This is a genomic window from Brevundimonas sp. Soil_N_31 (genome assembly GCF_057655995.1).
Map to the genome: position 1 here is coordinate 1 of NZ_JBDGLE010000011.1, position 53,979 is coordinate 53,979.

General features: G+C 64.9%; 43 protein-coding genes. 17 read left to right on the forward strand and 26 right to left on the reverse strand.

The window, feature by feature from the left end; translation table 11 throughout:
- Window positions 1–216: 216 nt before the first annotated feature.
- The 4 genes from AC3A3G_RS15080 (at window position 217) to aguB (ending at window position 7,011) form a co-directional block, all read left to right on the forward strand.
- On the forward strand, window positions 217–1,479 hold the full coding sequence (locus AC3A3G_RS15080; RefSeq protein WP_487488603.1) for a capsular polysaccharide export protein, LipB/KpsS family: 1,263 nt from the start codon (window positions 217–219) through the stop codon (window positions 1,477–1,479).
- A 136-nt stretch (window positions 1,480–1,615) separates the two neighbouring features.
- Window positions 1,616–4,927, forward strand: coding sequence for a TonB-dependent receptor (locus tag AC3A3G_RS15085; protein WP_487488604.1), 3,312 nt, complete (start codon window positions 1,616–1,618; stop codon window positions 4,925–4,927).
- A 216-nt stretch (window positions 4,928–5,143) separates the two neighbouring features.
- Window positions 5,144–6,145, forward strand: coding sequence for an agmatine deiminase family protein (locus AC3A3G_RS15090; protein ID WP_200216541.1), 1,002 nt, complete (start codon window positions 5,144–5,146; stop codon window positions 6,143–6,145).
- Complete coding sequence (gene aguB, locus AC3A3G_RS15095) at window positions 6,145–7,011, forward strand: N-carbamoylputrescine amidase (protein WP_200168583.1); 867 nt, start codon at window positions 6,145–6,147, stop codon at window positions 7,009–7,011. The genes AC3A3G_RS15090 and aguB overlap by 1 nt, the downstream gene beginning before the upstream one ends.
- An 87-nt stretch (window positions 7,012–7,098) precedes the next feature.
- On the opposite strand, the gene AC3A3G_RS15100 is transcribed toward aguB, so the two are convergent.
- The 7 genes from AC3A3G_RS15100 to AC3A3G_RS15130 all read right to left on the reverse strand — a co-directional run bounded on the left by AC3A3G_RS15100 (window position 7,099) and on the right by AC3A3G_RS15130 (window position 15,539).
- Window positions 7,099–10,047 carry a TonB-dependent receptor domain-containing protein gene (locus tag AC3A3G_RS15100; RefSeq protein ID WP_234288036.1) on the reverse strand — a complete coding sequence of 983 codons (2,949 nt, stop codon included), beginning with the start codon at window positions 10,045–10,047 and terminating at the stop codon, window positions 7,099–7,101.
- A gap of 213 nt (window positions 10,048–10,260) precedes the next feature.
- Window positions 10,261–11,226 (reverse strand): right-handed parallel beta-helix repeat-containing protein, encoded by a 966-nt coding sequence (locus AC3A3G_RS15105; RefSeq protein ID WP_200168582.1) that lies wholly within the window; start codon window positions 11,224–11,226, stop codon window positions 10,261–10,263.
- The gene (locus tag AC3A3G_RS15110; protein ID WP_487488605.1) at window positions 11,226–12,056 is read right to left on the reverse strand and encodes a phosphatase PAP2 family protein; all 831 of its coding nucleotides are present in this window, start codon (window positions 12,054–12,056) and stop codon (window positions 11,226–11,228) included. The genes AC3A3G_RS15105 and AC3A3G_RS15110 overlap by 1 nt, the downstream gene beginning before the upstream one ends.
- Entirely contained in the window at window positions 12,056–12,544 is a 489-nt protein-coding gene (locus AC3A3G_RS15115; protein ID WP_487488606.1) for a hypothetical protein, read from the reverse strand. Before AC3A3G_RS15115 ends, AC3A3G_RS15110 begins: the two co-directional genes overlap by 1 nt.
- A gap of 83 nt (window positions 12,545–12,627) precedes the next feature.
- Window positions 12,628–12,948, reverse strand: a complete 321-nt coding sequence (locus tag AC3A3G_RS15120) for a ribonuclease (protein WP_125902032.1) — start codon at window positions 12,946–12,948, stop codon at window positions 12,628–12,630.
- Between the two features lie 149 nt (window positions 12,949–13,097).
- A complete protein-coding gene (locus tag AC3A3G_RS15125) occupies window positions 13,098–14,150 on the reverse strand; it encodes a 1,9-bis(guanidino)-5-aza-nonane synthase (protein WP_200168579.1) in 1,053 nt (350 codons plus the stop codon).
- Between the two features lie 126 nt (window positions 14,151–14,276).
- A complete protein-coding gene (locus AC3A3G_RS15130; RefSeq protein ID WP_200168578.1) occupies window positions 14,277–15,539 on the reverse strand; it encodes a type III PLP-dependent enzyme in 1,263 nt (420 codons plus the stop codon).
- A gap of 273 nt (window positions 15,540–15,812) precedes the next feature.
- Here AC3A3G_RS15130 and phnC point away from each other — a divergent pair, with 273 nt between their 5' ends.
- From phnC to AC3A3G_RS15150, 4 genes are all read left to right on the forward strand, one after another.
- On the forward strand, window positions 15,813–16,607 hold the full coding sequence (phnC, locus tag AC3A3G_RS15135; RefSeq protein ID WP_125902035.1) for a phosphonate ABC transporter ATP-binding protein: 795 nt from the start codon (window positions 15,813–15,815) through the stop codon (window positions 16,605–16,607).
- Window positions 16,604–17,611, forward strand: a complete 1,008-nt coding sequence (phnD, locus tag AC3A3G_RS15140; RefSeq protein WP_200216535.1) for a phosphate/phosphite/phosphonate ABC transporter substrate-binding protein — start codon at window positions 16,604–16,606, stop codon at window positions 17,609–17,611. Before phnC ends, phnD begins: the two co-directional genes overlap by 4 nt.
- Before the next feature lie 65 nt (window positions 17,612–17,676).
- Window positions 17,677–18,420: a phosphonate ABC transporter, permease protein PhnE gene (phnE, locus tag AC3A3G_RS15145; protein WP_234288038.1), complete on the forward strand. Its 744-nt coding sequence runs from the start codon at window positions 17,677–17,679 to the stop codon at window positions 18,418–18,420.
- A 105-nt stretch (window positions 18,421–18,525) separates the two neighbouring features.
- Window positions 18,526–19,599 (forward strand): substrate-binding domain-containing protein, encoded by a 1,074-nt coding sequence (locus AC3A3G_RS15150; RefSeq protein ID WP_487488607.1) that lies wholly within the window; start codon window positions 18,526–18,528, stop codon window positions 19,597–19,599.
- A gap of 90 nt (window positions 19,600–19,689) precedes the next feature.
- Here the strand turns inward: AC3A3G_RS15150 and AC3A3G_RS15155 are convergent, their stop codons facing one another.
- Entirely contained in the window at window positions 19,690–20,775 is a 1,086-nt protein-coding gene (locus AC3A3G_RS15155) for a glycosyltransferase family 4 protein (protein WP_315026152.1), read from the reverse strand.
- Between the two features lie 239 nt (window positions 20,776–21,014).
- On the opposite strand from AC3A3G_RS15155, the gene AC3A3G_RS15160 reads away from it, so the two are divergent.
- Window positions 21,015–21,860: an FkbM family methyltransferase gene (locus AC3A3G_RS15160; protein ID WP_487488608.1), complete on the forward strand. Its 846-nt coding sequence runs from the start codon at window positions 21,015–21,017 to the stop codon at window positions 21,858–21,860.
- A 445-nt stretch (window positions 21,861–22,305) separates the two neighbouring features.
- Window positions 22,306–25,416, forward strand: a complete 3,111-nt coding sequence (gene putA, locus AC3A3G_RS15165) for a bifunctional proline dehydrogenase/L-glutamate gamma-semialdehyde dehydrogenase PutA (protein ID WP_487488609.1) — start codon at window positions 22,306–22,308, stop codon at window positions 25,414–25,416.
- A gap of 3 nt (window positions 25,417–25,419) precedes the next feature.
- On the opposite strand, the gene AC3A3G_RS15170 is transcribed toward putA, so the two are convergent.
- Together AC3A3G_RS15170 and phbB are read right to left on the reverse strand one after the other, a co-directional pair.
- Window positions 25,420–26,007: an acyltransferase gene (locus tag AC3A3G_RS15170; protein ID WP_487488610.1), complete on the reverse strand. Its 588-nt coding sequence runs from the start codon at window positions 26,005–26,007 to the stop codon at window positions 25,420–25,422.
- Window positions 26,008–26,022: 15 nt separating this feature from the next.
- A complete protein-coding gene (gene phbB / locus AC3A3G_RS15175; RefSeq protein ID WP_487488611.1) occupies window positions 26,023–26,742 on the reverse strand; it encodes an acetoacetyl-CoA reductase in 720 nt (239 codons plus the stop codon).
- A 218-nt stretch (window positions 26,743–26,960) separates the two neighbouring features.
- Here phbB and AC3A3G_RS15180 point away from each other — a divergent pair, with 218 nt between their 5' ends.
- Together AC3A3G_RS15180 and AC3A3G_RS15185 are read left to right on the forward strand one after the other, a co-directional pair.
- Complete coding sequence (locus AC3A3G_RS15180; RefSeq protein WP_487488612.1) at window positions 26,961–28,235, forward strand: glycosyltransferase family 4 protein; 1,275 nt, start codon at window positions 26,961–26,963, stop codon at window positions 28,233–28,235.
- A gap of 9 nt (window positions 28,236–28,244) precedes the next feature.
- The gene (locus AC3A3G_RS15185) at window positions 28,245–29,048 is read left to right on the forward strand and encodes a hypothetical protein (RefSeq protein ID WP_487488613.1); all 804 of its coding nucleotides are present in this window, start codon (window positions 28,245–28,247) and stop codon (window positions 29,046–29,048) included.
- Window positions 29,049–29,060: 12 nt separating this feature from the next.
- On the opposite strand, the gene AC3A3G_RS15190 is transcribed toward AC3A3G_RS15185, so the two are convergent.
- The 7 genes from AC3A3G_RS15190 to AC3A3G_RS15220 form a co-directional block, all read right to left on the reverse strand.
- The gene (locus AC3A3G_RS15190; protein ID WP_487488614.1) at window positions 29,061–29,780 is read right to left on the reverse strand and encodes an ABC transporter ATP-binding protein; all 720 of its coding nucleotides are present in this window, start codon (window positions 29,778–29,780) and stop codon (window positions 29,061–29,063) included.
- Window positions 29,777–30,946 (reverse strand): KpsE/RkpR family capsule polysaccharide export protein, encoded by a 1,170-nt coding sequence (locus AC3A3G_RS15195; RefSeq protein ID WP_487488615.1) that lies wholly within the window; start codon window positions 30,944–30,946, stop codon window positions 29,777–29,779. Before AC3A3G_RS15195 ends, AC3A3G_RS15190 begins: the two co-directional genes overlap by 4 nt.
- Window positions 30,947–30,971: 25 nt before the next feature.
- Window positions 30,972–31,775 carry an ABC transporter permease gene (locus tag AC3A3G_RS15200; protein ID WP_487488616.1) on the reverse strand — a complete coding sequence of 268 codons (804 nt, stop codon included), beginning with the start codon at window positions 31,773–31,775 and terminating at the stop codon, window positions 30,972–30,974.
- A 1-nt stretch (window position 31,776) separates the two neighbouring features.
- The gene (locus tag AC3A3G_RS15205; RefSeq protein WP_487488617.1) at window positions 31,777–33,186 is read right to left on the reverse strand and encodes a tetratricopeptide repeat protein; all 1,410 of its coding nucleotides are present in this window, start codon (window positions 33,184–33,186) and stop codon (window positions 31,777–31,779) included.
- A gap of 122 nt (window positions 33,187–33,308) precedes the next feature.
- Window positions 33,309–34,643: a glycosyltransferase family protein gene (locus AC3A3G_RS15210; RefSeq protein WP_487488618.1), complete on the reverse strand. Its 1,335-nt coding sequence runs from the start codon at window positions 34,641–34,643 to the stop codon at window positions 33,309–33,311.
- Complete coding sequence (locus tag AC3A3G_RS15215) at window positions 34,640–35,983, reverse strand: glycosyltransferase family protein (RefSeq protein WP_487488619.1); 1,344 nt, start codon at window positions 35,981–35,983, stop codon at window positions 34,640–34,642. Before AC3A3G_RS15215 ends, AC3A3G_RS15210 begins: the two co-directional genes overlap by 4 nt.
- The gene (locus AC3A3G_RS15220) at window positions 35,976–37,169 is read right to left on the reverse strand and encodes a glycosyltransferase family protein (protein ID WP_487488620.1); all 1,194 of its coding nucleotides are present in this window, start codon (window positions 37,167–37,169) and stop codon (window positions 35,976–35,978) included. Before AC3A3G_RS15220 ends, AC3A3G_RS15215 begins: the two co-directional genes overlap by 8 nt.
- Window positions 37,170–37,319: 150 nt before the next feature.
- On the opposite strand from AC3A3G_RS15220, the gene gmd reads away from it, so the two are divergent.
- Together gmd and AC3A3G_RS15230 are read left to right on the forward strand one after the other, a co-directional pair.
- Complete coding sequence (gene gmd / locus AC3A3G_RS15225; protein WP_487488621.1) at window positions 37,320–38,303, forward strand: GDP-mannose 4,6-dehydratase; 984 nt, start codon at window positions 37,320–37,322, stop codon at window positions 38,301–38,303.
- Between the two features lie 13 nt (window positions 38,304–38,316).
- Window positions 38,317–39,426: a DegT/DnrJ/EryC1/StrS family aminotransferase gene (locus AC3A3G_RS15230; protein WP_487488622.1), complete on the forward strand. Its 1,110-nt coding sequence runs from the start codon at window positions 38,317–38,319 to the stop codon at window positions 39,424–39,426.
- A 12-nt stretch (window positions 39,427–39,438) separates the two neighbouring features.
- Here the strand turns inward: AC3A3G_RS15230 and AC3A3G_RS15235 are convergent, their stop codons facing one another.
- Both AC3A3G_RS15235 and AC3A3G_RS15240 read right to left on the reverse strand, forming a co-directional pair.
- The gene (locus AC3A3G_RS15235; protein ID WP_487488623.1) at window positions 39,439–40,353 is read right to left on the reverse strand and encodes a hydroxymethylglutaryl-CoA lyase; all 915 of its coding nucleotides are present in this window, start codon (window positions 40,351–40,353) and stop codon (window positions 39,439–39,441) included.
- Window positions 40,350–42,056, reverse strand: a complete 1,707-nt coding sequence (locus tag AC3A3G_RS15240; protein WP_487488624.1) for an ArnT family glycosyltransferase — start codon at window positions 42,054–42,056, stop codon at window positions 40,350–40,352. Before AC3A3G_RS15240 ends, AC3A3G_RS15235 begins: the two co-directional genes overlap by 4 nt.
- 104 nt (window positions 42,057–42,160) lie before the next feature.
- On the opposite strand from AC3A3G_RS15240, the gene AC3A3G_RS15245 reads away from it, so the two are divergent.
- Window positions 42,161–42,898: a glycosyltransferase family 2 protein gene (locus tag AC3A3G_RS15245; protein WP_087141108.1), complete on the forward strand. Its 738-nt coding sequence runs from the start codon at window positions 42,161–42,163 to the stop codon at window positions 42,896–42,898.
- A 213-nt stretch (window positions 42,899–43,111) separates the two neighbouring features.
- Here the strand turns inward: AC3A3G_RS15245 and AC3A3G_RS15250 are convergent, their stop codons facing one another.
- The 3 genes from AC3A3G_RS15250 to trhA all read right to left on the reverse strand — a co-directional run bounded on the left by AC3A3G_RS15250 (window position 43,112) and on the right by trhA (window position 44,883).
- Window positions 43,112–43,477, reverse strand: coding sequence for a hypothetical protein (locus tag AC3A3G_RS15250; RefSeq protein ID WP_125902062.1), 366 nt, complete (start codon window positions 43,475–43,477; stop codon window positions 43,112–43,114).
- Between the two features lie 7 nt (window positions 43,478–43,484).
- Window positions 43,485–44,066, reverse strand: a complete 582-nt coding sequence (gene phaR, locus AC3A3G_RS15255; protein ID WP_200168587.1) for a polyhydroxyalkanoate synthesis repressor PhaR — start codon at window positions 44,064–44,066, stop codon at window positions 43,485–43,487.
- Window positions 44,067–44,187: 121 nt separating this feature from the next.
- On the reverse strand, window positions 44,188–44,883 hold the full coding sequence (gene trhA, locus AC3A3G_RS15260) for a PAQR family membrane homeostasis protein TrhA (protein WP_200168554.1): 696 nt from the start codon (window positions 44,881–44,883) through the stop codon (window positions 44,188–44,190).
- 166 nt (window positions 44,884–45,049) lie between these two features.
- Between trhA and AC3A3G_RS15265 the strand changes: the two genes are divergently transcribed.
- Complete coding sequence (locus AC3A3G_RS15265; RefSeq protein ID WP_487488625.1) at window positions 45,050–46,222, forward strand: acetyl-CoA C-acetyltransferase; 1,173 nt, start codon at window positions 45,050–45,052, stop codon at window positions 46,220–46,222.
- Between the two features lie 218 nt (window positions 46,223–46,440).
- Here AC3A3G_RS15265 and AC3A3G_RS15270 read toward each other — a convergent pair whose 3' ends face one another.
- From AC3A3G_RS15270 to argB, 4 genes are all read right to left on the reverse strand, one after another.
- On the reverse strand, window positions 46,441–48,741 hold the full coding sequence (locus AC3A3G_RS15270; protein ID WP_487488626.1) for a S8 family peptidase: 2,301 nt from the start codon (window positions 48,739–48,741) through the stop codon (window positions 46,441–46,443).
- Window positions 48,742–48,837: 96 nt separating this feature from the next.
- The gene (gene dapD, locus AC3A3G_RS15275) at window positions 48,838–49,707 is read right to left on the reverse strand and encodes a 2,3,4,5-tetrahydropyridine-2,6-dicarboxylate N-succinyltransferase (RefSeq protein WP_487488627.1); all 870 of its coding nucleotides are present in this window, start codon (window positions 49,705–49,707) and stop codon (window positions 48,838–48,840) included.
- Window positions 49,704–50,417, reverse strand: a complete 714-nt coding sequence (locus AC3A3G_RS15280) for a pyrimidine 5'-nucleotidase (RefSeq protein WP_200216636.1) — start codon at window positions 50,415–50,417, stop codon at window positions 49,704–49,706. Before AC3A3G_RS15280 ends, dapD begins: the two co-directional genes overlap by 4 nt.
- Window positions 50,414–51,343, reverse strand: a complete 930-nt coding sequence (argB, locus tag AC3A3G_RS15285; protein WP_003163944.1) for an acetylglutamate kinase — start codon at window positions 51,341–51,343, stop codon at window positions 50,414–50,416. Before argB ends, AC3A3G_RS15280 begins: the two co-directional genes overlap by 4 nt.
- A gap of 136 nt (window positions 51,344–51,479) precedes the next feature.
- On the opposite strand from argB, the gene AC3A3G_RS15290 reads away from it, so the two are divergent.
- Complete coding sequence (locus tag AC3A3G_RS15290; protein WP_315026107.1) at window positions 51,480–53,684, forward strand: AGE family epimerase/isomerase; 2,205 nt, start codon at window positions 51,480–51,482, stop codon at window positions 53,682–53,684.
- The last annotated feature ends 295 nt before the right edge of the window (window positions 53,685–53,979 follow it).

Here is a 53,979-nt window from a genome sequence, read left to right on the forward strand (position 1 = left end):
AACCGCCGCGCCACCGTCGACATCAACTTCTAAGGCTCAACGGGGCTGGTTCATTCCAGCCCCCGCGACCTGAGAAGTACCGGTCAAACCTTCCGCCGAGCTCAGTTTCCTGGGTTCGGCGGTTGTGTTTGACAACTGAGCGTGCAGTGCTTTTTCTATTGGTGAAACTGAGGTTGAGCCTCTAAGAGAGCTTGCCTTTCAGAAAGATATCAGCGTTTGCTCGCGCCCTTTGATCCAGATTTCCCGGTCTCAGATGTCGGCGTCGTCAGCTTGACGGGGCGCCGCTTCCTGATTGTGTCTGCCCCGTTCGGTCCCTTCGGGCGTCGATTGGCGGGCGCGATCGAGGCGCGGGGCGGCGAGGTTCGGCGTATGCTGTTCAACGCAGGCGACGTCGCGGACTGGCGGCGAGCGGGCGGCGTCGCCTATCGTGAATCAGCCGACTCGTGGGCAGTTCATGTCTCGCGGCTGGCTGCAGAGTTCACGGACATCCTCGTTTTCGGCGAAGGCGGTCCCTACAACCAAGGCGTGCTGAGTCAGGCGCAACATTTGCCCGCGCGCGTCTGGGTTCTTGAAAACGGCTACTTCCGACCGGACTGGATCACGCTGGAAAGAAACGGGGTCAACGGCTCAAGCGGCCTGCCGCGCTCCGCTGCAGGCTATCCGCCTCCGCCCCCTGAAATCCCTGTGTCGCATCCGGTTGGCAAAATCTTGCCGCACCATGTCATCAACATCAGCCGCTATCACGCGGTTCAGCCGTTTGGGCGGCTGTCGTTCCCTCGTCATCGGCATCACTATACGATCTCGCCGTTGCAGCAGTGCCTCGGCCATGTCCGTCGCTATCTGAGCTTGACCTTCAGTTTGTCCGGCGACCGGGCGGCGGAACGTCTGAGCCTCAAGGGCTCCTTCTTCATTGCGTGTCTTCAGCGCGACGGCGACGCCCAGTTGCTGCGTTATTCCGATATTCACGACAACCTGTCCTTCCTTGATCGGGTGATGGATAGTTTCGCTCGGTCGGCGCCCTCTGAAGCGCGCTTGCTGGTCAAGAACCACCCTCTGGACGCCGGCGTCATCAATCTGAACCGCGCGACAGGCGAACTTGCCGCCAAATACGGTTTGTCGGGGCGCGTTGACTTCATTGACGGCGGCAATCTGGCGCAACTGTGCCGGGCGTCGAAGGGCATGGTCGTCAACAACTCGAGCGCCGCTCTGTCGGCGTTGGGTTTCGGCACGCCGGTCAAGGTGCTGGGCAAGGCCTTCTTTGACTTCGAGGGGCTGACGGACCAGAAGAGTCTGGACGCCTTCTGGGGAGCTCCTGAGCCGGCGGATCGCGCCTTGTTTGCGGCGTTCCGCGCCTATGTGATCGGGCGGACCCAGATCAATGGCAATTATCACGAGCCGCGCGCGCTAGGCGCGACCGCTGAACGTGTGGCTGACGCCTTGGGGCGACGGCTGAATGACGACGTTCGGGGTGTGGCGTAACGGCCACCCCTGAGGGCTGTCACGTTTCTGTCATCTAAGTGTCGCCCTGACGTATGATGACGGGCCTAAAGCCGCCCCATCAATGACCAGATGCGCCGATCGCTGTTCCGGCTGGCGCTGCAAGGGGATCGCACACATGTTCAACCGCAACCTCGCCTACGGGGTTTCCGCAGCGGCCATCCTGCTGGCCACGTCCAGCGCCGCCTTCGCTCAAGAAACGACCGGCGGCATTCGCGGCGTGATCACGGATGCGTCGGGCGCGCCGATGGCGAACGCCACGGTCGTCGTCACCCACGTCCCCTCGGGCACCAGCACCACCACGGTGACGGGCGCTGACGGCGGCTATACGGCGCGCAACCTGCGCGTCGGCGGCCCCTATGTCGTCACGGCGCTGACGGCGCAGGGCGAAGTCTCGGGGCAGGTTCCCTCGGTCAGCATCGGTTCGCCGACGGCTCTGAACCTGACGGCGACGGTTTCGGCTTCGGACGACGCGACCTCGGTCGCCGACGTGGTCGTGCGCGGCGTTCGCGGCGGCGGCCTGATCACCGGTCCGCGCACCCGTATCGGCGCCGAGGAGCTCGAAACCCTTCCGACGATCAGCCGTGACATCAAGGACTTTGTCCGCACCTCGCCGTTCGCGTCGGTCGACTCGACCAACAGCGACGCCCTGATCCTGGGCGGTCAGAACAGCCGCACCAACGCCTTCCTGGTCGACGGCATCCGTCAGGGCGACGATTTCGGCCTGTCGCCCAACGGCTATCCGACGGTGAACTCGCCGATCTCGATTTCGGTCCTGGAAGCGGTTCAGGTCGATGTCGCCCCCTATGACGTCCAGTACGGCGCCTTCCAGGGCGGCGTGGTGAACTCGGTCACCAAGTCGGGCGGCAACGAGTTCCACGGTGAAGCCTTCTACGAGATCACCAACCAGGATCTGCAGGGCGACAGCTTCTCGTATGAAGACATGTCGTCGGGCGAGACGATCAATCGTTCGGTCACCGGCGAGTTCGAAGAGAAGACCTGGGGCGCGACCCTGTCAGGTCCGATCATCAAGGATCGCCTGTTCTTCCTGCTGAACTACGAGAAGTTCGAAGCGACCGAGCCGGTGCTTTCGGGTCCGACGGGGTCGGGCGCCACCAACGAAGTGCCGGGCATTACGCAAGCCGACGTCGATTCCGTCCGTAACGCCGTGAAGTCGGTCTATGGCTACGATCCGCTGGATTGGTCGACGAGCGACCTGACCACCTTCGACGAAAAGTACTTCGCCAAGCTGGACTGGAACATCAACGACCGTCACCGCGCGGTTGCGTCCTATCAGCAGACCCAAGGTTCGCGTCTGAGCCTGAACGGCACCTCGACCAGCAACACCACGCCGAGCGTCGGCCTGCTGTCGCAAGGGTATGATTTCCAGAGCAACATCACGGCCTACAAGGCCCAGTTGTTCTCGGACTGGACCGACAATTTCTCGACCGAACTGTCTATCTCGCGCAAGGAAAGCGAGAACATCACCAGCAACCTGGGCGGTTCGGACTTCGCGGCCTTCCGCGTTTACCTGGACCCGGTGGGCGCCACGCAGCGCCGCTCGGTGGTGCTCGGGCCGGAGCGTTCGCGTCACGCCAACTCGCTGACGAACGATCTGAACCAGTACCGCTTCGTCGCCAAGTATCAGAACGCGGGTCACCGCCTGACGGCGGGTTACGAGCGTGAAGATCTCGAAATCTACAACGTCTTCGTGCAGGCCGCGAACGGCGAGTATGAATTCGCATCGCTGGCCGACCTGCAGAACCGTCGCGCCTCCTACATCAACTACCAGAATGCCGGGACCAACAATAAGGTCGATGGCGGCGCGAGCTTCGGCTACACGACCAACACCCTGTTCGCCCAGGACGAATGGGATGTGAACGATCGCCTGACGCTGCGCGCCGGCCTGCGCTTCGACTGGTACGAGATGTCGGACGAGCCGCTGTACAACAAAGCGTTTGAGGACAAGTACGGCTTCTCGAACACTCACAATCTGGACGGCATCAGCCTGCTGCAGCCGCGCTTCGGCTTCAACTACCGCGTTGACGACACCTTCAACGTTTACGGCGGCTTCGGCCTGTTCTCGGGCGGTTCGCCGACCGTCTGGGTTTCGAACAACTTCTCGAACCCCGGCAACCTGATCGGCCAGTTCCAGTGCCGCGTCAACGGCTACACCAGCCAGAACGTCAACACCGGCGTTCCGGTCTGCTCGACCGCGCAACTGGCGGCGCTGACCAACGTCGATGGTTTGAATCCGAACCAAGTGGCCAAGGACGCCGTGACCGAGAGCGCCAAGCTGGGCACGGGCGCGATCAACGTGATCGACCCGACCTTCCAGGCGCCTTCGATCTGGAAGACGTCGCTGGGCCTCACCAAGGACTTCGACCTCAACCGTTGGAGCATGGGCGACGGCTGGGCGGTTCGCGCCGAGTATGTGCACTCGGAAGTCGAAAACGCCATCGGCTGGGTCGATCTGAACATGGCCAAGCGCCAGAACGGCGTCGCGCCGGATGGTCGTCCGACCTATTCGGGCCCGAACGGCAGCCAGGTCGTTCTGATGCTGACCAACTTCAAGGGCGGCAAGACGGATCAGTTCACCGTCGGCGTGAACAAGGCCTGGTACGAAGGCTGGGCCGAAGGCCTGGGCTTCGACCTGTCCTACACCTACGTCGATGCGACCGAAGTCCACCCCGGCACCTCGTCGGTGGCCGCGTCGAACTTCGGCCAGGTTGCGGTCTTTGACCCGAACAGCCCGGGCGTGGCGACCTCGAACTATGAGATCAAGCACTCGACCAAGCTGAACCTGAGCTATAGCCGCAAGTTCTTCGGCGACTATCGCACCAGCTTCAACCTGTTCGGCGAGCGCCGCTCGGGTCTGCCTTTCAGCCACACCTTCAACAGCACCAACCTGGTGGGCGAGGCCAACGAGTACGGCCGCCGCAACCGCCAACTGCTGTATGTGCCGGCTGTGGACTCGAACGGCCTGGTCACCGCGACCAGCGATCCGATCGCGACCTTCGCGAACAACTTCGACTTCGCGGGCTTCAATGAGTACCTGCAGCGTTCGGGTCTGATCAAATACGCCGGTCAGATCACGCCGCGGAACGGCTTCAAGTCGCCGGACGTGACTCGCTTCGACCTGCGTATCTCGCAAGAGCTGCCGGCCTTCTTCCCGGGCGGCGCCAAGCTGGAAGGCTATGTCGATATCGAGAACATCGGCAACCTGCTCAACGACGAGTGGGGCGTGGTGCAGCAAGTGGGCTTCCCCTACTTCTCGCGCGCGGTCACGGCGCGTAACTGCCAGATCTCGAGCTGTGTCGCTGGGGCGGGCAACTTCTACCAGTACGACAGCTTCCGTGACTGGACGGCCACCAACTACAACAACCAGTCAGTGTGGCAGGTGAAGTTCGGCGTTCGCTACAAGTTCTAAGCGAACGATAGTGTGAGACGGGAAGGGCGGTCCGGCGACGGGCCGCCCTTTCTCTTTACTGAGGCGGCCCTGACGCGCGGTGGCGCTGCTTGAGGGGTTGGCGGCTCCAACGGGCGAACGCGCCGTCGCCATTGAACCCGGAGCCGTCAGGGCCTATCTCGCCCCCTTCGTGCTTCATCCCTCTTATGTGGACGTTTTCGCCCCATGACTTCGCCCATGACCCTGCCTGTTCCTGCTGAGTGGACGCCGCATCGTGCGATGTGGGTCGGCTGGCCCAGCCATGCCGATCTGTGGGAGGACAACCTCGAACCGGCGCAGGCCGAGGTCGAGGCCCTGGTGCGCGCCCTGGTCGGGCCGGGTCGCGAGCAGGTCAAGCTGATGGTCGGCAATGACGAGGCCCTGGCCGACGCGCAGGCGCGCTTCGCCGATGTGGCTGGCGTGACGGTCGTGGCCGGTCGCTTCGGCGACATCTGGCTGCGCGACACCGGGCCGATCTTCGGCCCCGGCTCGGCCTCGGCTCAGGCCTTTGTCTTCAACGGCTGGGGCGGCAAGTACGACCTGCCGCACGACGACGAGGTCGCCGACCAGATCGGGGAACAGACGGGCGTCGCCCTGACCCGTCACGACTTCATCCTGGAAGGCGGCGCCGTTGATCATGACGGCGAGGGCACGGTGCTGACCACGCGCCAGTGCGTGCTGAACCGCAACCGCAACACCGGCTGGACAGCGGAAACGGCCGAGGCCGCCTTCGCGGAGGCTCTCGGCGCCAAGAAGGTGTTGTGGCTGGGCGACGGCCTGCTGAACGACCACACCGACGGCCATGTCGACAATCTGGCCCGCTTCGTCGCGCCGGGTGTGGCGGCCTGCCCGATCGCCTTCGGCCCCAAGGATCCCAACGCCGAGGTTTATGACGAGACGGCCCAGGCCCTGGCCTCCATGACCGACGCCGTCGGCCGTCCGATCAAGGTGCTGCGCATCCCGTCGCCCGGCCTGATCCTGGATGAGGACGAGCGTCCCGTCCCGGCCAGCCACATGAACTTCCTGATCGCGGACGGCGCCGTCGTCGTGCCGACCTACGGAAACGACATGGCCGCGCGCCTGGCCTGCGAGGCCCTGGCGACCGTCTTCACCGATCGCGAGATCATCCCCCTGCCGTCGACCGCCATCCTGTCGGGCGGCGGCTCGTTCCACTGCATCAGCCAGCAGGAGCCCGCCTAATGGCCCGTGAGATCACCGTCGCCGCCATTCAGACCTCGTACGGCGAGGACATGCAGGCGAACATCGACAAGACCATCGGCTTCATCCGCGAAGCCGCGGCCAAGGGCGCCCAGGTCATCCTGGCGCCGGAGCTGTTCCAGGGGCCGTATTTCTGCGTCTCGCAGGAAGAGAAGTGGTTCGGCGCCGCCTATCCGTGGCGCGAGCATCCGGCCGTCACCCAGCTCCAGCCGGTGGCCAAGGAACTGGGCGTCGTCCTGCCCGTCTCCATCTTCGAGCGCGAGGGGCCGCATTATTTCAACAGCCTGGTGATGATCGACGCCGACGGCGAGCTGATGGGCGTCTATCGCAAGAGCCACATTCCCGACGGCCCCGGCTATCAGGAGAAGTACTACTTCCGCCCCGGCGACACCGGCTTCAAGGTCTGGGACACGCGCTTCGGCCGCATCGGCGTCGGCATCTGCTGGGACCAGTGGTACCCCGAAACGGCGCGGGCGATGATGCTGCAGGGCGCCGAGGTGCTGCTGTACCCGACCGCCATCGGCACTGAGCCGCATGACGACACCCTGGACACCGCCGCTCCTTGGCGCCGCGCCATGCAGGGTCATGCCGTATCGAACGTCGTGCCGGTCGTCGGCGCCAACCGCATCGGCCATGAGCAGGTGACGGCGGCAGGCCAGACCTTCTATGGCCACTCCTTCATCGCCGATCATCGCGGCGACCTGGTCGAGAGCCTGGATCGGGAGGAGGGCGTCCTGGTCCACACCTTTGATCTGGACTTTCTGGATCGCCACCGTGCGGCCTGGGGTTTCTTCCGCGATCGCCGGACGGACCTCTACGGCGCCCTGGCGGCGGGCCGCCCGGCCTGATCCGGCTCCTAGAAACCGGCTGATCCACAAACAAAAAGAGGCGGAAGACCGGGGTCTTCCGCCTCTCTTCTTATGCGTTGAACGCTATCAGAACTTCAGCGTGGCGCCGAAGGTGAAGTAGCGACCGATCGCGTCGTAGGTCTGCGGGAAGGTGTTCCCGTTGTTCGCCGACGTGGTGCCGATCTGCGAGCCGACGATCGGCGGCGCCTTGTCGAACAGGTTGTTGATCGTCGCCGTCAGACGCACCGTCTGGGTGATGTCCCAGCGGCCGCTCAGGTCGAAGTAGTCGTAGCTGTCGATCTGGGCGTAGTCCGGGAACCACTTGGTGCTGCTCGGCTCGACTTCGACGCCGGACAGGTGACGCCAGCTCAGCGAGGCCGAGTAGTCGCCCAGCGTCCAGGTCGCGCGGCTGTTCCAGCGTTGCTTGACCTTGGGCTCGCCGCACGAGACCGAGTAGTAGTCGACGCAGTCACGCAGCACGGAGACCGGGGTGGCCTGGGTTTCGTGCTTGGTGAGGATGCTGCCGTTGACGCTCAGGTCGAGGCGGCCGATGTCGCCCCAGCCGAAGTCGGACAGTTCGACGCGGTAGTTGGCCGCGATGTCGAAGCCCGAGACGCGCTCGTTGCCGGCGTTGGTCGTCGGACGGATGACGCCCTTGGCGTCGACGCCGTTCAGCGAGCCGTTGGCGGCGCTGCGCTGGATGGCCGCACAGCTCTCGTTGAACGCCAGCGTTGGGTTCAGAGCCTTGTCGTAGCAGCCGTTCATGACATCAGCCAGGCTGGGGCTGTTGATCGTCTTGTCGATCTTGATGTCATAGTAGTCGAGGCTCAGGCGCAGGCTCGGCACGAAGGCCGGTTGCCAGACGGCGCCGATGGTCCAGGTGTCAGCCTCTTCCGGACCCAGGTTCGGGTTGCCGCCGGTCTGCTGGTTGACCTGGCCCGAATTGGGCTTGGCCACGTAGCCGATCGCGCCTTCCGGCACGCCGGTCAGACGGCACAGGTTGCTGAGCGTGCCGGCGGTGTTGGCGTCGGCGCTGTTGATCAGGTCCAACTGGCACGGATCGATCGCCATGTTGCCCAGGCCGGTGACCTGCGGGTTGAACAGCTCGCCGATGTTCGGAGCGCGGGTGGCGCGCTGATACATGGCGCGGATGCGGACGTCCTCGATGGGCGACCAGTCGCCGCCGAACTTGTAGCTGCCGTAGTTGGTCTTCGAACCGCCGGCCTTGAACTCGGTCTGGCGGTAGCCGGCTTCCAGGTTCAGGCTGTGGATGAACGGCATGTTCTCGATCAGCGGCACCGCCAGTTCGGCGAAGGCTTCACGCAGTTCGAACTGGCCGTTGCGATCCGGAACCGGCGCGCCGGTGCCCAGGATTTCGCCGTTGGCTTGCGAGGCCGCATCGCCGCGGGTCTCGGCGCTGGACCGGCGCCATTCCGCGCCGAAGGCGACGGCGATCTGGCGATCGCTCCAGGGGCTGCTGAACTGTTCAGGCAGGATGCCCGAGATCGAGCCCGAGGCCACGTCCTGCTTGATCGTGGTTTTGCTCATCGACGACAGGTTGATGTAGTCGATCATTTCCTGGGTGATCGTGCCTTCAGGACCGAAGACGTTGATCGGCACGCAGCCCGCGACCGGGGTCGAGGAACCGGGAACCAGGCACTCGGTCGCCGAGACGGTGTTCAGGGCGTTGCGCAGCTTGGACAGCGAGCCCCAGTTGCGGCGCGTCAGCAACTGCTCGGTTTCACCGTGCGAGATGTAGGCGTCGTAGTTCCAGTCGGCGTTGATGTCGCCGCGAACGCCGGCCAGCAGCTGAACCGTCTTGTTCTCGATGTCGACCGGACGGGTGCCCATTTCGGTGAAGCGGCGGTTGATGGTCAGGTCCATCATGGTGTCGCCGGCCGCGCCGGAGACGCATTTGGCCGGGTCGATCAACAGGGCGCCGCAGAACTGCTGGCGCATGGCGTCCGGGATGAACGGGTTGCCGATCGGCACCTTGTAGGTGTTGCCGAAGGTACCGCTCGAAGCGTTGTCCAGCGAGACGTCGCTTTGGACGTAGGTCAGGTGGCTGTAGACTTCGGCGGCCGAGTTGATCTTGAAGCTGCCCAGACCGTTGATCTGGTAGCGGCTTAGCGGCGTCTGATACAGGTTGTACGGATTGTAGTTGTAGCCGGCCGAGTTGTAGTTCGGGTGGTCCGAGCCGATCAGGGCGCCCGTGGTGGGGTCCAGCTCAGCGCCCGACGGCAGGGCGACGCCGCCCCTGACCGGGGTCAGGTCGAAGCGGCCGGGGACCGAGGTGCCCGAGCCCAGCGGCTTGCCGGTCGTCGAAGACAGCGCGACCTCGCCCCAGGGACGACGCACCTGATACAGCGGGTCGGTCTTGGTGTAGCCGAAGCTGACGACGGCGTTGCCGCGATCGTCGGCGAAGTTGCCGCCGATTGTGACGTCGAACTTGCGACGAACCGCGTCGTCCTCGCCCGAGAAGCCGTAGGAGGAGTTGACCTCGACGCCTTCGAAATTGTTCTTCAGGATGAAGTTGACCACGCCTGCGACGGCGTCAGCGCCGTACACGGCGGAGGCGCCGCCGGTGACGGTGTCGACGCGCTCGACCAGGGCCAGCGGGATGGTGTTGGTGTCGACCACGCCTTCCAGGTTGAACGGCACCACGCGGCGGCCGTTGATCAGGACCAGGGTGCGATTGGTCCCCAGACCGCGCAGGTTGATGGTCGCGCCGCCGCCCGAGCCGTTGTTGGTGGCCGAACCGACGGCCGGCACGGCGGCCGGCAGATCCTTGACCAGTTCTTCAACCGCGACGGGCTGCGACATGGCGATGGATTCGGAGCTCAGCGACGTGATGGGGCTGGACGCCTCATAGCCTGGCTGGCGGATGCGCGAGCCTGTGACGACGATGGCGCTGACTTCGGAAACTTCTTCTTCGGCCGTTTGGGCGAATGCCGGCGTGGCGGCCATGAAGCTGAGGGCGGCGCCCCCGATGATGGTCGAAGCGAGCAAGGACTCGCGCACAATTCTCTTTCTCAAAAGAGACCCTCTCCTGGACAAAACAAGTCGTCGTTCGCCTCCTTACGACGGGGCCGAACGGACGGCTCGTGGCACTGCAGATCCCTGTGGTCTGCATGGCGACCTTACGGCGAGGCTTGCCTCAAGCAAGTCGGAATTGCGTCAATAATAGCACATGGTGGGAAAAATAACCCATTTTTGAAGTATATTCGGAAAAATCAGCAATAATTACGCTCATTTTCTGAAATTCTGACTAACAATGTTATTGGAAGCGCCGTCATGATCATCGATGCTGCTGCCCCAGGGGTAGCCGCGGTCGGCGCTGCAGTAGGAACGGCGTCCCTGACGCGCATTCTCGACCACCAGGCGCGGCCGCAAGCGCCCGGCGTCGCTGAAAATGTTGTCGGTGATGGTGTTGTAGGAGGGGGTTTGATGACGAATGACGCCGCGTTCGCCGCAGTTGCGATAAAGCAAGACGCCTGGACGCCCGCCCAGCTCGAAGCGGTTGCCGACGATGCGGTTGCGGGCAGAACCGTCGACGGCGATTTTCTCGCGCGGCGTCTCGGTGCGGATCAGATTGTTCTCGATCAGATTGTCCGCACTTTCGGCGTCCAGATAGATCGCGGTCGAGACGCTGCGGCCGTCCAAGGTCGAGCGGACCAGGCTCAGGCGGGTGACGCCGGGGCCAACGTACAGCGGAATGGTTCCGGATGCGCGGATCGTCACCCGCTCCAGCATCACATGGCTGGGGGCTGCGGCCTGCAGGCGCGCCGTGTGCTCGGGCGTGCGGGACGAAGCGCGCAGATCATCATAGCTTCCGTCGCCGCCCATGCCCCAGATTCGAACGGCTCCGTGAATCAGACAGTTCCTGATGCGGATGTCGGTTGGGCGGCTCCATGTGTCCGCATTGATGCGGCGCGACCAGACGGCCAGGGTCGGGGCGGAGGCCGCAACCGTGACGCCCGCCTGTCCCACGCTTCCTCCGGCGCAGTCCAGGCCGGCGCCGGACGCCTCGGCGCCGATGATACGGACAGGACGAATGATCGTCTGGTTCGGCGTCAGTACGGCGCGGCAGGTCAGAATGTAAGGCGCGTCGGCTTCGCCCGTCAGAGCGGCGATTTCCGACGGAGTGCAGGGCCTTGCGCCAGGCAGAGACCAGGCTTCGACGGCGCCCAGCAGCAGGGCCGCGAGAACCGTCATCAGGGCAGGGGCGTCGCCAGCGCCCGGGTTTCGGCGAGGCAGCCGGGGTTGCGCGCGCCAGTCGCCTGAACGGCGGCCAACTCGGCGCGGGCGGCGATCAGATCCGCCTGGAAGGCCGGCTGGGCGACTGCGGCCCGGAACACCGCGCGACCCAGGGCGTCGCCGGCGGCCACGTCGCGCGGATAGTGCATTCCGCAGACCAGGCGGCTTCGGCCCAACTCGTCGCTCATGCGGCGGGCGGCTTCGGCATGGGGGGGATCTATGGCGGCGAAGGCTTCGCCATAGACGGCGCCGACGGTCGAACTGCCCGAGGGATAGGAGGGGCTGCGACGCCCCGCCTCGGTCAGGCGCTGGCAGGCGTTTCGCTGAAGGTCGTCGCCGACCGGGCGGGGGCGATGAGCGCGCGCCTTGACGCGCTCGGCGGCGCTGTCCGCGTCATGGAACAGCCGCTGCATCAGCCGGGTCAGTTGCGGAACGGCGGCGGGGTCCAGACGGGCGTTCAGGGCGCAGTCGAAATGCTGAAGCGCTAGCGGCGGCCGCAACTCGGCGTGGGCCGTGGCCAGCAGCCAGCGGTCGGTGTCTTCCAGGGCGGCGAAGCGGGCCGAGCGCGCCTTGTCGTCCTGATCCTCGGCGGAACCGGGCGCTGGCGGCGGCGGAACCGCGTCCGCCAGGCGGACCAGCGTGGCCTCGTCCAGATAGCCGGCCAGATCGGCGGGGCGGGCGGCTTCGGGGCGGAGCGCGGCGGGCGTCCCCGCGCAGGCGGCCAGCAGGGCCGCCGAGGCCAGGGCTGGGGCGGCCGCCGACCCGAACTGCGGCGACTTCGCCCGCATCAGGCGCCGGCGCTCCAGGACAGTTGCACCGAGGTCAGTCCGTCTTCGCCAGGGGCGGCCACGACCTGCAGGCTGGCGCCGCGGTCGCGAGCGGCGGCTCCATAGGCGCGGGCCTCGCCCTGGTTCATGGCCATGATGGAGGCTAGGCCCGCCTGCTCTGCGCGTTGACGATAGAAGGCCACGACGGAGTCGGGCGTGGCGTCGGTGTTGAAGGTGATCAGGCCGCCGGGCCCGTTGGGGCCGTTGGCGGCGACGGGCGCGCCGTCGGCCTGGGCGCCTGGATATAGGGCGGCGAACGTCGGAGCGCCTGCTATGACTTCGGCCGGGACAGCGTCGGCGACAGGGGCGTTGTAGGGCCGAGGCGCGCTTGCGACGGCTTCCGGGGTCTCGACCTTTTCGGTCGTCGCGGCCAGCGCTTCATCCTGGGGAGCGGCCGGGCCGTCGCACGCCGACAGGCCCATGCTGAACGCCAGGACTCCGATCGCCACGCAACGCTTCATTCCGACTACATCCTTAATGCCGCCACTTGAAATCACACCGTGGCCTATCCATGCGGCGGCAGCAAGGCGGTTCAACCGGTCGGGGCGTCGACGTCGTCGCCGGGCTGGCCGGTCGACTTGCGGGCCTGCTCCGGTCCGCCGGCCGGGCGTGAGGCGGCGTCGCGCGCCGCGATTCCCTCTCGCGCGAGAGCCTCGTTGATGACGTCCTGGTCCGGATCAATGTCCGAGCCGGAGGCGGACCCGCCGCGCAGCGATCCGGCGCGCGTGTCCGAACCCGAATCCGTACCTTCCAGCGCCTTGTTCAGGGCGTCCCGAGTATGGCCCAGGTCCGACTTCTCGCCCATGGCGGCGGCTTCGCGGCTTTCCTCGTTTTCGGTCTTCGGGTCGGTCATGACGCTCTCCCTTGGCTTGAGAAGGACAAGCGGCCGGGAACGGTCGGGGTTCCGTCGGGCGGGATTCAGGCAGGCGTTCATCCATGAAAAAGGGTCGGAAGCATGCGCTTCCGACCCTTTCTGCAGTTCCGGTCGAAACCGGGGCTGTCTTACTTGCCGAACAGCTTGTTCCAGCGGCGCGGCTGGCGCTTCTTCCAGGCGCCGCGGTGATAGGCGTCCGAACCGATCAGCGGCACGACGGTCGTGGCTTCGGCGAAGACCATCTGTTCGTAGGTGGTCTGGACCTTGCCCCACGAGGCGGCTTCCTGAAGCGTCGAGGACGAGCAGGCGCCGTCGCGCACGTCGGCGACCGTGATCTGGACCGCATACTTGTGCATGTCGGCCTCGACGCCGAGGATCTCGGCGCAGACGACGGTGTCCTGGGCGAAGTTCTTCGGCACGCCGCCGCCGACCATGAACAGGCCCGTGACGCCCGCCGCGATCTTGATGTCGGTCAGTTCGCGGAAGTCGGCGATCGCGTCCAGCATCATGTAGGGCTTGCCCTCGGCCATGCGCTCCTTCTGGTGCTTGACCAGGCCGAAACCGGCCGAGGAGTCGACGAAGGCCGGGCAGAAGATCGGCGCGCCTTCTTCATAGGCGGTCTGGATCAGCGAGCCGGGCTTCTTGGCGTTGCCTTCCGACAGCCACTTGCCCATCTCCCAGATGAACTCGCGCGAGGAATAGCCGCGCGGCTCCAGGCGGCTGGCGATCTCATAGATGGCGTGGTCGCAGGCCTGCAGTTCTTCTTCGTCGATGTAGGTGTCGTAGATGCGGTCGATGTAGTGCGAGCGCAGGATGTTGTCGTCCACCTGACCGGCGGCTTGATAGTGCTTGAAGCCCAGGGCCTCGAAGAAGTCCATGTCGACGATGGAGGCGCCGGTGGCGACCACGGCGTCGACCATGCCGAACTTCACCATGTCGCGGTAGACGTCCATGCAGCCGCCGGCCGAGGTCGAACCGGCCAGGATCAGCCACGGCGAGCAGGCCTCGTCTTCCAGGGCCATGTTGAAGATGTCGGCCGCGCGGGCGGTGTCGCGCGAGGAGAACGACATCTTGCGCATGGAATCGATGATCGGGCGCGCGTCGAAGCTGGTGATGTCGATGTGCTCGACGGTCGTGGCCAGGAGCTCCGCCTTGGCGTTGGAACGAACCGGTGCGTTCATCTCTCGGGTTTCCCTTTGGTTTGAGCGCCCGTCGTCAATAAGGAACAGCGGCCCGGACGGAGCGACGGGCCGCTGTTTGTACCAAAGCCTTGAGACATTTTTCAGTTCAAGGCGTGATGCGATGGATCAGCGCTTGCGCTTGCGCTGGCCCGCCTTGCCCTTGGGACGCGACAGGCGGACGACCTTGCGGGCGTTCTCCTCGGCCGTGGTGCGCACGGTCGGGATGGAACGCGGCGCCAGGCCGTACATCGAGCCCATGGGGGCGTCCTCGACGGCGGCGATCTCGTGTTCGCCATAGCCGTTGAAGCCGGTCGACATGGCGACGCCATAAGCGCCCATCATGCCGATCTCGATGAAGTCGCCTTCCTGGACATCGGCCGGCAGCCAGAACGGGCCCGGCATGTGGTCGATGCTGTCGCAGGTCGGACCATAGAAGCGATAAGGCTTCAGCTCCGACGACGACTCTCCGTCCCGGACCAGCTTGGTCGGGAAGGGCCAGCGCGAGTGGGTGGCGTCGAACAGCGAACCGTACGACCCGTCGTTCAGATAAAGGGCGTCGCCCTTGCGCAGGTCCACGCGGCACAGCACCGACGAGGCCTCGGCCACCAGCGCCCGGCCGGGCTCGCACCACAGCTCGGTGGTTTCCGACACCGGCATCTCGTTGAAGCCGCGATGGATGGCGTCGGCGTATTCGCTCAGGTCGGGCGGGACCATGCCGGGATAGACCGAAGGGAAGCCGCCGCCGACGTCGACGATGTCGACGAAGACGCCCGCCTTCTTGATGGCGCGGCCGACCTGGGTCATCGCCGCCTCATAGGCCGAGGGGCGCATGCATTGCGAACCGACGTGGAAGCTGACGCCCATCTGGCCGTCCTTGACCGCATGGCGCGTGGCCTGCAGCAGGGCGGGGGCCTGGTCCGGCGTGACGCCGAACTTGCCCGACAGGGAATAGGCGGCGCCGTCCGCCGACACGCCCATGCGGACGATCAGGTTCAGGTCGTCGGCGTTGTCGGTGACGTCGAGGATCTTCTGCAGTTCGTCATGGCTGTCGAGCACGAAGGTGCGCACGCCGTGGTCGGCGTAGGCGGTCTTGATCGCGCCGCGGCTCTTGACCGGGTGCATGAAGGCCAGACGCGCGTTCGGGCTGACCGATCGAACCAGTTCGATCTCGGCCAGGGAGGCGACGTCGAAGGCGTTGACGCCGTTCTCGACCAGAACCTCGATGATCCAGCGCGAAGGGTTCGCCTTCACGGCATAGAAGACGTCGGCTTTTAGATTATCCTGGAACCACTGCGCCGCTACGGCAACGGAGCGGGGACGCACGAGTGCGACCGGACGCTCCGGGGACCGCTGACGGACCAGGTCCAGGGGAAGCTGGTACGTGTGCAATTCACGTAACCCCCTGATGATTGTTAACCCAGACCCGGCGTTAGCGGCGCAAGTAGGACCTACGGGGTCCGCCGGAACGCGCGATATGGGGGCATTGGACTGTCATGTAAAGTGGAAATTTCATGGCGGGGTTGCATGGCCTGCGCGCCGCAGCGCTTCGAGGAATCGGCGCCGCACTGGACGAAATCGACGCATACATGCCATTAAGACTTGCCCTTGCGCCCGTCTCGCGTCATGCGGCGCCCCCTTTGTCGCAACCTCATCCATGGGTTCATGAGTTCTTCAACAGCCGCCGTCGCGTCCGTTCGCGACGTCTCGAAGACCTACGGGGCCAGAAAGGCGCTCGACGGCGTGTCCGTCGAGGTCGGCGCCGGTGAAATGGTCGCCCTGATCGGTCCATCCGGTTCGGGCAAGTCCACCCTGCTGCGTTCGATTACGGGTCTGCACCCCATCGATCCCGGCGGGACCATCACGGTCTTCGGCGAGGTCGTTCAGCAGAACGGCCGTGTCACAGGCGCCGTGCGCCGCGCGCGCAGCCGCCTGGGCATGATCTTCCAGCAGTTCAACCTGGTGGGACGGCTGAGCCTGTTCTCCAACGTCATGCTGGGCGCCCTGGGGCGCCTGCCGTCGTGGCGCGGCCTGTTCGGCGTTTGGCCGGGCGCGGACAAGGACAGGGCCATGGCGGCTCTGCACCGCGTCGGCGTGTCCGACTACGCCGCCCAGCGCGCCAACACCCTGTCGGGCGGTCAGCAGCAGCGCGGCGCCATCGCCCGCGCCATCGTCCAGGGCGCCCAGGCCATCCTGGCCGACGAGCCCGTCGCCTCGCTCGACCCCGTGTCAGCCCGCAAGGTCATGGAGCTGCTGGTCGAGCTGAACCAGCGCGACGGCATGGGCGTCATCGTTACCCTGCACCAGGTGGACTACGCCATCCGCTATTGCGACCGCGTCGTCGCCCTGCAGAAGGGCAAGGTCGTCTATGACGGTCCGTCCACGGGCCTGGACACGCAGCGCCTGATCGAAATCTACGGTCCCGAGTACGAGGACGCGTTCTGGGAAGCCAAGGCATGACCCGCATCGCCATCAATCGCCGCCTGCTGGGCGCCGCCGCCATCGCCGCCATGACCCTGGGCCTCGCCGCCTGCGGCAAGGGCGAAGAGACCAAGTCGGGCGCCGCGCCCAGCGAAATCACCTTCTCCATCCTGTCGGCGGAAGGCCAGGCCTCGGCCGGACCGCTGTGGCAGCCGCTGCTGGACGACATGTCCAAGGCGATCGGCGTGCCGGTGAAGCCCTATTTCGGCTCGAACTACACGGTTCTGGTCGAGGCCATGCGCGGCAACCACACCCAGGTCGGCTGGTTCTCGGCCAAGCCTGAGGTCGAGGCCATCGACCGCGCCAACGCCGAGGTCATCGCCCGCACCGTCAACCGCGAAGGGCTGGACTCCTATCAGTCGACCCTGATCGTCAAGAAGGGCTCGGGCATCACGCTGGACAAGGTGCTGGCCTGCGGCAAGCAGTACAATTTCGGCATCGGCGACGCCCAGTCGACCTCGGGCACGCTGGCGCCCATGACCTTCCTGTTCAACGCGCGCGGCGTCGTGCCGTCGCAGTGCTTCAAGACCGTGCGCTCGGCCAACCACCAGGCCAACGCCTTCGGCGTGGCCACCGGCGTGATCGACGTGGCGACCTCCAACAGCGTCAACCTGGTCTTCATGCGCCGCGAGAACGCCCAACTGGCCGATCAGATCGAGGAGATCTGGACCTCGCCGCCGGTGCCCGAGAGCGGCATCGTGGTGCGCGAGGATCTGGACCCGGCCCTGAAGGAAAAAATCCGCGGCTTCTTCCTGACCTACGGCCAGGGCGAAGGCCCCGAGGCCGAGCGCCAGCGCAAGGTGCTGGCGGGCCTGGAGTATTCCCGCTTCGCTCCGGCCGATGATTCCTACCTCAACCCGATCCGCGAGATGATCGCCGACCAGAAGCGCAGCGAAGCCGAGGCCAAGGGCGACAAGGCCGGCGTCGCCGCCGCCACTGCCGAGCTTCAGCGCCTGCGCAGCCTGCGTGAGGTCCAACCTTGACCGCAGCTCCGCTTCCGACGTCGCCGGTTCCGGCCGCGCCGCAAAAGTCCGCCGTCTCCTGGGCGATGGACGTCCTGGTCTGGGGCGGCGTGATCGCCGTCCTGCTGTACAGCGTAGACGCCGTCGACCTGGGCAACATCTCGCGTCTGTTCTCGGGCAACGACAGCATGAAGATGTTCGTCCACGACCTGCTGCGGCCGGACTTCTCCGATTGGAAGATGTTCGTCGCCAAGATGTGGGAGACGGTTCAGATCGCCCTGTGGGGCACCTTCCTGGCCGTGCTGTTCGGCATTCCGCTGGGTCTGGCCGCCGCCCGCAACATGGCGCCCGCCTGGGTGGTGACGCCGGTGCGCTGGCTGATGAACCTGCTGCGCTCGGTGCCGGATCTGGTGATCGGCCTGCTGTTCGTCACCGCCGTGGGCCTGGGTCCGCTGGCCGGCGTCCTGGCCATCACCCTGAACACGGCCGGCGTTCTGGCCAAACTGTTCTCCGAAGCGGTCGAGTCGATCGACAAGGGCCCGGTCGAAGGCGTGCGCGCCACCGGCGCGTCCAAGCTGCACGAGATCGTCTGGGGCGTGATTCCGCAGGTTGCGCCGCTGTGGACCTCCTTCGCCCTCTACCGTTTCGAATCGAACAGCCGCTCGGCCACCGTGCTGGGCCTGATCGGGGCGGGCGGCATCGGTCAGGTGCTGTTCGACAGCATGAACGCCTTCAACTTCAAGGCCGTGTCCGCCATCGTCATCATCGTGGTGATCGCCGTGACCCTGATCGACACCCTGTCCCAGGTCATGCGCAAGCGCCTGCTCTGACGACGTATCGGGCAGGTTTGCGCTGACTGTCACAAAGGTCTGGCCGGACCGTCACAAACTCCTGCTTATAAGCGTCGCACACTGACGACTGGAGAAGGTCCGGCCATGATCCGTACACTGAAGTTCACGGCCTGCGCGGCCGCCGTCCTGGCCCTGGCGGCCTGCGGCAACAACGAGGGCGGCGCCCCCGGTTCGCAGAAGGCCCGCACGGGCATCTGGGCCGCCGGCTCCTCGACTGTCTTCCCCTTCGCCACCCGCGTGGCTGAGACTTTCGCCCGCAACGGCGGCGGCGGTTCGGCGCCCCGCGTCGAATCCCTGGGCACCGGCGGCGGCATCCAGGCCTTCTGCTCGGGCGTCGGCCCCTCGACCCCGGACATCGCCAACGCCTCGCGTCCGATGAAGCAGAGCGAGTTCGACCGCTGCGTCGAGAACGGCGTCACCGACATCGTCGAGATCAAGATCGGCTACGACGGCATCGTCGTCGCCACCGCCCGCACGGGCCAGAGCTTCAACCTCGAGCTGAACGACCTCTACGAGGCCCTGGCCAAGGAAACGCCGGGCGCCGACGGCCAGCTGGGCGCCAACGCCGCCAAGACCTGGAACGAGGTCAACAAGGCCCTGCCGGCCACCCGCATCCAGGTCTACGGCCCGCCGCCGACCTCGGGCACGCGCGACGCCTTCCTGGAGCTGGGCATGGCGCCGGGCGCCAAGCTGATCCCGGCCGTCGCCGCCATCGAGAAGCAGGACAAGACCCGCTTCGAGACCGTGGCTCACACCCTGCGTGAAGACGGCGCCTGGATCGACTCGGGCGAGAACGACAACGCCATCGTTCAGACCCTGACCCGCACGCCGGGCTCGCTGGGCGTGTTCGGCTTCTCCTTCCTCGAGCAGAACATGGACACGGTGAAGGCCGAGACCATCGACGGCGTGGCCCCCTCGGTCGCCACCATCGCCGACGGCTCCTACCCGCTGGCCCGCAGCCTCTACATCTACGTCAAGAAGGCCCACATCGGCGTGACGCCGGGCCTCGAACAGTTCGTTCAGGAGTTCATGTCCGAAGGCGCCGCCGGTCGCGGCGGCTATCTGCAGGATCGCGGCCTGGTGCCGCTGGTCGCCGACGCACTGGCCGCCGAACGCGCCAAGGCCTCGGCCATGACCTCGATGGCCCGCCCGAACTAGGCTTCGAGCAGGCTTGAAATATGAAACGTCCCGGACCTGGTCCGGGGCGTTTTTTCTTGTCGTTTCCGTACTTAACCCGGCGGGGCGCGATCAGGCCGCCGCGCGGCGTCTCAGGCGCGCTACCCGGCGCAGACGGCGCCAGAAGCGGCCGCGCGCGGGCTCGGGATAGGGCTGCAGATTCTCGATGAACTGCTCGGCCGAGGCGCGCCAGCTGAACTTTTCCGCATAGGCGCGGACGTCCTTGCGATCCAGCTCCAGGCACTTCAGGCAGGCGGTCTTCAGGTCGTCGTCGATGAAGCCCGCGCCCGAGCCGGGGATGATGTCGATCGGGCCATGCGCCGGATAGGCGGCGACCGGCGTGCCCGTGCCCATGGCTTCCAGAATCACCAGACCGAAGGTGTCGGTCCAGCTGGGGAAGACGAAGACGTCGGCGTCGGCGAAGCAGCGCGCCAGATCCTCGCCGAACTTGGCGCCGAGGAATTTCGCGTCGGGGTATTTTTCCTCAAGCTCGGCGCGGGCGGGGCCGTCGCCGACGATGATCTTGGTGCCGGGCAGGTCCAGACCGAGGAAGGTCTCGATGTTCTTCTCGACCGCCACCCGGCCGACGTTGAGGAAGAAGGGGCGAGGCCAGTTCGCGCCGCCTATCTCCTTGTAGATCGGCTCCAGGTCGGGGCGGAACAGCTCGGTGTCCACGCCGCGCGTCCAGGGCGAGACGTTCTTGAAGCCGTGCTCGACCAGTTCGTCGCGCAGGGTCGGGGTGGCGACCATCAGTCGGCCCGACGGCTTGTGGAACCACTTCATATAGGCGTAGCCGACCTGCACCGGGATCGGGAAACGGGCCGAGACATATTCCGGGAATTTGGTGTGATAGCTGGTCGTGAACGGCAGCTTCCACTCCACGCAGATGCGCCGCGTGGCGATGCCCAGGGGGCCTTCGGTGGCGATGTGGACGGCTTCGGGCTCGAAGGCGCGCAGGCGTTCGCGAATCTCTTCCTCAGCGCCCAGGGCCAGGCGGATCTCGGGATAGGTCGGGCAGGGGATGGTCTTGAACTGGCTGGGTTCGATGACCTCGACCTCATGGCCCATGGCGCGGCATTCGGCCACGGTGCGGGTCAGGGTGCGGACGACGCCGTTGACCTGAGGCTCCCAGGCGTCGGTGACCAGAACAATGCGCATGAAGTCGATAAGGCCTTGAGCCGTTTCGCGAAGGCGAAACTTCTAGACGCTCCGCATGACGAAGGCGAGACGGGTTTGCGGCCCTAACCTTCACTCCTTCGAGAATGGTGCAGGTTTTGGTTGCAACGAGACCGTGGTTAAGCGGGCCTGTAGGCTCGTCCGCCTGTTCGTTATGTAGACGAATCGTCGCTGCCTCTCCTATGATATCCGACCAACCAAGCCGTTGTGCAAAGAACGCGATGAAACTTCTGTCACGGCTCCTTGGAAAGCACCGACGTAATGCAGGCGGGCAGGCGGCGGTTATGCGCCCTTATTTTTACCTTGGCGAAGGAATCGCTCTTACGCGCCTGAAATGTGGTCACCTCATCTATGTCGATCCCCTGGAAGAGAGTGTGTGCTCGCATCTAATCGCCCATGGTGAATGGGAGGCGAGCACTAGGAGGGTCGTTTTGGATCTGGTCAAGGCTGGGGACCATGTGCTCGAGATAGGCGGGCATGTCGGTTATTACACCCTCGGGTTGGCGCAGCAGGTTGGATCGAAGGGATCTGTAATCACCTTTGAAGCTAATCCTCGACTGGCGGCCCTATCCCGTCGATCGACGCGAATGAACGGCTACAGTGACCGGGTCGAAATCCGCCAACAAGCTGTGACCGACGTGGCCGGAGATGTTCGCTTCTCAATGTCTCGGCAGTTCGCCGGAGGGGGGCATCTCTACGTCTGGGACGGTGCGCTCGGCGCCGATACTGAGGTCATTGAGGTCGAAGGGGTTCGTATTGATGATCTGGATCTTCCTGACATCAAGCTCATCCGCATTGATGCTGAAGGTTCCGAGCCATTGATTCTTCGCGGTGCTGAAAAACTGCTTCAGCGCCGCGATATCATTCTCTGCATCGAATGGGATCTGGTGCAGATGCGCTCGAGAATTCAACCGGAGACGTTCATCTCCTGGCTGGTGGATCGTGATTTCCTGTTCTGGAAGATCACGAGCAGCAGCGAACTGGCGCCGTTGACGGCTGCTGACCTCGCAACCCTGCCGCCTTGCGATCTGGTGGTGGCTAGGAAACAAGTTGATCTAGGCGGGTGAAAGACTTGCTAGACTGCACGATGTGGTCGGTGGCAGGGGCATGCTAGGCGAGCTTTCAAGCATCTCAGAACGAGCAAGTTGAATGCCGAACTGCTAGCGGCACAATTCGCATTCTGGCGTCGGTTACGTCGAGATTCCACCATGATAGACGACACTTCAGACATCAGTCGCCGTATGCACTCCCAATCATATATGCGCTGGCCTTGAGCCGTTTCGCGGAGGCGAAACTTCTAGACGCTCCGCATGACGAAGGCGAGACGGCATGATAGGAGGCGAGCTTCGGTTCGTTCACCTCTTCGGGAGCGGCGGCGCTTGATCGGGCTGTTTCAGGGCGACTCTTCAGGCGCGCTAGGTGCGATCGAAGACTATCCAATGAATGTCACGATCATACGATGCACATTCGGGTGAAACCGCCATATACGCGGAAATTCATAGGATGAGAGTCATGACGCCGACCGATCTTCGCCATTGGGATGAGCTGGACCGGAACAAGTACCGGGACGAACGTGAGGTGGTGGCCGAACTGCTGGCCTCCGAACCGCTGACGCCTGACGGTCGTGCGGCGGTCCTGAACGATGCTGTCGGCCTGGTCGAAAGCGCCCGCAAGAGCCAGAAGCGCCAGGGCGTGGTCGAAAGCTTCCTGCAGGAGTTCAGCCTGGGCACCCGCGAGGGCCTGGCCCTGATGTGCCTGGCCGAGGCCTTGCTGCGCACGCCGGACGCGGGCACCCGCGACCGGCTGATCGCCGAGAAGATCGGTTCGGCCGACTGGGCCTCGCACCTGGGCCAGTCGGACAGCCTGTTCGTCAACGCCTCGACCTGGGGTCTGATGCTGACCGGCAAGCTGGTCGATGTCGATGACGAGGCCCGCAGTGACCTGCCGGGTTTCCTGAAGCGCATCGCCGGCCGTCTGGGCGAGCCGGTCATCCGTCAGGCCGTCGCCACCGCCGTGAAGATCATGGGCGAGCAGTTCGTCGTCGGCCGCACCATCGAGAGCGCGCTGAAGCGGTCGGACCGCGAGGAATGGCTGTGCAGCTTCGACATGCTGGGCGAGGGCGCCCGCACCGCCGCCGACGCCGAACGCTATGAAAAGATCTACGCCGACGCCATCGAGGCCGTGGGCAAGACCGCCAAGGGCGAAGGCCCTGAGCGCGGCCACGGCGTCTCGGTCAAGCTGTCGGCCCTGTCGCCGCGCTATCAGGCGGTGCAGGAGGACCGGGTGTGGGAAGAGCTGTACCCCCGCATTCTGCGTCTGGCGCTGATCGCCGCCAAATACGACATCAACTACACCATCGACGCAGAAGAGGCCGACCGTCTGGCCCTGTCGCTGAAGCTGCTGGAGCGGCTGGCCCGCGAACCGGCGCTGGGCGACTGGCAGGGCCTTGGTCTCGCCGTTCAGGCTTATCAGAAGCGCACGACCGAGACGGTGGCCAAGCTGGCCGAACTGGCCAAGTCCTCGGGCCGCCGCCTGATGGTGCGTCTGGTCAAGGGCGCCTATTGGGACACCGAGATCAAGCTGGCCCAGGTCAACGGCCGCACCGACTATCCGGTGTTCACGACCAAGCCGGCGACCGACCTGAACTATCTCGTCTGCGCCAAGGCGTTGATCGAGGCCTCTCCCCACATCTTCTGCCAGTTCGCCACCCACAACGCCCACACCCTGGCCGCGGTGCATCGCATGGCCGCCGATCGCGGCGTGACCATCGAGTTCCAGCGCCTGCACGGCATGGGCGAGGCCCTCTATGACGGGGCTAAGGCCGAGTGGGGCGACGTGGTCGTGCGCGCCTACGCCCCCGTCGGCGGCCACGAAGAGCTGCTGCCCTACCTGGTGCGCCGCCTGCTCGAGAACGGCGCCAACTCCTCCTTCGTCCACGCCCTGTTGGACGAGCGCGTGCCTGCGGCCGACGTGGCCGCCGATCCCATCACCTCGGTCGAGGCTCAGCCCGACCGCCATCCGAAGATCCCTGTACCCATGAACATCTACGGTGACCGTCAGAACTCCCTCGGCCGCGACTATTCGCAGGCGACCGACCGCGAGCGCCATGCGGCCGCCCTGGAGCGCGTCGACAGCGAGAAGCTGACCGCCGGCCCGATCATCGGCGGCAAGCTGCGCGCCGGCGTGAATCCGCAGGACGTCACCAACCCCTACGACCGCACCCGCATCCTGGGCCATGTCTCGGAAGCCTCGGTCGAGGACGTCGACGCCGCCGTCAACGCCGCCGCCAACGCCCAGTTCGCCTGGGATCGCCTGGGCGGCGCAGGCCGCGCGCCCGTCCTGCGCGCCATGGCCGACGCCCTGGAAGCCGACCTCGATCGTCTGGTCGCCCTGCTGTCGCGTGAAGCGGGCAAGACGCTGAACGACGGCGTGGCCGAGGTGCGCGAAGCCGCCGACTTCTGCCGCTACTACGCCCTGCTGGCCGAGCGCGATTTCGGCGGCCGCCAGACCCTGAAGGGCCCGACCGGCGAGACGAACGAACTGGTCCTGCACGGCCGCGGCGTCTTCGCCTGCATCAGCCCGTGGAACTTCCCGCTGGCCATCTTCACCGGCCAGATCGCCGCCGCCCTCGCCGCCGGCAACGCCGTGGTGGCCAAGCCCGCCGAGCAGACGCCGCTGATCGCCGCCGAAGCCGTGCGCCTCTACTACAAGGCCGGTCTGAACCCCGACCTGCTGGCTCTGGTCCCCGGTCGCGGCGAGACCGTCGGCGTGGCCCTGACGGGCCATCCGGGCATCGACGGCGTGGCCTTCACCGGCGGCACCGACACCGCCTCGAGCATCAATCGCGGCCTGGCCGCGCGTCCGGGCGCCATCATCCCCTTCATCGCCGAGACGGGCGGCTTGAACGGGATGTTCGTCGACACCACGGCGCTGAAGGAACAGATCATCGACGACGTCATCCTGTCGGCCTTCGGCTCGGCCGGTCAGCGTTGTTCGGCCCTGCGCGTCCTCTATGCGCCCAAGGATTCGGCCGACGCCCTGATCGAGGGTCTGAAAGGCGCCCTGGCGGCCCAGGTGCTGGGCGACCCGACCGACGCCAAGACCGACATCGGCCCGGTGATCGACGCCGAAAGCCGCGCCAACCTGGAAGCCCACGTCGAGCGCCTGTCGAAAGAAGCCAAGATCATCGCTCGCGCCGAACTGCCGGCCGGCGCGGACAAGGGCGACCTGTTCGCTCCGACCATCGCCGAGATCCCGACCCCGGACTTCCTGGAGCGCGAAGTCTTCGGCCCGATCCTGCACGTCTACCGCTATGAGCCGAAGGATCTGGAGAAGGTCGCCGGCAAGTTGGCGGCGCGCGGCTTCGGCCTGACGCTGGGCGTCCACAGCCGCATCGACGCCTTCGCCAGGGAAGTGATGGAGCTGGTCCCGGCGGGCAACGTCTACGTCAACCGCTCGATCATCGGCGCGGTGGTCGGCGTGCAACCGTTCGGCGGCGAAGGCCTCAGCGGCACCGGCCCCAAGGCCGGCGGCCCCAACAGCCTGATCCGCTACGCCGCCGAAAAGGCCATCAGCATCAACATCGCCGCCCAGGGCGGCGATCCGGCGCTACTGAACCTGTAGACGTCAGCAGCGGGATGCGGCCTCCAGCTGGGATTCTTTCTCCAGGAGATCATGCTTTCTGGCCGCCAGCCGCTTGCAGGGCGCGCCAGAATAAATGCCCCAAGGGTCAAGGTTCTTGTTGACCATCGAGAGGGCGCCGACGGCGGAGCCCTCTCCGATGGCGCAGCCGGGCAGCACGATGCTACCCGAGCCGATGATGACGTGCCGGCCGAGCACGATCGGCGCGCGCTTGACGGCGGTATAGGCGGCCGGAACGGTGGGATTGGTCAGGGCGCGGCCGGTGTAGTCGTCGCTGGCTGAATATAGGGACACGCCGCCAGAGAGGCCGACAAAGTCCTCCATCGTGACGCCACCGGCGCCGCCAATGTAGGAGCCGCCGCCGATATGGACATAGCGGCCGACCTTTACGAAACCGGACACCGCGACGATGGACGTATAGCTGTCGATGCGGACGTGATCACCCAGTTCGATGTTGTGGAGCCCGATGATGGAACAATCTTTAGCGACCTTGACGTTGTCACCAACCGATCGGAAGCCGAAGGTCCGAAGTTCGGCGGACAGATAGTAGCCGGCGTCGAAGGGGTTATTCATAGAAACGATCCTTGTTCAGCTCAGGTATTGGCCGCCGTTGACGTTGAGCGTTTCGCCCGTGATGAAGCTGGCGTCCTGGCTGACCAGAAAAGACACGCAGCGGGCGACATCTTCGGGGCGTCCCAGTCGACCGATAGGAATCTGATCAGCAATCATGGCCAAGGTCTCGGGCTTAAGAGCCGACAGCATCGGCGTGTCGATATAGCCGGGTGCCACTACGTTCGCTGTAATGCCCTTTCGAGCGCCCTCGAGCGCCAGCGATTTGGTGAACCCAATAACGCCGGCCTTGGCGGCAGCGTAGTTGGCTTGGCCGAATTGGCCCTTGAGGCCGTTGATGGAGCTGATGTTGATCACCCGACCGAAGCCGCGCTCGCGCATGCCGTCCCATACCTGCCGGGTCATGTTGAAAAGGCCATCGAGATTGGTCGCCATGACTTTTTCCCAGTCGCCCTCCGAGAGCTTGTGAAATGGGGCGTCGCGGCAGATGCCGGCGTTGTTGACCAAGGTGTCCACTGGTCCCACCGTGGACTGCACTTGCTCAACCACCAAGGCGCATTCCGCCATCTTGGTAACGTCGCACTGGAGCGTTTCGATGCCGAGTTCGTCGCGGCAACGTGTAGCGGCTTCTTGATCGCCCCCGAAAAGCGCAGTGACGTGAAACCCGTCGGCTAACAGTTGGCGACACACGGCCAACCCAATGCCGCCGGTTCCTCCCGTCACAATCGCGGTGCGCATGAGCTTCTCCATGTCTCAGTGGTAATTCGTATTTCTAGGCTGATCGCACGCGAGTCGAATCATCAAGCTCTAGGGGCTCATGTGTCTATCGCTTTCCAGATGCACTTTGCATAGATAGGGGGCCGGTGATTCTCCCTACCTTGTGAGTGCTCCGTTTAACGTGTCGCAAGAATAGGGGGAGCGTGGGTATGACGACAGTTTGCGTTGACGGTGCGAACATGAGTCTGGCCAAAGGCTCGGGCATCGCTGTCTATGGTCGAAACCTCCTTCAAGCATTGAATGAACTTGGTTATGATACCCAGGTGCTTTTCGGCCCTGCCGCGCCGAGGCATCCAACCGATTTCATGAATGAGGTCGCGATCACGGACGCGGCCAGAACGCAGGTGAAAAGAGGGACGAGGAGGGCGCTCTCGACGTTGACTGCCCGGTTCGGCGTGACGGCCTATCCTGTAGTGCCTTCAGGCTTGGTGCAGTGGCCTGATCGCGGGCCTCTGAAGCCAGCTTCGGACAGCTTCTGGTCCTCGCGGGATCTGTACAATCTGTCCGTCAGGGCGTTCCGACACTACCGATCCATGGTTCCCGTGCGGTTTGATCCGGAGGCTAGCGGAGTCGATGCGCCGGACATCTGTCACTGGACCGCGCCCTTGCCTATGCGGGGACGCAGGGCGGCGAACGTCTACACCTTTCACGACTTGATCCCGCTGCGGCTGCCCCATTCCACCTTGGACGACAAGCGCGCCTTTTTCGACCTGTGCAAGGAGATCGTCCAGAGCGCCGATCATATCGTGACGGTTTCGGAAACTAGCCGCGACGACGTCATCCAGATGTTCGGCGCGGATCCGGATCGGGTCAGCAACACCTATCAGGCTGTCGACATCCCGCAGGAGATCCTGGCCCAGGACGTCGATGAGGTTGCCGCCCTGCTGGAAAAGGACTTTTCGCTGAGCTGGAAGGACTACTATCTGTTCTTTGGCGCCATTGAGCCCAAGAAGAACGTGATGCGGGTCGTCGAGGCCTATCTGGCCTCTGGCTCCAAACGGCCGCTGGTGATCGTGGCCGGGCGTTCTTGGCTCGCGGAACCGGAGACGGATATCCTTGTACAGATGGCGAGGCCGGAGTCGTTCGGGGCTGGTATCAGGCGTCTGGAATACTTGCCTGCGTCGTTATTGCGTGTCGTGGTGAAGGGGGCCAGAGCGACGCTGTTTCCTTCCTTGATCGAGGGTTTCGGCCTTCCTGTGCTGGAGGCCATGCAGTTGGGAACAGCCGTGCTCACCTCCAATAGCGGGGCGTTGCGGGAAGTCGCTGGCGAGGCCGCGCTGGCGGTCCATGCCCTAGATACGTCAGCCATCACCGCTGCGATCACCGCCCTAGATCGGGACGACGACTTGCGAGAACAGTTGGAGGCGAAAGGCCGTTTGCAGGCAGCCAAATTCGGTCCGGCGGCTTATAAAGAGCGCTTGTCCGCAGTGTATTCGGCGCTGGGTGCGTCGTAAGGTGAACAGATGACTTTGAAGCAGCCGATCGCAGCAACAGCGCTCCGCCGGTGCGTGTTCATCTTGCCGGGAGCGACTAATCCCGTGTGGGACGCGCCCCTGGCTACGAAAGACGGCGAGATCCTCGTCACCCGCAGCGTATCGGAGGCATTGGCCTTTGCTCCGGATCAATGGGGCTTGGTTGTTTCCGGCCTTTGGGAGCCCGCCGAAGACGAGGAGTTTGAGATTGCCCGGATTCGGGATTTGTCGCGGGCGCTGGCCGCCGCGGCCGACGGCTGCGGCGCCCCTGTGTTGATCAATGACAATCCGATGGCGGCTCCTACGGCGGGAATCGGGGCCATCTTTGAGGAAGGGACGACGAACCATATCGACGCCAGCGCGCTGCCAGGCGCCTTGTCGATGTATGCAACGGGGCGCCCGGTCAAGGGCGCTAAGGCGATGCTTGCCTTCAGCTTGCTCAAGTACGGCGCAGGCGTCATCGTGTCCGGCGCCGACCAAGTGAGGCTGGATCTGACGGGTCGCGCCAGGCCCCTGATCGGCGGCCCCTATCTCAGCCTCTCGACGGGGACGTGGCGTGTGAATCTGACCTTCTCAGTGTCTGACTTCTTGGCCAGCCGGACACTACGCTTCGAATGGGGGCCGATGTCGGGTGGCGTCTCGCAGGAGTTCGCCTTTGACAAGGCGGGCCGCTATGAGCTCGACCTCGACGCGGAATGGGAAAAGGCCGACTTCTGCGAAGTACGCGTGGCACTGCCGACTGGGGCGTTCGCTGGTCGTTTTGAGCTGGAAGCCTGCGTCATCCAACGGCTTTAGGCGATGCGGCGGCTACGGGGCGTGAAGCCAAGTGTAGACATCTATCGCTTCGTCGACGTCGTCGAAGAATTTGGCTTGGCCGCTTTCGACAATCAGGGCTCGGTGGCAAACACTTTTTACGGCTGACATGTCGTGAGAAGCCATGATGAATGCCCTGTCGTTTCGCTCTGCGAACAGTTCTTTCTGGCATTTTTCGGCAAACCTCGCATCGCCGACAGAGATCAGCTCGTCGATCATGTAGCAGTCGAACTCGATTGCGATCGACAGGCCGAATGCGAGCCGGGCGCGCATGCCTGATGAGTAGTGCTTCACGGGCTGGTGAAGCGCACTTCCGAGTTCGGCAAAATCATCCACACGTTCGACCAGCTGGGCATAGTCGCGATCGTACAGGCGGGAGAGAAAGCGAATGTTGTCCAGACCGCTGAGGCTGCCCTGAAAACCGCCGCCGAAGCCGATCGGCCAGGATGGGCGCATCTTCCAGCTTATCACCCCCTCGTCGGCCGGCAGCACGCCGCCGAGGATTTTGATGAGGGTGGATTTCCCCTGACCGTTCCGTCCCAGAACGGCCAGGCGTTCGTCCCGCGCCAAGGTGAAGCTCAAGTTCTTGAACAGGGTTTTTCCGGGCCCCTTGTGACCCGGATAGCTCTTGCGCAGGTTGACGACCTCAAGGCCAGCAAGCCTGACGGGAGACTGGCTTCCCGTCAGGGAGGCGTCGATTTGAGCGGTCGTCATCCTTGTTGGTGTTCCCGGAGGCCCGCTACGACAAGCAAGCCGACGCCATATGCGATCAGCAGGCTGAGGAAGATTGTCAGGATATGACGCAGGCGCCTCGGCTCAGAGGCGTCGGTGGGCAAGTTGGGGTTGACGATCCGATCAAGGTAGAGTTGCTGCCGGCGCGCGTCGATCTGGCTGTTGTCCAGGGCCGTACGGGCTGCCGCGACCGAACGCTCGGCGTATTCCCGGTCTAGGGCCAGAGACTCGTAGGTGGCGAGCTTGGGGGCTAGAGACTCGGTGGTGCCGGCGATCTTCGCGCGCTCGACCTCAATCTGGGCTTCATAGGCCGCGATGCGGCGGTTGAGGATTTCAAGCTGGGGGCTTTGCGGCGCGGACTGTGCAAGTTGGCTGCGTTCAGCCCTCATCGTCGCCACTTCTGACATCAGGCCGCCGATGAGTGCGGAGCTTTCGACCGCTGCGCGGGTCGGATCGATGATGCGCTCTTGGTTGCGGAAGCTCGTTAGCTTGAGCTGGGCTTCGGTGAGCCTGGCTTCGGCGTCGGCCAGATCGCGCGTAGACTCCCTCACGGCGCCTTCGTTGGCGCGGGCGTTGAGTTGATTAACCAGCTTCTCGCCGCCGTCCAGCAGTACCGTCGCCATCTCTCGCGCATCTTGCGGACGGAAGGCCTTGACACGCAGGGTGCTGATGCCGGTCGTTGAGTCGTAGGACACTGTCACGAACCGCTTCATGGACTTGTGGAGGGTATCGGTCGTCGAACTCTCCCACGGGCGCGGGAAGCGCGAGATCGGATCCACGCCCGGACGCGCGAGAATCGCCGCCAAATCGGTTTTTCGGCCGAGGTCGGCCGCTGCGTCGCGGGATTTCATGTATTCGTGAACCGAGAAGGCGTCGGTCTGCGTGGAGGAGAGGCCAACGCCCTGAAGCGCGAAGCCTAAAGGCGAAGGTTGTTCGCGGGAAGCCTGTCGAACTACGAAGCGCGTTTCCGAGACATAGGCGGGCGTCGCGATAAAAAGATAATAAATGGCGGCCAGCAGCGTCGGAACGACGACCAGCAGGACGAACGAAAGAGGAATACGCCGCCAAAACTCGCGACGCGCGGCTGCGTCCTGGCGGGCGTCCGCCGTGTCGGCGGCGCCGATGTAGGTGAGCTTTGCATTACTCATTGGGGGATCCTGGTCCAAGCCGAGGCTATTCTAAATCAACGTGTTTTTTGGCCGGCGCGATAAGAAGCAACCCGGCGAGAGTGAGGCCAGCGGCCCAGGCTATGGCGTAGGTCGGATTATAATATGGTTTCACCGCGCTGCCAAAGACGCCGCCCCTGACCATTTCGACCGCGTGCACGATCGGCACCGCCATGATGGCGTCGCGATAGTGGGGCGGGAGCCAGGCCATCATGACGAATACGCCCGACAGCGGGATCAGCCCGTAGGAAAGCAGGGGAGCGATGCGTTCGAACAGTTCAGATCGCAACGCCAGCCCGGCGAAGCAAAGAGCCAGGCCCACGCCGATCCAGCTTAGCAACATCCAGCCGCCATAGAGCAGCATAGGATCATCCGGCAGTGTCATCTGTTCCGTGACCACCAAGGCGAAATAGACGACGATGAAGGACAGCGTCGTACTTAAAATTTCAAGGGCGCAACGGGACGCGTAAATATGCAGAACCGAGATCTTGCGATGGTACAGAAGCCCAACGTTAGCTTGCAACGCGTTGAGATTCGCAGCCACTAGATGTCGCAGCAGCAAGAGGCAGCTGTAACCAGTCATCACGAAGGCGGCGATGCGGATTCCGTGCTCGTACGGAGGCTTGATGAGTGACCACATGAGGATCACCCCGAAGCAAAAGAGCAGCGGCTCGCCAATCAGCCAGAGCAGCCCCAGCCCCTGGCGTCCGTACCGGGTGATGGTTTCCCGCATCATCAGCGCGCCGATGATTTTGATATGCGTTTCGATATGAGACATCATTGTGCGCTTGGGAACGCTCACGGATGTCATGTCAGATTTCCCTGAGCGCATCCGCATTGTCCGGGCCTAGCCGGACGGCGGTGTCATAGGCGTTGAGCGCTCCGGCGAGGTCGCCCTTGAGCTTGAGGGTGTGTCCAAGCTGAAGCCAGGCGTCGGAACTCAGGGGGATCAGGTCGAGCGCGCGGCGATAGGCCTGTTCGGCGCCAGCCAGATCGCCGCTTTCCTTCAGGGCGTGACCGTACTGAACAATGAGACGTCCGTCCTGACGTTGATCCGCAAGCTTGCGGTAGCGTTCGGCGGCTTCGTGCCAGCGCCGAGCTTTCATCGACTTCTGTGCCTGGACGATCTTCTGCCGGAGCAACCAGGCCTGAAAACCGGTGGGCGTCGGCGGCGTGGGGGGGCGTGTCGTCAGCTCCGGCAACTGGCGTCCTAGATCTCCGAGGCTGTGGCGCAGTTCGATGTGGTCGGGGCGGACCTTGAGGCCGCCCATGAAGACTTCGGCGGCCAGATCGCTCTTGCCCCGGTTCTTGAGCAGATGACCGAGATGCAGCGCCGTATCGACGTCCGAAGGATCAATCGCGAGCGATCTGAAATAGGCCCTCTCAGCGAGATCAACCTGCCCGTTTTCCTTCAGGGCGTGCGCGAACTGCTTCCACGGCGCGGGGCGACGCGGATGATAGGATAGGTAGCTGCGATAAAGGGCGACGGCGTCAGACCAACGGGCCGCCTTGAAGGCTTCGCGCGCAGCGATTTGCATGCTTCGGGCCTTGGCCGTATCAAGCCGTCCTTGGCGAGTGAACTGCGGCAAATCCTCTCCTGCGGCGATCGGGGACGCGGCAGACGTTGCGACTGGTTGTGAAGGCTCTGGGCGGGTTGCTTGCGACGGGGCCGACACCAGTTGCTTGCGATGACGCGCAGCGTTGGCCTGAAGTTCGTTCTCCAGATCGGCGCGCTCATCCACGAGCTGGGCGATACGATTGAGATGCTCGATGCGCATAATCTCGAGCGCCTTACGGCGTTCGCGTTCGGTCTCCAACTCGGCCTTTAGGTCAAGGTCGGCCCGTGTCGTCGCGCTCAGTAAAGCCAGTTGGCTGCGGTGGCGTGCGGCGTTGGCCTGAAGCTCTTGTTCAAGGTCCAAATGTTCTTCAAAGAGACGCGCGATGCGACGAGCTTGTTCGGCGCTCCGCCCCGTTGCCGCATCTCCAGTAGAAACTGTTCGACTCGCCGCTTCGGATAGGTTCGCCTCTGCGATGGACTTGAGAAGGCTCTGAATCGAGCGACGCAGGGCCGGAGGCACGGCGTCGCTGCCCACTGATGTCAACGCGGCGCGAAGCTTTTCGGCGGATGCGTCGATCACAGACAGAATCTCGAGTGCGATGGAGGCATTCGATTCGGATTTCGCTGCGGTACGTCCTCGACCCGAGTGAATTTGTTTAGTCATATAAACCCATCCGTCGCGCCTGATCTCGCGTTGAGATTCTGACGATTGGCTAGTTAAAGCGCCCTGTCGGCTTTGGAAAGCTGCGCTTACAAATTCCAGACAGTTCGCTGTCAGGCCTTGATTCAGCGCGCGCCGCCGCGACGGCGCGAGGTCCGGTCGAATTCGCCGATTGTCGCCGCAGCGACGTAGTCGCGGGCGACATCTTGCCATGTGCGCTTGCTTAGAATTTCGTATTCGGCCAGTTGCTTGGCCTGAACGGCGTCCCTGTTTGCGAGCACGCTCTGAATCAACTTTGCCAAGCCCACGGCGTCGTTCGGGTCGAAAACCCAAGGCGCCAGCCCCGGCGATCCGGCGATCAACTCTTTCGTGTGGGGGCCATCTCCCATCAAGCAGGGCGTGCCGACGCTGACCGCTTCATAATAGGGAAACACGCCTCGCCCGCCTTCGAAGATCGAGGAGTGCACGGCGACAGCGGCGCAATGATAGAAGGCGGCGTGGACGTCCCGAGGCAGGTCCGTCATGGAAATGAGGTCGGCTGCGAACATTTCGCGCTCGAGCAGGGCGGGCAGCGGCGTCCAGGTCGCGCCGAAATGAATCGGCGCCGTCATGAACATCTTGATGTTGACGCGCTCCTCGCGAACGAGTCGGCGTACGGCCTCGGCGATGATGCGGATGTTTTTCGTAACGCGGTCCTGGGTCGAAATCGCCACATAGTCGACTTCCTCGAAGGGGAAGTTGGCTAGATGCCCGATGCCGTGCTTTGTTGCATAGGCGCGGAGTAAATCCGCCGCAGCGCGGCGACTTTCGGGCGTCCGCTGCCGTTTGGGGGCGTAGGGTGCCAGATGTTGCAGGTCGGGCGGTGCGTGGGGTACGACTCGGACCTTCTCGGCAGGAACGCCGAAAAGGCGCTCGCCGTGATCCTTGGCGACATGCTCCGAGAAGGTGATGACGCGGTCGGCGCCGTCGAGCATCGTCTTTACGGCGTCTCGCCAGCGAACATGGTAACCGGCCGGCCCCCATGCGCCTGCATCGACCGTGGGGTAGGCGACCGGAATCCCGTCAGGGAAGATCGCCGCTACCGGCGCGTCGAGCAGAAGGGCATGTTGGAACTGCGGATAGAGCACGATCCAGCCCTCGACAGGCACATTTCTGTTTGCGAACGTAGCCAACTCGGAGAAGCTGTTGGAGACGGCTGAGTCATTGGGACATTCGATCGTGTAGTCCACGCCCTCTACTGCGGACAGCGTCGCGAGATCCTTGCGAACCTCTTCTCGCAGGGGGTCGATCATGATGATGCGGAAAATAAACTCTCCGCTCTGGGCCGCGCCTTCGATGATGTAGCCTAGTAGGCGCGTCATGCCTTCGTTGGTCCATCGAGCGCCCGGAACCCACTCGGTCCAGACGCCGACGGAGACGCGTTTCGAGGCGGGCGTCTGCGTTTTGCCAGTGGCGGTCATGCGCACTGCTTCTCCTGGCGATCCGTGCCGAGAGCCGCCTGCGCATAGGCCCGCGCGACCTGGTCCCAGCCGCGCTTGCGGCGATTTTCGTAGGCAGGCACCTGAAGGCGCCATGCCTTGTCAGGATCAGACATGACGTTGCGGATCAGGGCGATCATCGCCTCGATGTCATACGGATCGAACGTCAGCGGCTCGAGTTCGGGCGCTGTTTCTAGAAGTTCCCTTACATGGGGGCCGACGCCCATGATGCAGGGCGTTCCGATGCTCACCGCTTCATAGAAGGTCAGGGTGCCAACAATGCCTTCGTAAAAAGTCGGGTGAATGATTAGCGAGGCGCAGTGGAACAGCGCCGCGTGAACCTCTCGCGGAAGATCCGGCAGGGACAGGATGTCCCGATGAGTTTGCTGGCTCTCCACGACGCCCGGGAAGAGCGTCCACGACGCGTCCGAATGGACCGGCGCGGTGGTCACTAGCTTGATGTTCTGCCGGTCGCGGCGAACCATTCGATGAATCGCCTCGGCCGCGCGGCCGACATTTTTAGTGACCCGGTCTTGCGTGGCAAGCGCCACGAACGGCGTTTCCTCGAATGGGAACTGTCGCAGATAGTCGATGCCCTTGACCGCTGCATAGTCGCGCAAGATGCCTGCGGCTTCCTTGCGCGTCTCGGGCGTCTTTTGCCGATTTTCGATGAAGGGCAGGATCGGCGCTAAGTCCGGCGGCGCGTGCGGCACGACGCGGATGAGATCGCCGTCCAGGCCAAGCAGCTTCACGCCGTGGCGATTGGCCACATGCTTGGAGTGGGCGATGACCGCTTGGGCGTCAGCCAGGGTGTCGTGGGCGATCTTACGCCATGCTACGAACTCACCCTCCGGACCCCAGTGGTGGGCGTTGTCCCACCCGATCGGGAAGTCATAGGCGATGGCGTCCGGCAGCATCGCCACCTTGCGCTGCTTCAGCAGTCGCGATCCCGTAAAATGCGGGAAGGTGTTGATCCAGCCATCGACCTTGATGTGATCATTGGCGTAGGCGGCGAGAAGCGCAGGCATCGCGGCGCGTCCCGAGAACTGATGAGAATACCGGGCTTGCCACTGTTGCTCAAAGTCTCGCGTAGGCTCATCGACCACCCAGTCGATGTTTTCACGGGCGTGCAGCGTGCGCAGATCCGTGCGCACGGTTTCAGCCATCCCCCTCGGCACCAGAACGTGGAAGGTGAACTCGCCGCTCTCGGCGCCACCTTCGATCAGGAAGCCGACGATGCGAGAAATACCTTCGTTGGCCCAGCGCGAGCCGGGCGGCAGTTCGCTCCATACGCCGATCTGGGCGCGTTCGACGTTAAGCAATACCGCCTCCCCACAGACTTTCGATCAGCGGTCTCCATCCGTCCGATTCGTCCTTCGTCGAAGCGGATCGGCGAGGGAGAGCGGGCGCGCCTTCCTGCTCCGCCGTCGCCAAGGCGTCGGCGATCAAGGTGGCTTCCGATCGGTCATACAGTACGGACGGCACGCCCAGGTTGTCAGCGAGATGTTCGTTTTGGGGGTAGCGGAGACCGATAAACGGCAACTCCGCAGCTGCGGCGCGCAACAGGCCGTCATTTTCCGCCTGGGCGAGCGCGCTGGACCAGATAAAATCAGACCGCGCGATCACGCGTTGCAGATCGGCTTCGCCGGAAATGGTCTCGAACTGCATGGTCGTCGTCGGGCGTCGCGATCGGGTCGGCACGTCGGCCAGCGCTAGTTGCCCTTCAATGGGATCGAAGGCGTAGGCGCCCTCGCCGGCAACGATGACGTCAAAGGTGCCGCCTTCGGCCTGATAGATACGAAGGCCCTCGAGCGCGTTGACGAGATCATGTTGAGCGTTGGGCTCGACCAGCCACAACAGGGTCTGTCGCTCTGAGTTCGGGGCGCGTCGCTTCTGTGTGAAGGGTGGCAGAAGTTGGGGCGTTTGCAGGATGCGGCTGCGGCGAACCCCGGCGTAGCCCGACACGTCGTCGGCCGTCGATGCGTCCGAGACGAACACGGCGCGAGCCTGCCTCATAGAGCGGAACGCGTGGGCCTGTCTGACCCAATAGATGGAGTGAACGTCTGGCGCGAACGCCTGGGGCACATAACGTTCCGCCAAGTCCTGCACGTAGTAGGCTGTCGGCTTAATGTGGAAGACCGCGCCCTGTCCCGAGGCGGCGAAAACGATCCACGCGTCGCAATCGACGAAATTCCAACCCCAGTCTCGCGGCAGGGCGCAATCGGGGACCATTTCAAGCTCGAAGCGGCAATCAGGGAACATGCGTTGGGCCATGTCGATAGGCGCGCGCTCCCAGCCGAGATGACGCACGACCGCGCCGGGCGCGCCCTCAAGAAGCTCGGCTTCTTGTCGGCGCCATGTGGTCTCATCCGTGCGGGGCAGGCCGATCGCTACCTCGATTGGGCGCCCCGTCGGGCATTTTTCCCGCAAGAGAGCCGCGGCAAGCTTTTGAGCTCGCCATCTCCAGCCGGTGCCAGCGTTCTCGGGGAGAAGGATCGCGATCTTCAACTGCAACTCACTGGATGCTTGAAACCATGGGCGGTCTCTTAGGTGTTTTGATTTCAGCTGGCAAATTTCGAGATCTCTTTTTTCAGGGTGAGGTTGGCCTCGCGAGAGAAGGCGTTTAGGGAGGGGCTGCCATTAAATCTGGAGGCGTGGGTGCCGAGAGCGCTGATTACAGGAATTACGGGCCAAGACGGGGCCTATCTTGCAGAGTTTTTGCTCGGCAAGGGTTACGAGGTATGGGGGATGGCGCGCCGCTCTAGTACTGGTGGTCTTCATCTGGACCGTCTTGAGTGGTTGGGCGTGCTCGACCGTGTGAATATCGTCGAAGGCGATATTGCGGATATGTCTAGCATCATGCGGATTATTTCCGAATGCCAGCCTAATGAAGTTTACAATTTGGCTGCGCAGTCTTTTGTCGCGACATCTTGGCAGCAACCGCACTTAACGGCTGATGTCACGGGCCTGGGCGTTCTCAACGTGCTTGAGGCGCTTCGCATACTCAAGAGCGAGGCGCGCTTCTATCAGGCGTCGTCGTCGGAGATGTTCGGCCTGATCCAGCACCAGGAGCAGAGCGAAACCACGCCCTTCTATCCGCGCTCGCCCTACGCCGTCGCCAAGCTTTACGGCCACTGGATCACAGTGAACTATCGCGAGAGCTTCGGCATGCACGCCAGCTCCGGCATCCTGTTCAATCACGAATCTCCACTGCGTGGTGAAGAGTTCGTCACGCGCAAGGTCACCGCCGGGGTCGCGAAGATCAAGCTAGGTCTCGAGAAGGAGATTCGGCTCGGCAACATCCACGCCAAGCGAGACTGGGGGCACGCCCGCGACTATGTCCGCGCCATGTGGCTGATGCTGCAGCAAGAAGCGGCGGACGACTACGTTGTCGCCACTGGGCGTACCTGGACAGTCGAGCACATGCTCAACATCGCATTCGACCATGCTGGCCTGAAGGTCGGGGACCACCTAGTGATTGATCCCGCCCTGTTCCGCCCAGCGGAGGTGGATGTCCTGCTCGGCAAGCCGGACAAGGCAATCGCCAATCTCGGCTGGGAGCCGACCATCAGCCTGGAGGCCATGATCTGTGAAATGGTCGACGCCGATATCGCGCGGCTGAAGCGCCGCATGCACGCCTAACCGGAAGTCCTTCATGTCGTCCAAGATCAGCGTGGCCGCTCCGAAGTTTTCGGGGGCCGAAAAAGTCTATGTAAACGAGGCTCTGGAAAGCACCTGGATTTCATCCAGGGGCCCCTTCATCGAGCGGTTCGAGGCGGCTGTCGCCGAAATGGCCGGAACCCGGCACGCGATCGCGTGCAACAATGGGACGACATCTCTGCACCTCGCCTTGGCGGCTATGGGGGTGGGGCCGGGTGATGAAATCATCATGCCGGCTCTCACCTATATCGCGACGGCCAACTGTGTTCGCTATTGCGGCGCTACGCCGGTCCTCGTCGATAATGATCCGCGCACCTTCAATGTGGATCCGGCGGCGATTGAGCAGGCCGTGACGCCCCGCACCAAGGGCGTCATGGTGGTTCACCTGTACGGCCAGTCGGCGGACATGGCCCCCATTCTTGAAACGGCGGATCGTCTGGGCCTTTGGGTGCTAGAGGACGCGGCGGAAGCGCACGGGGCCCGCTATCGCGGACGTCCGGTAGGCGGCCTCGGTCGCTGCGGCAGCTTCAGCTTCTTCGGCAACAAGATTGTTACGACCGGTGAGGGCGGTGCGGTCACCACTGACGACGACGATCTGGCCACCCGTATGCGGCTGTTGCGCAGCCAGGGCATGGATGCCGATCGTCGTTATTGGCACCCGGTAGTCGGTTATAATTACCGCATGACAAATTTGACCGCGGCGATCGGCGTGGCGCAAATGGAACGGTTGCCAGAAGCGCTCGAGAAGCGCCGGGCCATCGCAGCGGCTTACGAGGAGCGTCTGGCTGGTCTGGCGGGCCTGATCGAACAGCCTTTCGTCGCCGGCGACTGCGAACACGCTTACTGGATGTACACCGTCATGTTGGGTGACGCCGTCAAGGCGACACGGGATGAGGTCATGGCGATGATGGAGGCCGACGGCATCGAGACTCGGCCGATCTTCTATCCGATCAACCAGATGCCGCCCTACTTCAACCCTGATCTGAAGGTGCCGAACGCGGACCGTTGCGCGTCGCGGGGGATGAACTTGCCGACGCACGAACAGCTCTCCGAAGCTGACATCGATCGCGTTTGCGAGACGTTGAAACGGATCGTTTGCGTCTGACATCAACGAATCTTAGGGGCGCCACCCCCCCGCGCGGCTGAGCGCGCTGGGGTTGGGTTTGCCGATCTGGGCGCCGATCCAGCGGGCCGTAGCGATCAGGGCGTCCAGGTCGTAGCCGGTCGAATAGCCGGCGCGCTCCAGCATATAGACCAGATCCTCGGTGGCGATGTTGCCGGTCGCGCCCGGCGCGAAGGGGCAGCCGCCGATGCCGCCGACCGAGGCGTCCAGCACGTCGACGCCGGCTTCCACGCCCGCATAGGCGTTGGCGAGGCCCGTGTTGCGGGTGTCGTGGAAATGCAGGCGCAGCGTCGCGTTCGGCGCAGCCTGGCGGGCGGCCTCGACCTTTTTCGTCACGCTCCACGGATCGCCGACGCCGATGGTGTCGGCCAGGGCGATCTCCTCGACGCCCAGGGCGGCGATGCGGGCGACCAGGTCGCTGACCTGCTGCACCGAGACCTCGCCGTCGAAAGGGCAGCCCCACACGCAGGACAGGGTGGCCGACAGCTTGGGCGTCGCGCCGGGCGCGCCTTCTGCGTTGGCGCGACCCGCCACGATCTCGGACAGCATCTGCACCTGCTGGTCGACGCTGAGGCCCTGGTTCTTCAGGCCGAAGCCGTCGGTGACGGACATGGCGACGTTGACCTCGTCGACGGCCGTGCCCAGGGCGCGGTCGTAGCCCTTGCCGTTCAGGACGAGGCCGATGCGGCTGCGCCCTTCAGTGCGGGGCAGGGCGGCCATGACCTCTTCGGCCCCCGCCATCTGAGGCACGTATTTGGGGTGGACGAAGCTGACGGCTTCGATGCGCCTGGCCCCGGCCGCTTCAAGGCGCTGGACGAAGTCGGCGCGGACGGCCGGCTCCAGCACCGTCTTTTCGTTCTGAAGGCCGTCGCGCGGGCCGACCTCGACGATCTGGATGAGGCGGTTCATCGGCGGGTGCTCACTTGGTTCGGGCTTCTCTGGCTCAGGCTTCTCTGGCCCGATCCGGCGGGCGCATAGACGGTCAGGCGGACGTCGTCGCCCGAGGAATAGTTGTGGCCGCTGACCACGCCGACGGCCCGCCCGGCGGCGCCCAGATCGGCCAGGGCGCGGCGGAAGGCTTCGTCGTCGCGAGCCTCGACGATGGCGGGGCGGCCCTCGGCCAGGGCGCGCGCGGCGCCGGCGCCGTCGGTCAGTTGGGTGTCCTTGCCGGTCAGGAAGACGAAGCTGGGCTCATGGAAGGTGGTGATGGCCACCGGCCCCGGATAGCGGCCCTGAGCCGGGTTCAGCTCTGCCGAGTCCAGCGTCTGCACCAGGCGCGGCGCGATCGACAGCGGACGCAGCTGGCGGATGGTCCCGGCAAGGCCCGCATGGGCCAGAACGCCGAAGACGATGGCGATCAGCACCCCGGTGATCGCCGCGCGGTTGACCAGCAGGAAGCCGCCCACGGCGGCGGCCATGACGGCGAAGACGATGGTGACCGTGGCCCAGGTCTGGGCGGTCGAACGGCCGAACTCGGTCAGGCCGTAGACGGTGATCAGGCAGATGACCACGGCGGCGAACAGGCCCAGCAGCGCGCCGGTCACGCGCGAGACCTTGCCGATCGGCTGGGTCAGGGCGGCGGCGGCCAGCAGGGCGATCGCCCCGAAGGTCGGCAGGGTGTAGTGCCACAGCTTGGTCGGGGCCAGCTCGAACATCAGCCAGGCCGGGACCAGCCAGCAGATGGCGAAGCGGATCGCGGGCTCGGCCCGGCGATGCCAGCCGGTCGACAGGGCGGCGGGCAGCATCAGGGTGACGGGGAACAGCAGCAGCGGCGACAGCAGCACATACATGCCGGGGAAGCCGCCGTGGCTTTCGTGCGCGCCCGCGATCTTGGGCGCCAGATCGCCGCCGATGGCCTCGCGCCAGAAGCCGCCGTCGGTGGCGATGGTGATGGCGATGGCCCACGGCCCGACCAGCAGGGCCACCAGCGGCAGACCCCAGCCCCAGCCGAGTTGGCCCAGCCACTTGATGTTCCGGTCCCACAGCGACAGGGCGATGATGGTCAGGGCCACGACCAGCAGGCCGATCGGTCCCTTGATCAGGATGGACAGGCCGATGCCCGCCCAGAACAGCAGCTTGTGCAGCCGGTCCGCCTTCTCGCCCGCCCGCGTGGACATGTAGATGCGCGCCAGCGCCGCCATCGACAGGGTGGTCAGGCCCGCCAGCATGGCGTCGGTCTTGGCGATGCCCGCCTCGGTCGACAGCAGGAAGGTGGCGCCCAGCATGACGCCCGCCAGGAAGCCCGCCCTCTGGCCGAACAGGGCCGCGCCCGCCCAGGCCACGGCCCAGGCCGCCAGCATGGCCCCCAACAGCGACGGCAGGCGATAGGGCTGGATGTTGCGGTCCTCGACGTCCGAGGTCGCGGCCACGGCCGCCGCCTGCATCCAGTAGATGCCGATGGGCTTCTTCCAGCGCGGATCGTCCTGGAAGCGGATGTCGACGTAATCGCCGCCTTCCAGCATCTGGGCGGTCGCCTGGGCGAAACGGCTCTCGTCCCGATCCAGCGGCGGCAACAGCATCAGGCTGGGCAGGCCGGCGATCAGGGCCAGCAGGGCCGCAAGGACGGGGCCGCGCCAGCCGGCGATGTAATGATCCAGGTTCGGGCGGTTCATGCCGCTGTCGTATCACGCCGGGTGCGGCCCCCGGAAGCTTCACCTTCTTCACCGGCTGTGGACGCGCCGTTTCGCCGAGGCGCGGCGTGCGCTAAAGAGCGTCGATGATCGACCGCTCCGCTTCTTCGCCCGACATTTCCGTCGTCGTGCCCGTGCATGACGAATCCGGCGCCGCCGTGCCCTTGGCGCGCGAAATCGCCGAGGCCTTCGCCGGGCGGTCCTATGAGATGATCTTCGTCAACGACGCCAGCCGGGACACGACCCTGGCCGAGCTGCAGGCGGCGATGGCCGAATTGCCCGCCTTGCGGGTGCTGTCGCACGGGACCAATGCGGGGCAGAGCCGGGCGGTGCGCACCGGCGTCCTGGCCGCGCGGGCGCCGATCGTGGTGACGCTGGACGGCGACGGCCAGAATCCGCCCGCCGATGCGCCGCGTCTGGCCGACGCCCTGCTGGCCGCGCCGCCCAGCGTCGCCCTGGTCGGCGGGGTGCGCGCCAAGCGTCAGGACACCAACGCCAAGCGCCAGGCCTCCCTGTGGGCCAACCGCATCCGCAAGAAGCTGCTGGGCGACGACGCCGACGACACGGGCTGCGGGCTGAAGGCGTTCCGCCGCGACGTCTTCCTGCGGCTGCCCTACTTCGATCACATCCACCGCTATCTGCCCGCCCTGATGATCCGCGAGGGGTATGAGAACCGCTACCTCGACGTCGATCACCGCCACCGCGAAACGGGCCGGTCGAAATACACCAACTGGGGGCGGCTGCGGGCGTCCTTCTCGGACCTGCTGGGCGTGATGTGGCTGAAGTCGCGCTCGCGCCGTCCGGGGGACGTCAGCGAGTTCTGAGGTTCCCTCCTTTCCCCACCGCCGTCATCCTCGGGCTTGACCCGAGGATGACGGCAGAAGAGCAGGGGCCCCGTCGCGCCTAGCTGAACGCCAGAAAGATCACCGCCACCACGGTGACGTCGAGCAGGCGGGCGGCGAGGCTGAAAACGGCGGGCATGGCGCGATCCGAAGGCGGTTGAGCCTTGGCCTACGCAAGTCGGGCGCCAGTCGGTGTCAGATCTCGGTCTTGCGCGATCGTCCCGGCGACGGGCGTCGGTCGTGCCGCCCCGAATATTCCCGGCCCAGATAGGTGGTGCGCGCGGCGTCCAGCACCGGAACGCCGCCCTTCAGCCCGCGCTTCTGCCCCGACTGACCCAGCACCTGGGCGGCGAAGGCGGCGGGCGGCGGGGGCGGGGTGACGGCAGGCTTTGCCGGGGAGGCGGCAGGATCGGCCGCCTCTTGCGACGCTTCAGCTTCGGTCGGGACCAGGGCGCGCGCGCGCCGCCTCTCGCGATGGCGGCGGTCGCCTTCGCGGCGGTCGTCCACGACGGGGTCGTTCAGCGGCCCCGACGCGCCGATAGGACGGATTTCATCCGTCACCTCGGCCTCAGCCCTTGGACTGGGCGAGGCGGTCGATCTGAGCCCGCATCTCGTCCATCTGGCGGCGCATCTCGTCCAGCGCCGCGCCTTCCTTGGCCGGTTCAGCCTTGGGTTCGGCGGCGGGCGCTTCGGCCGCCTCGCCTTCCGGGCGGGCGTGGGCGAAGCCGGGGAACATCCGCATGGCGCGCTCGAACATGGCCATGTTCTGGCGCACGGCCTCTTCCATCAGATTGCCGCCGGGCGCGGCGGCGAAGGCGCGCGTGAACTGGCCGCGCAGCTGCTCCTGCTGGCGCGTGAACGTATCCAGCGACATCTCCAGATAGGACGGCAGAACCCCCTGCATGGAGTTGCCGTAAAAGCCGATCAGCTGACGCAGGAACTGCACCGGCAGCAGGGCCTCGCCCCGGCTTTCCTCCTCGAAGATGATCTGAGTCAGGATCTGGCGCGTCAGATCGTCATTGGTCTTGGCGTCATAGACGACGAATTCCACGCCCTCGCGCACCATGCGGGCCAGATCGTCCAGCGTCACATAGGCGCTGGTGGCGGTGTTATAGAGCCGCCGGTTCGCATACTTCTTGATGACGACCATGCCGTCACGGGTTTTTCCGCCCTCGGATTTCTTGTCGGTCACGCTTGTTCTCGCGATGTTGCAACGCCCAAGCATCCCGCATTGCGCGCGCGAAGGCGAGTCCCGTCTTTGCCGCGGCGTTTCAGGCCTGGACCAGCACCACGCCGATCAGTACGGCGGCCCAGTGCACGCCCGCGCCGGTGACGACGAAGCCGTGCCAGATGGCGCGGCGGAACTTCACCTTCTGGCTGATGAAGACGAAGACCCCGGCCGTATAGATCAGCCCGCCTGCGACCAGCAGGCCAAGCGCCAGCGGGTGCACCGTCTCGATCATCGGCTTCAGCGCGAACACCGCCACCCAGCCGAACAGGACGTAGATCACGCTCCAGAAGGCGTCGGACAGGCGCGGCGCCAGCATCTTCACCCCCGCGCCGACGATGGCCATGGTCCACACCGCCAGGGTGAAGCCCACGGACCAGGCGCCCTCGAACCGCACGGCGGTGAAGGGGGTATAGCTGCCTGCGATCATCAGGAAGATGGCCGCCTCGTCCAGCCGTCGCAGCACGGGCCGCGCCGCGCACGGATGGGTTAGGTTGTAGACGGTCGAGGCCGTCAGCATGGCCACCAGACACAGGGCGTAGATCGCCGTCGAAACGGCCGCGCCCACGCCCGCATAGACGCTGGCCAGTACTGCCAGCACCACCCCGCCCGCCGCCGCCAGCGCCAGACCCACGACATGCACCCACAGATCGGCCAGCCGCTCGGCCCGCGTCTGATAGTGTTCGATCATGTCCAGATCGTCGGGGGTGCAGATCCGGCGGGCGATAGCTTTCAGCAAGATCACGTCTCCTTCCCCTTCTGAAAGCACGGCGTGGGGCATCGTTCCCGGCGGATGCTGCGGCGCGGCGATGACGTTTTGCTGATTGCTGCATCGCAACAGGTGACGTGCGTCTGCGAATGCGGCACAACCTCGCGCAAAGAATTTCTCCAGGGAGTGAATAAAAATGACCGACGTCGTCATCGTCTCCGCCGCCCGCACGCCGGTCGGCTCCTTCCTCGGCGCCCTGTCGACCCTTCCGGCCTCCAAGCTGGGCGAGGTCGCCATCAAGGCGGCGCTGGAACGCGCGGGCGTCGCGCCCGCCGATGTGGACGAGGTGATCCTGGGCCAGGTGCTGCAGGCGGGCGCGGGGCAGGGGCCGGCGCGTCAGGCCGCCATCGGCGCGGGCCTGGCCAATGAAACCCCGGCCTGGAGCCTGAACCAGCTGTGCGGTTCGGGCCTGCGCGCCGTGGCCTTGGCCTATCAGCAGATCGTGCAGGGCGACGCCAAGATCGTCGTCGCCGGCGGCCAGGAGAGCATGAGCCAGTCGCCGCACACGGCCCAGCTTCGCAACGGCCAGAAGATGGGCGAGCTGGCCTTCAAGGACAGCATGCTTCAGGACGGGCTGATCGACGCCTTCCACGGCTATCACATGGGCCAGACGGCCGAGAACATCGCGAACAAATGGTCGATCGACCGCGCGTCTCAGGACGCCTTCGCCGTCGCCTCGCAGAACAAGGCCGAGGCCGCCCAGAAGGCCGGTAAGTTCGCCGACGAAATCGTCCCGGTCGTCATCTCGACCCGAAAGGGCGACGTGGTCGTGGATCAGGACGAATACATCCGCCACGGCGCCACCCTCGAGGCGATGGAGAAGCTGAAGCCCGCCTTCGTCAAGGACGGCACGGTGACGGCGGCCAACGCCTCGGGCATCAACGACGGCGCCGCCGCCCTGGTGTTGATGAGCGCCGATGAGGCCAAGGCGCGCGGGCTTGAGCCGCTGGCCCGCATCGCCTCGTGGGCCACGGCGGGCGTCGACCCGGCCATCATGGGCACGGGCCCGATCCCGGCTTCGAAGAAGGCGCTGGAGAAGGCGGGCTGGACCATCGCCGATCTGGACCTGATCGAATCCAACGAAGCCTTTGCGGCCCAGTCGCTGTGCGTGGTCAAGGAGCTGGGTCTCGACCCGGCCAAGGTCAACGTCAACGGCGGCGCCATCGCCATCGGCCACCCGGTCGGCGCCTCGGGCGCGCGCGTCCTGACGACGCTGCTGCACGAGATGAAGCGTTCGGGCGCCAAGAAGGGTCTGGCCACCCTGTGCATCGGCGGCGGCATGGGCGTGGCCCTGTGCGTCGAGCGCTAAGCGCTCCAAGGGCCAAGCTGAAACAACAAAGGCCGGCGATCGATCGCCGGCCTTTTTTCCTCCGCCCCAAAATCCGCTCATCCCGGCGGACGCCGGGATCCAGTGCTTTGGCTTCAGGCTCTTCGTTCAAGGCTTGGCGGCTTCAAGAACACTAAAGATGGGCACATGTCGCTCTCACTGGATCCCAGCGGACGCCGGGACGAGCGGGAGGTGAGTGTTCAAAACCCCCGCCGCCAGCTGCCCAGCAGGGCGTAGCCGGTCGGGGCGCCCGCGCGGTGCTGCTCCTCGCGGCTCGCCACGGCCTCAAGCTGCAGCCAGGAGCCGCCGGGCAGGGCGTGCAGGCTGCGCACGCTGAAGTCGATTTGCCGCCCCGACGGCGCGGCCGAGAAGCGCCGCTCCGAGAAGGTCACCGGGTCGAAATAGTCCAGCGGCGCGTCGGCCAGATAGGCGCTGAACGTCCCATCCTCGATCCGCAGCGGCTGGGAAATCTCCCACGTCAGACTGCGGCAGCCCAGGGCCTTGGCGAAGGACCACGTCGGACAGGTCGACTGCAACGACGCCCGCCACGTCGAGCTGATCGCGGGGGCCGACAGCTGCAGGAACCGCCCCTCCAGTTCGGTGCGGCCGAACCCCGCCTCGCCCGACAGGGTGAGGCCGCGTCCCAGGTCGACGTCCGCCCCGACCGCCGCAAAGCGGGTGCGCGACGGCAGGGCGAAGTCCGACTGCGTCGGCAGATAGGCCCCCAGCGGTCCCATCCGCTCATCCAGCGCGCCCAGACTGAACGAAAGGCCGCCGTTCTCGGCGCGCCAGTCCATCCCGGCGCGGGCGTAGGTCGAGGCGTCGCGCTCGACCGGACGCAGGGGGGCGCGCCGGTCGCCGGACCCGCTCTCGGCGCTGAAGGTCAGGGCGCCGAACGACATCGCGCCGCGCAGGGCGTGGTCGGCCTGGCTCAGGGCCACGAAGCCGTCGCCGGAACCGCTGCGGAACGGCGAGCGCGCCCCGCCCTGACCTTGCCAGGCCGAGAAGGACAGCCGCCCGGCCTGAACGTCGAACAGGGCCTCGCTGCGCGTCTCATCGCCCAGCCAGGGCGCGTCGAAGGGGGTGTAGCGGGCGACCACCGGATCGGGCATGGCCACCGGCGTGGCCGCAGCCAGCGACAGCCGCGCTCCGCCCGGCGCATCCAGCGTCACCTGAGACTGCTGCATCGGCGTCGGGTTGCTGGGTTGGTAGCTGCGGCGCGGCGCGGGTCCGTAGGCGGCGCCCAGGTTCACGCGGAACAGCCGCTCGTACTCGTCATGAGCGATGGTCGCCAGGGCGCCGGTGCGGCCCAGGGCGTCGCCGAACGGTCCGCCGACATAGGCGCCCGGTTCGACGGCGATGTTCACCGGCTGGCCGTTCGCCATCGGAGACGAGGTCGTCCCCACCGGCTGGAAGGCGCGGGCGATGTCCAGCGCGCCGCGCCCGAAGGTGATGTCCGTCCCCGTGTCGCCCAGGTCCGCCCCGGTCCGCAGCAGGATGTCCACCGCGTCGCGCCCGGTCAGATTGGGAAAGGCTTCCAGCAACAGGGCCATGGCGCCCGCCACGGCGGGAGAGGCGAAGGAGGTGCCGTTGACCCGCCAGCAGCTGTCGCCTTCGCAGCCGACGATGACGTCGACCCCCGGCGCGGTCAGATAGGCGCCCTGAGACACGCCGGCCTTGTTCGAGAAGCTGCCCAGCTGGCGTGCGCGGTCATGAGCGCCCACGACGATGATCGACCCGGCGAAGCGGGGATCGCTGGCGTAGCGGCCGGGCCATTCGGGATTGGCGCCGGCTTCGTTCCCGGCGGCGATGGCAAGGATGACGCCGGCGTTGACGGCGCGTTGCAGGGCGGCCTCGAACTGGACGCCCAGCGGCGTCTCGCCGCCGAGGGACAGGTTGATGATCTTAGCCCCGTTCTGCACGGCGTAGTCCAGGGACCGCACCAGGTCGGATGAGCGGAAGCAGATCTTGTCTTCGGGATCCGTGCATTCGCTGACGTCGGCGCGGATCGACATGATGGTCGAGTTGAAGGCCACGCCGACGGTGCCGTAGTTGTTGAACGGCGCGGCGATGATGCTGGAGACATTGGTTCCGTGGTCGTCCGTGCCCTGCGGCTGGTTGCGGCCCGGAACCACGTCGGTGGACAGGGGCGAGATGTTCGCGCCGAGATCCTGGTGGTTCAGCTTGATGCCGCTGTCGACCACGGCGACGGTCACGCCGCGCCCGGTGGCGCCGCGCTGCCAGGCGCGGAAGGCGCCTGTGTCTCCCACGCCCCAGTTGCGCAGGTATTCGGACGACGTCGCTTCGGGGATCGCCGGAGGGGGCGGCGGCGGCGGTGGTGGTGGAGGAGGGGGCGGCGGCGGTGGCGGAGGAGGCGGGGGTGGTGTGGGCGTGACGATGCCGCCGCCTCCTCCTCCTCCGCCGCAAGCCGCCAAGGGCAGGGCCAACAGGCCCAGAACGCTGATCGAAATCGCAAATCCGCGCAGGCGTTGAACAGACATGGTTCCCTCTCCCGAAACCTATTCAGCCATTAGGCCGGTTTCGGAGAGATTGACGAGCCTGTTTTCTTTGAACCCTGCGTCCGGAGGGCCGTGTCGTCAGTCGCGCAGCAGTTCGTTGACGCCGGTCTTGGCGCGGGTCTGGGCGTCGACGCGCTTGACGATGACGGCGCAGTACAGGCTGGGACCGCCGTTCGGGTCGGGCAGGGCGCCCGGCACCACGACCGAATAGGCCGGCACCTCGCCGCGGAAGATCTCGCCCGTCGCCCGGTCGACGATCTTGGTCGAGGCCGACAGATAGACGCCCATGGCCAGGACCGCGCCCTCGCGCACGATGACGCCCTCGGCCACCTCGGCGCGGGCGCCGATGAAGCAGCCGTCCTCGATGATGGTCGGATTGGCCTGCAGCGGCTCCAGCACCCCGCCGATGCCCGCCCCGCCCGACAGGTGGACGTTCTTGCCGATCTGGGCGCACGAGCCGACCGTGGCCCAGGCGTCGACCATCGAGCCTTCATCGACATAGGCGCCGATGTTCACGAAGGACGGCATCAGCACCACGTTCTTGCCGACATAGGCGCCGCGGCGAACGATCGCGCCCGGCACCGAACGGAAGCCCGCCGCCTGATAGTCGGCGGCGTTCCAATCGCCGAACTTGTTGGGCACCTTGTCCCAGAAGGGGCCGACGGCGACCGGCTGATCGGCGGACAGCGGCAGGGTGGGGGCGTGGCCGGCGCGCATGATGACGTTGTCGTTCAGACGGAAGGACAGCAGCACCGCCTTCTTCAGCCACTGGTGCGTGCTCCACACGCCGTCGGCGCCGCGCGAGGCGACGCGCGCCTGGCCGGAGTCCAGCAGGGCCAGGGCGGTGTCGACGGCGTCGCGCACCTCGCCGCGCGTGGCGGCCGAAACCTCGGCGCGGGCTTCCCAGGCGGCCTCGATGACGGATTCCAGGTGGGTCAGGTCGGTCATTGCGGATCTCCGTCCAGCATGGCGGTGGTCAGGAAGGGGCCGAGGGAGGCGGCCCGGTGTTGGATGTGATCGCCCTCGGCGGTGAAGGCCTTGGTTCCGACCAGCACGGTGGTCATGCCCAGGTCGCGCGCCGGCTCCAGGTTCTTGGGCGTGTCCTCGAAGAAGCAGGCGGTCGCCGGATCGACGCCGAAACGCGCCAGCATCTTGTGGAAGGTGCGCGGGTCCGGCTTGGGGATGAGGTCGGCGTCCTCAAGCGCGAACACTCCGTCGAAGAAGGGCGTCAGCTCCAGCTTCTCCATCACCCGCTGGGCGTGACCGGCCGAGCCGTTGGTGAAGATCAGGCGCGGACCCTGCAGCCGCTCCAGCGCCGCGTGCAGGCCGGGATCGGGCGCCAGCACGTCCAGCGGCACGTCATGCACCTCGGCCAGGAAGTGATGCGGGTCGATCTCATAGTGCATCATCAGCCCGGCCAGGGAGGTGCCGTAGTCATGCAGATAGCCGCGCTGCACCGACAGAGCCTCGGCCGATTCCAGGCCCGAGGTGCGCACGACGTACTGGTTGATGCGCTGCTCCACCTGACGCAGGAACTGCGTCTCCGGCGGGTACAGGGTGTTGTCCAGGTCGAAGACCCAGGACCGCACATGGCGCAGGTCCGCGCCGATCTCGGTAGGCGCGGTTTCAGGCGCCGTGTTCGACGCCGAACCCGTCACTTCCGCCTGACCAGGGTGCCGGCGCCGTGCTCGGTGAACAGCTCGACCAGCATGGCGTGCGGGCGGCGCCCGTCCAGGATGACCACGGCCTCGACGCCCGCGCGGATGGCGGCCATGGCCGTCTCCAGCTTGGGGATCATGCCGCCGGTGGCGACGCCGTCGTCGATCAGGCTCTGAGCCTCGTCCAGCGTCATCTGGCGGATGATCTCGCCGTCGGCGCCCTTGACCCCCGGCACGTCGGTCAGCAGCAGCATCCGCTTGGCGTGCAGCGCGCCTGCGACGGCCCCGGCGACGGTGTCGGCGTTGACGTTATAGGTCTGGCCGTCCTCGGCCACGCCGATGGGGGCGATGACCGGCACCCAGTCCTCGGTCTCCGAGGCGATCAGGCCCTTGATCAGCTTGGGATCGACCTTAGTCGGTTCGCCGACGAAGCCCAGGTCGACCTCGTGCTCGATCATGCTGTCGGGGTCGCGCTTGGTGCGCTTGGTCTTTTCAACCGTCAGCAGGCCGGCGTCCTTGCCTGACAGGCCGACGCCGCGCACGTCGGCTTCCTTGCCGGCGACGGTGATCCAGTGGGCGATCTCTTTGTTGACCGCGCCGGACAGGACCATCTCGGCCACCGACATGGTGTCCTTGTCCGTCACGCGCAGGCCGTCGACGAAGGCCGACTTCACGCCCGCCTTGTCCAGCATGGCGCTGATCTGCGGGCCGCCGCCGTGGACCACCACGGGGTTCACGCCCATCAGCTTCAGCAGCACCACGTCCGCAGCGAACTGCTTCGCCACGGCGCTCTCGCCCATGGCGTGGCCGCCGTATTTGATGACCACGGTCTCGCGGTCATAAACCTGGATATAGGGCAGGGCCTCGGCGAGCGTCTTCGCCGTTTCCCAGCCGCGTTCCTCGGATTGCCGATCAGTCTCTATCATCGTGCGCGCTCGATAGCCCCAAGGGCGGCGCGAGTCACGGGCGAAGGTGCTGTTGAAGTTAGCGAAAGTCGTCATTCTTTCGTAATTCTATGATCGGATACTTTCTTTCTGCGCGATTCAGATTAGGCATCCTATCATGAGATTATATCCTGTCATTATGTGCGGCGGTGCGGGGACCAGGCTTTGGCCGGCTTCTCGCCCTTCAAGGCCTAAGCAGTTCATCCCGCTTTCAGGTAACCGCTCCCTTTTTCAGGAAGCCGTTTTACGGACGCAGCCGCTGGTCTCCGGTGGAGGGCGCATTATTGTTATTGGCGGCCATGCGCACCGTAGCGCCATTCTGGATCAACTTCATGACATCGGCGTCGTTGCTCAAGTCTTGCTTGAGCCTGAGGCGCGGGATTCGGCAGCCGCTATGGCGGCGGCCGCAGCATGGACGGAACAACACGACGCGGATGGCGTGAACGTTTTTGTCGCGTCAGATCACCATATTCCAGACCATGGCGCCTTCTGCGAAGCTGTGAGACAGGCGGGCGAAGCCGCGTTGAAGGGACATATCGTCACCCTAGGCGTCAAGCCGACCGAGCCCTCGACGGCGTATGGGTATATCCAGCCGGCCGCAAGTGACCTTGCTCCAGTAAAGCAGTTTGTTGAAAAGCCAGATCGAGATGTAGCTCGAGATTATATTCAAAAGGGTTTTCTTTGGAATAGCGGCAATTTCATACTGTCTGCTAGTACGCTGCTTTCTGAACTCGCGCATTGTGCTCCCGATGTCCTTCAGTCGGCACGAGCATCCGTTAATGGATGTGCTGGGGATGTCTTTGAGCTTGGCGTGGCTTTCCGTTCTGCGCCTAAGATTTCGATCGATTATGCCTTGATGGAGCGCACGCAGCGGGCCTGGGTCTTGCCAGTCGATTTCCAATGGTCGGATCTGGGAGCCTGGGACGCCGTCGCCGCGACGGGCGAAGGGGAATTCGGCGGTCATATATTCGAGGACGCTGAAGGATGCATGGCGCGTGCACCGGAGGGCGTAGTCGTCGCGGCCCTTGGGGTTCGAAATCTGGCCATTGTGGTTGAAGGCGATGCTGTCTTGGTGTGCGATCTATCTCGCGCTCAAGACGTGAAGAAGGTGGTTGAGCGACTGCGAAAGTCTTCTCCGCAGCATATCGACTTCGTCAGGCCTGAAATGGAGACGCTTGAAGTTGGTGCGCGCAGGTTCCGGGAGTGGTTGCGTTTACGCGCATTGCCGCTTTGGTCGTCTGTGGGCCAGGCCGAGAATGGCGCGTTCGCGGAACTGCTCAATCTTGATGGGCGAAGTGTAGCGGCGGAGCGACGTGCGCGCGTTCAGGCGCGACAGATTTATGTTTTCGCGCAGGCTGGCTTGCTTGGATGGCAGGGGGGCTGGCGTCAGAACATCATGGACGGGTTCGCATATTTGGAACGAGTGTTCCTGCGTTCGGACGGTTTGATGCGAACGTTGGTGGCGCATGATGGCACGCCTCTGGACGAGGATTTCCGCGTCTATGATCAGGCTTTTCTTCTACTCGCGCTAGCGACGGCCAAGAAAGCGGGCGTTGACTGGGACGAGCGTGCTGAAGCGATCGCTCACGAGGTGACAAAGCGGTTGCTGGAAAGGGCGGATGACGGTGGCGCCATCGTTGAAGCCGGAGACCAGCCATACCAGTCAAATGCCCACATGCACCTGCTGGAGGCGGCCTTGGCTTGGTCCGAGCTCAGCGATGATCCGGCATGGAGTGCGCTCGCAGAACAGGTTGCGAGTTTGGCCACGACTGTTTTTATGGATTCAAAGACCGGCCGATTGAGAGAATTCTTCGAGGCTGACTGGACGCCTGCTTCCGGCGAGAAGGGTCGTCTCGTCGAGCCGGGTCATCAATTCGAATGGGCTTGGTTGTTGGCGCGCTTGCACCGTCGCGGCGGAGATCAGAAATGGCTGACGGCCGCCAAGGCCTTGTTCGACCGCGGGGTGGAGGGAGTGGATGCGCGCGGTCAGGTCGCCGTAGACGCTTTGGATGAGGAAGGGGGCGTTCGTGTGCGGCGTGCTCGTCTATGGCCTCAGACGGAGTGGTTGAAAGCTTCCCTGCTTCTTGCTGATTTGTGCCCGTCAGAAGAGAAACGTTTTCTTTTGGAGGCGGCTCGCGCTCAGCGCGCCGTTTGGACGTATCTGACTGATGATGGGCTTTGGCGAGATAAGAGGCTTGAAAATGGCCGCTTCATTGATGAGGCCGCTCCCGCCAGTTCATTGTATCATATTGTTTCCGCCTTTACGCAGGTCGTTGAAGCGGGAACCTTGGGAGACGGCGCTCCCTCACTTGCTCTGAGCTAAAGAGGCTTTTGGCTTTTGTAGCTTTTGGAACACGCTTGTATTGCTTGAAGTTGCTAGCGAGCGTTTCGTGCTCGACCCGCTAAGGTGACGCTGGTAAGGGTCGCCTCAGGCGGTGACTGAATATCGCCCACCTATCAATAAACCTCGGAGGGCCGCATCCTATGCGTGTCAAGAGTTTGATCCTGGCGTCGAGCGCGGCGGCCGCCCTGGCCCTGTCGGCCGGCGCTGCTTCGGCTGAGCCTGATGGCTGGTACGGCGCGATCGACGCCGGCTACCACATCATCGACGACATCAA

Bases quoted from the DNA above. Each gene is read 5' to 3' on its own strand.
- AC3A3G_RS15085 (WP_487488604.1), top strand. From the start codon at position 1,616: ATGTTCAACCGCAACCTCGCCTACGGGGTTTCCGCAGCGGCCATCCTG.
- AC3A3G_RS15090 (WP_200216541.1), top strand. From the start codon at position 5,144: ATGACCCTGCCTGTTCCTGCTGAGTGGACGCCGCATCGTGCGATGTGG.
- aguB (WP_200168583.1), top strand. From the start codon at position 6,145: ATGGCCCGTGAGATCACCGTCGCCGCCATTCAGACCTCGTACGGCGAG.
- AC3A3G_RS15105 (WP_200168582.1), bottom strand. From the start codon at position 11,226: ATGACGGTTCTCGCGGCCCTGCTGCTGGGCGCCGTCGAAGCCTGGTCT.
- AC3A3G_RS15110 (WP_487488605.1), bottom strand. From the start codon at position 12,056: ATGCGGGCGAAGTCGCCGCAGTTCGGGTCGGCGGCCGCCCCAGCCCTG.
- AC3A3G_RS15120 (WP_125902032.1), bottom strand. From the start codon at position 12,948: ATGACCGACCCGAAGACCGAAAACGAGGAAAGCCGCGAAGCCGCCGCC.
- AC3A3G_RS15125 (WP_200168579.1), bottom strand. From the start codon at position 14,150: ATGAACGCACCGGTTCGTTCCAACGCCAAGGCGGAGCTCCTGGCCACG.
- phnC (WP_125902035.1), top strand. From the start codon at position 15,813: ATGAGTTCTTCAACAGCCGCCGTCGCGTCCGTTCGCGACGTCTCGAAG.
- phnD (WP_200216535.1), top strand. From the start codon at position 16,604: ATGACCCGCATCGCCATCAATCGCCGCCTGCTGGGCGCCGCCGCCATC.
- phnE (WP_234288038.1), top strand. From the start codon at position 17,677: ATGGACGTCCTGGTCTGGGGCGGCGTGATCGCCGTCCTGCTGTACAGC.
- AC3A3G_RS15150 (WP_487488607.1), top strand. From the start codon at position 18,526: ATGATCCGTACACTGAAGTTCACGGCCTGCGCGGCCGCCGTCCTGGCC.
- AC3A3G_RS15155 (WP_315026152.1), bottom strand. From the start codon at position 20,775: ATGCGCATTGTTCTGGTCACCGACGCCTGGGAGCCTCAGGTCAACGGC.
- AC3A3G_RS15160 (WP_487488608.1), top strand. From the start codon at position 21,015: ATGAAACTTCTGTCACGGCTCCTTGGAAAGCACCGACGTAATGCAGGC.
- putA (WP_487488609.1), top strand. From the start codon at position 22,306: ATGACGCCGACCGATCTTCGCCATTGGGATGAGCTGGACCGGAACAAG.
- AC3A3G_RS15170 (WP_487488610.1), bottom strand. From the start codon at position 26,007: ATGAATAACCCCTTCGACGCCGGCTACTATCTGTCCGCCGAACTTCGG.
- phbB (WP_487488611.1), bottom strand. From the start codon at position 26,742: ATGCGCACCGCGATTGTGACGGGAGGAACCGGCGGCATTGGGTTGGCC.
- AC3A3G_RS15180 (WP_487488612.1), top strand. From the start codon at position 26,961: ATGAGTCTGGCCAAAGGCTCGGGCATCGCTGTCTATGGTCGAAACCTC.
- AC3A3G_RS15185 (WP_487488613.1), top strand. From the start codon at position 28,245: ATGACTTTGAAGCAGCCGATCGCAGCAACAGCGCTCCGCCGGTGCGTG.
- AC3A3G_RS15190 (WP_487488614.1), bottom strand. From the start codon at position 29,780: ATGACGACCGCTCAAATCGACGCCTCCCTGACGGGAAGCCAGTCTCCC.
- AC3A3G_RS15195 (WP_487488615.1), bottom strand. From the start codon at position 30,946: ATGAGTAATGCAAAGCTCACCTACATCGGCGCCGCCGACACGGCGGAC.
- AC3A3G_RS15200 (WP_487488616.1), bottom strand. From the start codon at position 31,775: ATGACATCCGTGAGCGTTCCCAAGCGCACAATGATGTCTCATATCGAA.
- AC3A3G_RS15205 (WP_487488617.1), bottom strand. From the start codon at position 33,186: ATGACTAAACAAATTCACTCGGGTCGAGGACGTACCGCAGCGAAATCC.
- AC3A3G_RS15210 (WP_487488618.1), bottom strand. From the start codon at position 34,643: ATGACCGCCACTGGCAAAACGCAGACGCCCGCCTCGAAACGCGTCTCC.
- AC3A3G_RS15230 (WP_487488622.1), top strand. From the start codon at position 38,317: ATGTCGTCCAAGATCAGCGTGGCCGCTCCGAAGTTTTCGGGGGCCGAA.
- AC3A3G_RS15235 (WP_487488623.1), bottom strand. From the start codon at position 40,353: ATGAACCGCCTCATCCAGATCGTCGAGGTCGGCCCGCGCGACGGCCTT.
- AC3A3G_RS15240 (WP_487488624.1), bottom strand. From the start codon at position 42,056: ATGAACCGCCCGAACCTGGATCATTACATCGCCGGCTGGCGCGGCCCC.
- AC3A3G_RS15245 (WP_087141108.1), top strand. From the start codon at position 42,161: ATGATCGACCGCTCCGCTTCTTCGCCCGACATTTCCGTCGTCGTGCCC.
- phaR (WP_200168587.1), bottom strand. From the start codon at position 44,066: ATGGTCGTCATCAAGAAGTATGCGAACCGGCGGCTCTATAACACCGCC.
- AC3A3G_RS15265 (WP_487488625.1), top strand. From the start codon at position 45,050: ATGACCGACGTCGTCATCGTCTCCGCCGCCCGCACGCCGGTCGGCTCC.
- AC3A3G_RS15270 (WP_487488626.1), bottom strand. From the start codon at position 48,741: ATGTCTGTTCAACGCCTGCGCGGATTTGCGATTTCGATCAGCGTTCTG.
- dapD (WP_487488627.1), bottom strand. From the start codon at position 49,707: ATGACCGACCTGACCCACCTGGAATCCGTCATCGAGGCCGCCTGGGAA.
- argB (WP_003163944.1), bottom strand. From the start codon at position 51,343: ATGATAGAGACTGATCGGCAATCCGAGGAACGCGGCTGGGAAACGGCG.
- AC3A3G_RS15290 (WP_315026107.1), top strand. From the start codon at position 51,480: ATGAGATTATATCCTGTCATTATGTGCGGCGGTGCGGGGACCAGGCTT.